This is a genomic window from Sorangium sp. So ce726 (assembly GCF_051521405.1).
Lineage (GTDB): Bacteria > Myxococcota_A > Polyangia > Polyangiales > Polyangiaceae > Sorangium.
This window is the reverse complement of record NZ_CP150349.1, coordinates 8867072-8924742: the sequence shown is the minus strand read 5'-3', so window position 1 is coordinate 8924742 and position 57671 is coordinate 8867072. Positions and strand designations below refer to the sequence as shown.

General features: G+C 72.6%; 38 protein-coding genes and 1 other RNA gene (2 of these 39 running past the window's edge). 21 read left to right on the top strand and 18 right to left on the bottom strand.

What is annotated here, in order from left to right; translation table 11 throughout:
- Window positions 1-915: the 3' portion of a glutamate--cysteine ligase gene (locus tag WME79_RS32985; RefSeq protein ID WP_437522931.1), read on the top strand. It extends 417 nt beyond the left edge of the window; only the last 915 of its 1332 coding nucleotides appear in the window; the start codon falls outside the window, past its left edge; the stop codon is at window positions 913-915.
- 63 nt (window positions 916-978) lie between these two features.
- Window positions 979-2292, top strand: a complete 1314-nt coding sequence (locus WME79_RS32980; RefSeq protein ID WP_437522929.1) for a hemolysin family protein — start codon at window positions 979-981, stop codon at window positions 2290-2292.
- Between the two features lie 1709 nt (window positions 2293-4001).
- Here WME79_RS32980 and WME79_RS32975 read toward each other — a convergent pair.
- Window positions 4002-5918 carry a HEAT repeat domain-containing protein gene (locus tag WME79_RS32975; RefSeq protein ID WP_437522927.1) on the bottom strand — a complete coding sequence of 639 codons (1917 nt, stop codon included), beginning with the start codon at window positions 5916-5918 and terminating at the stop codon, window positions 4002-4004.
- Window positions 5919-6107: 189 nt separating this feature from the next.
- Between WME79_RS32975 and WME79_RS32970 the strand changes: the two genes are divergently transcribed.
- From WME79_RS32970 to WME79_RS32950, 5 genes are all read left to right on the top strand, one after another.
- Window positions 6108-7055 carry an XdhC family protein gene (locus WME79_RS32970; RefSeq protein WP_437522926.1) on the top strand — a complete coding sequence of 316 codons (948 nt, stop codon included), beginning with the start codon at window positions 6108-6110 and terminating at the stop codon, window positions 7053-7055.
- Window positions 7052-7690: a nucleotidyltransferase family protein gene (locus WME79_RS32965; protein WP_437522924.1), complete on the top strand. Its 639-nt coding sequence runs from the start codon at window positions 7052-7054 to the stop codon at window positions 7688-7690. Before WME79_RS32970 ends, WME79_RS32965 begins: the two co-directional genes overlap by 4 nt.
- A gap of 111 nt (window positions 7691-7801) precedes the next feature.
- A complete protein-coding gene (locus WME79_RS32960) occupies window positions 7802-10111 on the top strand; it encodes a xanthine dehydrogenase family protein molybdopterin-binding subunit (RefSeq protein ID WP_437522922.1) in 2310 nt (769 codons plus the stop codon).
- A complete protein-coding gene (locus WME79_RS32955; RefSeq protein WP_012238522.1) occupies window positions 10108-10590 on the top strand; it encodes a (2Fe-2S)-binding protein in 483 nt (160 codons plus the stop codon). Before WME79_RS32960 ends, WME79_RS32955 begins: the two co-directional genes overlap by 4 nt.
- Window positions 10587-11492, top strand: a complete 906-nt coding sequence (locus WME79_RS32950) for an FAD binding domain-containing protein (protein WP_437522919.1) — start codon at window positions 10587-10589, stop codon at window positions 11490-11492. The genes WME79_RS32955 and WME79_RS32950 overlap by 4 nt, the downstream gene beginning before the upstream one ends.
- On the opposite strand, the gene WME79_RS32945 is transcribed toward WME79_RS32950, so the two are convergent.
- A complete protein-coding gene (locus tag WME79_RS32945; RefSeq protein WP_437522918.1) occupies window positions 11493-11696 on the bottom strand; it encodes a hypothetical protein in 204 nt (67 codons plus the stop codon).
- 803 nt (window positions 11697-12499) lie between these two features.
- Here WME79_RS32945 and WME79_RS32940 point away from each other — a divergent pair.
- A complete protein-coding gene (locus tag WME79_RS32940) occupies window positions 12500-14635 on the top strand; it encodes a TonB-dependent receptor family protein (RefSeq protein ID WP_437522916.1) in 2136 nt (711 codons plus the stop codon).
- Window positions 14636-14826: 191 nt separating this feature from the next.
- Here WME79_RS32940 and WME79_RS32935 read toward each other — a convergent pair whose 3' ends face one another.
- From WME79_RS32935 to hisF, 6 genes are all read right to left on the bottom strand, one after another.
- Window positions 14827-16320 carry an HTTM domain-containing protein gene (locus tag WME79_RS32935; protein ID WP_437522914.1) on the bottom strand — a complete coding sequence of 498 codons (1494 nt, stop codon included), beginning with the start codon at window positions 16318-16320 and terminating at the stop codon, window positions 14827-14829.
- The gene (locus WME79_RS32930; protein ID WP_437522913.1) at window positions 16307-17755 is read right to left on the bottom strand and encodes an imelysin family protein; all 1449 of its coding nucleotides are present in this window, start codon (window positions 17753-17755) and stop codon (window positions 16307-16309) included. The genes WME79_RS32935 and WME79_RS32930 overlap by 14 nt, the downstream gene beginning before the upstream one ends.
- Before the next feature lie 179 nt (window positions 17756-17934).
- On the bottom strand, window positions 17935-19626 hold the full coding sequence (locus tag WME79_RS32925) for a hypothetical protein (RefSeq protein WP_437522911.1): 1692 nt from the start codon (window positions 19624-19626) through the stop codon (window positions 17935-17937).
- 437 nt (window positions 19627-20063) lie between these two features.
- Window positions 20064-20447, bottom strand: coding sequence for a TerB family tellurite resistance protein (locus WME79_RS32920; RefSeq protein WP_437522909.1), 384 nt, complete (start codon window positions 20445-20447; stop codon window positions 20064-20066).
- 33 nt (window positions 20448-20480) lie between these two features.
- A complete protein-coding gene (locus tag WME79_RS32915; RefSeq protein WP_437522907.1) occupies window positions 20481-23189 on the bottom strand; it encodes a hypothetical protein in 2709 nt (902 codons plus the stop codon).
- The gene (hisF, locus tag WME79_RS32910; RefSeq protein ID WP_437522905.1) at window positions 23186-23998 is read right to left on the bottom strand and encodes an imidazole glycerol phosphate synthase subunit HisF; all 813 of its coding nucleotides are present in this window, start codon (window positions 23996-23998) and stop codon (window positions 23186-23188) included. Before hisF ends, WME79_RS32915 begins: the two co-directional genes overlap by 4 nt.
- Before the next feature lie 190 nt (window positions 23999-24188).
- Here hisF and WME79_RS32905 point away from each other — a divergent pair, with 190 nt between their 5' ends.
- Window positions 24189-26183: a zinc-ribbon domain-containing protein gene (locus tag WME79_RS32905; RefSeq protein ID WP_437522904.1), complete on the top strand. Its 1995-nt coding sequence runs from the start codon at window positions 24189-24191 to the stop codon at window positions 26181-26183.
- Window positions 26180-27445, top strand: coding sequence for a hypothetical protein (locus WME79_RS32900; RefSeq protein ID WP_437522903.1), 1266 nt, complete (start codon window positions 26180-26182; stop codon window positions 27443-27445). Before WME79_RS32905 ends, WME79_RS32900 begins: the two co-directional genes overlap by 4 nt.
- Window positions 27446-27661: 216 nt before the next feature.
- Here WME79_RS32900 and WME79_RS32895 read toward each other — a convergent pair whose 3' ends face one another.
- Window positions 27662-29920 carry an alkaline phosphatase D family protein gene (locus WME79_RS32895; protein WP_437522901.1) on the bottom strand — a complete coding sequence of 753 codons (2259 nt, stop codon included), beginning with the start codon at window positions 29918-29920 and terminating at the stop codon, window positions 27662-27664.
- Between the two features lie 226 nt (window positions 29921-30146).
- Here WME79_RS32895 and WME79_RS32890 point away from each other — a divergent pair, with 226 nt between their 5' ends.
- The 4 genes from WME79_RS32890 (at window position 30147) to WME79_RS32875 (ending at window position 34466) form a co-directional block, all read left to right on the top strand.
- Window positions 30147-31580 (top strand): DUF6986 family protein, encoded by a 1434-nt coding sequence (locus tag WME79_RS32890; RefSeq protein ID WP_437522899.1) that lies wholly within the window; start codon window positions 30147-30149, stop codon window positions 31578-31580.
- Window positions 31581-31636: 56 nt separating this feature from the next.
- Window positions 31637-31978 carry a hydroxyisourate hydrolase gene (uraH, locus tag WME79_RS32885; protein WP_437522897.1) on the top strand — a complete coding sequence of 114 codons (342 nt, stop codon included), beginning with the start codon at window positions 31637-31639 and terminating at the stop codon, window positions 31976-31978.
- Window positions 31979-32219: 241 nt separating this feature from the next.
- Entirely contained in the window at window positions 32220-33434 is a 1215-nt protein-coding gene (locus WME79_RS32880) for a formylglycine-generating enzyme family protein (protein WP_437522896.1), read from the top strand.
- A 594-nt stretch (window positions 33435-34028) separates the two neighbouring features.
- Entirely contained in the window at window positions 34029-34466 is a 438-nt protein-coding gene (locus tag WME79_RS32875) for a CHRD domain-containing protein (protein ID WP_437522894.1), read from the top strand.
- A gap of 97 nt (window positions 34467-34563) precedes the next feature.
- Here the strand turns inward: WME79_RS32875 and WME79_RS32870 are convergent, their stop codons facing one another.
- From WME79_RS32870 to WME79_RS32860, 3 genes are all read right to left on the bottom strand, one after another.
- On the bottom strand, window positions 34564-36117 hold the full coding sequence (locus WME79_RS32870; protein WP_437522892.1) for an allantoicase: 1554 nt from the start codon (window positions 36115-36117) through the stop codon (window positions 34564-34566).
- Window positions 36096-37451, bottom strand: a complete 1356-nt coding sequence (gene allB / locus WME79_RS32865; RefSeq protein WP_437522890.1) for an allantoinase AllB — start codon at window positions 37449-37451, stop codon at window positions 36096-36098. Before allB ends, WME79_RS32870 begins: the two co-directional genes overlap by 22 nt.
- Window positions 37452-37557: 106 nt before the next feature.
- Window positions 37558-38439, bottom strand: coding sequence for an MBL fold metallo-hydrolase (locus tag WME79_RS32860; RefSeq protein ID WP_437522888.1), 882 nt, complete (start codon window positions 38437-38439; stop codon window positions 37558-37560).
- A gap of 341 nt (window positions 38440-38780) precedes the next feature.
- Between WME79_RS32860 and WME79_RS32855 the strand changes: the two genes are divergently transcribed.
- Entirely contained in the window at window positions 38781-39602 is an 822-nt protein-coding gene (locus WME79_RS32855) for a DUF3025 domain-containing protein (protein ID WP_437522886.1), read from the top strand.
- 94 nt (window positions 39603-39696) lie between these two features.
- Window positions 39697-40401 (top strand): glutathione S-transferase family protein, encoded by a 705-nt coding sequence (locus tag WME79_RS32850; RefSeq protein ID WP_437522884.1) that lies wholly within the window; start codon window positions 39697-39699, stop codon window positions 40399-40401.
- 44 nt (window positions 40402-40445) lie between these two features.
- On the opposite strand, the gene WME79_RS32845 is transcribed toward WME79_RS32850, so the two are convergent.
- Together WME79_RS32845 and metH are read right to left on the bottom strand one after the other, a co-directional pair.
- Window positions 40446-41252 carry a class I SAM-dependent methyltransferase gene (locus WME79_RS32845; protein ID WP_437522882.1) on the bottom strand — a complete coding sequence of 269 codons (807 nt, stop codon included), beginning with the start codon at window positions 41250-41252 and terminating at the stop codon, window positions 40446-40448.
- Between the two features lie 117 nt (window positions 41253-41369).
- Window positions 41370-45137, bottom strand: coding sequence for a methionine synthase (gene metH / locus WME79_RS32840; protein ID WP_437522880.1), 3768 nt, complete (start codon window positions 45135-45137; stop codon window positions 41370-41372).
- A gap of 599 nt (window positions 45138-45736) precedes the next feature.
- Between metH and erpA the strand changes: the two genes are divergently transcribed.
- Together erpA and WME79_RS32830 are read left to right on the top strand one after the other, a co-directional pair.
- The gene (gene erpA / locus WME79_RS32835) at window positions 45737-46060 is read left to right on the top strand and encodes an iron-sulfur cluster insertion protein ErpA (protein ID WP_437293785.1); all 324 of its coding nucleotides are present in this window, start codon (window positions 45737-45739) and stop codon (window positions 46058-46060) included.
- A gap of 456 nt (window positions 46061-46516) precedes the next feature.
- Complete coding sequence (locus WME79_RS32830; RefSeq protein ID WP_012238497.1) at window positions 46517-47368, top strand: sigma-70 family RNA polymerase sigma factor; 852 nt, start codon at window positions 46517-46519, stop codon at window positions 47366-47368.
- Between the two features lie 66 nt (window positions 47369-47434).
- Here WME79_RS32830 and rnpB read toward each other — a convergent pair.
- An RNA gene (rnpB, locus tag WME79_RS32825) (RNase P RNA component class A) lies at window positions 47435-47899 on the bottom strand.
- Window positions 47900-48470: 571 nt separating this feature from the next.
- Window positions 48471-49328, bottom strand: a complete 858-nt coding sequence (gene proC, locus WME79_RS32820) for a pyrroline-5-carboxylate reductase (protein ID WP_437522877.1) — start codon at window positions 49326-49328, stop codon at window positions 48471-48473.
- 256 nt (window positions 49329-49584) lie between these two features.
- On the opposite strand from proC, the gene WME79_RS32815 reads away from it, so the two are divergent.
- Window positions 49585-51069, top strand: coding sequence for a Do family serine endopeptidase (locus WME79_RS32815; protein ID WP_437522875.1), 1485 nt, complete (start codon window positions 49585-49587; stop codon window positions 51067-51069).
- A gap of 72 nt (window positions 51070-51141) precedes the next feature.
- On the opposite strand, the gene WME79_RS32810 is transcribed toward WME79_RS32815, so the two are convergent.
- Window positions 51142-52371 carry a lysylphosphatidylglycerol synthase transmembrane domain-containing protein gene (locus WME79_RS32810; protein ID WP_437522873.1) on the bottom strand — a complete coding sequence of 410 codons (1230 nt, stop codon included), beginning with the start codon at window positions 52369-52371 and terminating at the stop codon, window positions 51142-51144.
- A 317-nt stretch (window positions 52372-52688) separates the two neighbouring features.
- Between WME79_RS32810 and WME79_RS32805 the strand changes: the two genes are divergently transcribed.
- Together WME79_RS32805 and WME79_RS32800 are read left to right on the top strand one after the other, a co-directional pair.
- Window positions 52689-53813, top strand: a complete 1125-nt coding sequence (locus tag WME79_RS32805; RefSeq protein ID WP_437522871.1) for a 6-phosphofructokinase — start codon at window positions 52689-52691, stop codon at window positions 53811-53813.
- 229 nt (window positions 53814-54042) lie between these two features.
- A complete protein-coding gene (locus WME79_RS32800) occupies window positions 54043-57306 on the top strand; it encodes a response regulator (RefSeq protein WP_437522869.1) in 3264 nt (1087 codons plus the stop codon).
- Window positions 57307-57340: 34 nt separating this feature from the next.
- Here WME79_RS32800 and WME79_RS32795 read toward each other — a convergent pair whose 3' ends face one another.
- Window positions 57341-57671: the 3' portion of a cytidine deaminase gene (locus WME79_RS32795; RefSeq protein ID WP_437522867.1), read on the bottom strand. Its footprint extends 134 nt past the window's final position; the window shows 331 of its 465 coding nt (coding positions 135-465); its start codon lies beyond the right edge, outside the window; the stop codon is at window positions 57341-57343.

Here is a 57671-nt window from a genome sequence, read left to right as displayed (position 1 = left end):
TCCTGGGTGCCCAAGGCGCGCTACGCGATCATGCGGCGCTACCTGCCGACGCGCGGCGCGCACGGCCTCGACATGATGCGCCGCACCGCCACCGTGCAGGCGAACTTCGACTACGCCAGCGAGGAGGCGGCGATGCGCGCGCTCCGCGTGTCGCTTCGGCTCTCCCCGCTCGTGACGGCGATCTTCGCGAACTCCCCGTTCTACGAGGGGGCGCTGTTCGGCGGGCGGACCTACCGCGCCAAGGTCTGGCTCGACGTCGACGCCGCGCGGCAGGGGCTGATCCGCAACGTGCTCGAGCGTGGGCGACGCTTCTCGGACTACGTCGCCTGGGCGGTCGATGCGCCGATGTTCCTCTTCAAGCGCGACAGCGCGGTGATCGAGAACACGGGGCAGACGTTCCGCGACTTCCTGGAGCACGGATTCGAGGGGCACCGGGCCACCCGCGGCGACTGGGAGATGCACCTCAACACCCTCTTCCCGGAGGTCAGGCTGAAGCGGACCATCGAGGTCCGCGGCGCAGATTCGCTGCCGGCCAACCTCGTCTGTGCGCTCCCGGCGCTCTGGGCAGGCATCCTCTACGACGCGCGCGCGCTCGACGAGGCCGACGCCCTGTCCGAGAGCTTCAGGTTCGACGAGCTCGAGGCCGTGCGCCCGAAGATCGCCGAGCGCGCGCTCCGCGCCACGTTCCGCGGCAAGCCGCTCGCGGCGCTGGCCGAGCAGCTCGTCTCGATCGCCTCGGGCGGCCTCGAGCGGCGCGCGCGCCTGAACAAGAACGGCAAGGACGAGCGCGTCCACCTCGATCGGATCAGCGCGCTCATCGCCAAGGGGAACTCCCCGGCCGATGCTCTCGTCGATGGACTCAGCAACGACGACCCGGACCTGCGAAGCAAGATCCTCGAACGTGCGAGGATCTAGCCGCGGCTCGTCGCCGAGGAGGCGCGGGGCGGCGGGCGCACCCGGGGGAGGACGTCGACCGGCATGACGTTCGTCTACCTCCTGGGCACCGCGCTCCTGGTGCTCCTCAACGCGTTCTTCGTCGCGTCCGAGTTCGCCATCGTCAAGATGCGGCCGACGCGGCTGGAGCAGCTCGTGCGCGAGGGGGACGCGCGGGCCCGGCTCGCGCTCCAGATGTCGCAGCGGCTCGACGCGTACCTGTCCGCCAACCAGCTGGGCATCACGCTCGCGTCCCTCGGGCTCGGCTGGATCGGCGAGCCGGCCATCGCCCAGCTCATCGAGCCGTTGCTCGCGCCGCTCGACGCCTGGTCGGGCGTCGGCGCGCACGCCATCTCCGTCGGCATCGCGTTCATCCTGATCACGTCGCTCCACACCGTGATCGGGGAGCTCGCGCCGAAGTCGCTCGCGATCCAGCGGACGGAGAAGGTTACGCTCTGGGCGGCGCGGCCGCTGCACGGGTTCTTCGTCCTGATGTGGCCGGTCATCTGGGTGCTCAACTCGATGGCGAACGGGTTCGTCCGGCTCTTCGGGCTCCGGCCGGTGGGCGAGGAGGAGATCGCGCACACGTCGGAGGAGCTCCGGCTGCTCTTGACCAAGAGCCCCGCGGGGCTCGATCCGGCGCTGCGCAGCATGCTCGTGCGCATCTTCGACCTGCGCCGGCGCACGGCGCGGCACGTGATGTCGCTCCGCTCCGACGCGGCGACGCTGCGCGCGAACATGACGATCGACGAGGCGGTGCGGATCGTGGCCGACGCCGGGTACTCCCGGTACCCGGTGCTCGACGAGCAGAGCAAGAACGTGCTCGGCTACCTGCACCTGCGCGACCTGTTCGACGTCCTGAGCCACCGCCGCCGCGCGGCGCGCGTCGCCGAGCTGCTCCGCAAGCCGATCTTCGCGCGCGAGAACACCTCGGTCGAGCGCCTCCGCCTCGAGATGCAAGCGCGCCAGGTGCCGGTGGCGATCATCACATCGGCCTCGGGCGAGTTCATGGGGCTCGTGACGATGGAGGACCTCATCGAGGAGATCGTCGGCGAGATCCGCGACGAGAACGACGAGGAGGTGCCGCCCATCCACCGCCGCGGCGGCGGCATCGTCGACGTCGACGGCCGCGTCTTGCTGGCGGACCTGGAGCGCGACGCGCACATCGTGCTGCTGCCCGAGGTGAAGACCGTCGAGACGGTCGGCGGCTACATGCTCGGCCGGCTCGAGCACCCGCCCGAGGCGGGCGAGCGCGTCGAGTGCGAGGGCTACACGCTCGTGGCGATGGATGTCGCCGGCCGGCGGGTACGGCGCGTCCGCATCGTGCCGACCGACGCGGCCGGGGGCGAGCGGTCATGACCAGCACGGCTCCCCGCGCCGCGGATCCGCGCGCCAGCGCCGTCCGTCAGGGGCGCCGCCTCCGAGCGTACGCGGCGAGGCGCGCACCCTGGAATCGGTCGCCCCGGGGACGAACGGCGCGCGGATCGAGGTACAAACTTCGGCGGACCGGTACTACCCTGGTTTCGTAAGTGGAAACGCTTGCAACTCGGATCTTGCGCGATGGGTCGCTGAACGAGCTCGATGCCGTCGGCTGGGCCATTCGTCTCGCGAAGCGGATCGAGGCGCTTCACGCCCTCGGCGTCGCGCACGGCGCCATCTCGCCCGAGTGCGTGCTCACGACCGCTGTCGATCGCACCTCGAAGGCGATCCTGGCCGACCTGCGCCAGACGCCGAGCCGCATCGCCTACCAGTCGCCCGAGCGCGTCGGAGGCGGGACGCTCTCGGCCGGCGACGACGTGTGGGCCATCGCGGCGACGCTCTACGAGGTGCTGACCGGGGCGAGCGCCTTCGGCGGCGGGAGCGACGCCGAGACGCGGCAACGGATCGCGAGCTCCTCCCCGGCGCCGCTCGCCGTCTTCGACGTAGGCGACGACGATCTCCAGCGGGTCCTCGACGACGCGTTCCAGCGCGATCGCGCCGCGCGCACGACGAACGCCGCCGCGTTCCGGCGCGCGCTGGAGGAATGGCACCCCGATCCCGCGGTGCGCACGCTGCTCCCGCTCGACGACGAGGACGCGACGAACGACGAGGACGACGACGAGGTGCGCACGCTGATGCGGGTCTCGCCGTTCAGCTCGAGCCAGCTCGACGAGGTCATCGCGCAGCGCGCGGCGGCAGCGGCGGCGGGGCAACCGGCGCCGCCCCTCCCGGCCGAGCGCGCGCGGCCTCCGGCGGCACAACCCGGCGCGTCGGCCCCCAGGCCGGGCGCCGCCCCGATCCCCAGGGCGCCCGCCGCGGCTCCGGCCACGCAAGGGCGCGCCCCGGTCGCGCGAGCGCGCCTCCCGGGCGTGGGGGCGGTCCCGGTGGCCCAGACGTCCGGCGACGCCCGTGAGGGCTCGGAGCCCAGGATGGCCACGCGGGAGGCGACGCCCCTGAACCTCCGCGGGGCGGCTGGGCCGGCGGTCGCAGCGCCCGCGCGCTCCGGAGGAGCGGCGCCCGCCGCGCACCGCGCGCCCGACGCGGGGCGGCCCGCTCCGGGCGCGGCGCCGCCGGCAGGAGGGCCTCGAGAGCCGCCCGCGGTCGGGGCGCCAGCGCCGGCGTTCCCGGGGCGCGAGCGCCTGGACGCGGAGCCCGAAGCTGTCGCGAGACCTCAGCCCCGGAGCGGCGAGCTGCCTTTCCTCGGCGATCTCGACGGGGACATGCTCGACGAGCCCACGCTCGATGCGCCCACGGTCGTCGACGACCGCGACGATGACGACGACGACGACGTCCCCACGCGGTCGCGGGAGGTCCCCACGCCGGTCGTGCCGCCCCTGGTCGACGCGACGCCGACGCTCGGCGCGCCTCAGGCGCTCGCCGATGCGGCGGCGACAGGTCGCTCCGCTGCGGCGCCGCTCGAACGAGCCGCGGGGGCGCCCGCGGCCGTGTCGTCCACGAGGGCCGATGCGGGGGGCGGCGCGCTCCTCGGGCCGAGCTCCGCCGCGGCCGGCGCGCTCAGCCCGTCGCAGCAAGCCTTGGCGGCGCACAGCGCCGGCGCCGCGCAGCAGAGCGCGGCGCCCGTGCAGAGCTCAGCCGCGCCGGCGCCGTCGCCCCTCGGCACCGCCGACGGTTTCGGCCTGATCACCGACGTGCCGCCTGACCGCTCGGGGCGGCTCGGGATCATCATCGCGGTGGTGGTGGCGCTGCTCCTGGCGGGGGGGGCGATGCTGTTCGCCGCGCAGCTCGGCCTTCTCGGGGCCGCGCCCACCGCGCCCGGCAGGGGGGCGGTCAAGCCGGTCCCCGCGCTGGCCGTCGCGTCGATCGTGGCTCGCTCGCGGCCGGAGCGCCTCCTTGTGGAAGCTCTGGATCTGCGCGTCGAAGCCGCCCATGTCCACGCGCAGGAGCGCCTCGGGCCGGAGGCCTGAGCGGCGCGCGACCGCCTCGGTCCGCTCGGGAAACGGCGAGATCCACACCATCCTGCCGCCCGGCGCGAGCGCGCGCGCGGCGTCCTCGACGAAGCGGTCGAGCATGGCGTCGAGATCTCCCGTGCGCTCGACGCGCCGGCCGAGGGGCGGGTTCGTCAGGATCAGCGTGGGCGCCTCGCCCGGGGGCGGCGCGCCGCACGCGTCGCGCTGGAAGAGCTCCGCGCCTCGCGCGCCCGCGGCGTCGAGGTTCTCGCGCGCGATCTGCAGGGCTCGAGGATCGCGATCCGAGCCCACGAGCCGCCGGTACGGTCCGAGCAGGGCGCGCTCGCAGAGCTCGAGGCCCGAGCCGACGAACGGATCCCAGACGACGTCGTCGCCGCGCGCCCCCGCGATGCGCGCGAGCGCGGCCGCGATCGTCGGGTGCGACGCCGCGGGCACGTCGCCCCGGCGATACGCGAACCGTGGGTCGGTCAGGCGCGGCGCGAGCTCGACCCGCACCCGGCCCGCGCCCTCGTAGACGACCACGTCCCACGTGCTCTGGGTCGGGTCGTTCACGAGCTCCGGGGCCTCCGCCTCCACGGCCGCCGCGGCGCGGAACACCGCTGCCCGGCGCTTGCCGCCGCCGGCCCAGTCGATGCGGTAGCGGATCGCGCCCTGGGTGAAGCGGCGCAGGATCTCGCGCGCCTCCCGCGAGAGCAGCCGCTCCGCGACCGCCGCGGCGAGGTCGGCGCCCTGGTCGAGCTTCCGCAGCGGCAGCGGGAACGCGAGCGACAGCATCGTGCGCGCCCCGAACAGGACGTCGAGGCGGCCGCTCAGCATCACCTCGACCCGCGCGCCGCCGCACGGATCGCTCCGGAGCTCGGGGACGAGCGCCCCGCCGGGAGAGCCCGCGTCGAGCGCCGCGAGCTCCTCGGCGAGGATCGCCTCGAGCCCGCGCCGGCAGCGCACCGCCACCCGGAGGGGGCGCTCCGGCGCGCGATCGCCGGCGATCTCGGACGGCTCGCCGCGCGTCAGGGTCCTCCTGGCGAGGAGCTCGGCGCGCGCGCGCACGCCGGCGATGTCGTCGCCATCGAGCTCGGCGAGCGCCTCGAGCGCGGCGCTGCCGCCGACCTTGCCGAGCGCGTCGATCAGCGCGCGGCGGACGTCGGGCGAGCGCTCGCTGCGCGCCGCCTCGGCGAGCGCCTGCTCGACGAGCGATCGCCCGGCGTCCGCCGCGTGCGGCTTGCCGAGCGCGACCGCCGCCATGCGGCGCGTGCGGCGATCGTCGTCGCCGAGGCAGGCGAGCAGGTAGTCGCGCGCCCGCTCCGAGACCTCGGGATCGATCGGCCCCGCGGCCATCAGCTTGCCGACGAGCCGGGTGAGCGGCGCGCGGAGCGCCGGCGCCGCGCCAGTAGCGCGCTCGAGCGCGGCGGGCAGCGCCGCAGCGCCAGCGCGCCGCAGCGTCCGCTCCGCCAGCTCGGCGGGCTCACCGGCCGTCTCGAGCAGATCCATCAGCGCGGCGAAGTGGCGACGGCCCGGCGTGAAGCCCGGATCGGAGAGGGCACGCTGGAGGTCGGGGTCGAGCGTGGCGGGGTGGGTCATCGTGGCTTCTAACTCCGCGTTTTTATTTGGATCCCGGCGGTCACAGCAGGCCGGGATCTCGGGGGACGCCGGCGCCGCTCTCCGAGCGCGCTCGACTTTCGCGACAAGCGCGGCGTTCCAGCAAGCTCTTTCGGCGCCGGGGCTCTCGGCGCTCTCGTTTTCGGTCGCCGGGTCGCTAGAGTCTCAATCATGCCGGATCTGAGCCAGGTCATCCCGAGGACGGCATTCCCGCACGATGTGCTTCGGGCGGCCCTGGACGCGCTCGAGGCGGGGCGGCGGGTGGTGGTCGCCTCGGTGGTGGCGCGGCACGGCTCGGCGCCGTCGACGCCGGGGCAGAAGCTCTGCCTGTTCGAGGATCTCACCGCGATCGGCACGATCGGCGGCGGCGCGATCGAGCGGGCGGCGCTCGGCATCATGGCGCGCGCGCTCGACGAGCTCGCCAGCACCCCGAAGCTCGAGACCTTCCGCCTGGGCCCGAGCCTCGGTATGTGCTGCGGCGGCTCGGTCGAGGTCCTCATCGAGCCGATGCTGCCCGCGATGCACGTCCTCGTGATCGGCGCCGGGCACGTGGGCGCGTTCGCCGCGCCGCTCCTCGCGTCGCTGGGCTTCCGGGTCACCCTCTGCGACGCGCGCGCCGCCGCCGTCGACCCCGCCCGCGTGTTGCCGGCCGCTCCGCTCGCCGGCGTGCCGCTTTTGCACGACGGCGCGCAGCAGGGGCCCCTGCCCGCCGCGCTCGCGGCGCAGGTGCGGCTCGTCCTCGCCGAGCACGACGACCCGGAGGTGCTGACGGGCTTGCCGAGGGAGCTCGGCGAAGCGGCGGCGCTCGTGATGACGCACGACCACGCCCTCGATCAGGAGGCGCTCGCGTGGGCGCTCGCGCGCGGCTTCGGGTACGTGGGCGGGGTCGGGAGCCGCGCGAAGGCCGCGCGCACGCGCGCGCGGCTCGAGGCGAAGGGGGTGCCGGAGGGCGACGTCGCGCGGGTCAGGATGCCGGTCGGCCTCGATATCGGGGCGCGCACGCCGGCCGAGATCAGCGTCGCCGTGGCCGCGGAGCTCGTCGCGTGGCGCGCGGGGCGGCAGCGCGCGCGATGGTCACCGGGCGGACCCACGCCCGCCGGAGAGGAGCAGGCTCGATGAACCGTGTGACCACGATCGTGCTCGCCGCGGGCGCGGGCAAGCGGCTCGGGGGGCCGAAGGCGCTCCTGGCCTGGCCGTCATCGACGAAGGGCGGGGCCGAGCGGCCGCTGGCGATCGCGCACGCGGAGGCGCGCCTCTCAGCTGAGAGCGCGCGGGTGCTCGTGGTGGTGCGCAGCTCCGTCTTTCACGCGCTGCTGGCCCATGTGCAGCCGGGCATCGACCTGGTCTCGTGGTCCGCGCCGGACGACCTCGGGCCGGCGGGCTCGCTGGCCGTCGCCGCCCCGCGCATCGGCGACGCCGACGCCGTCATCGTGACGCCGGTCGACGTGCCCCCCGCGCGCGCCGCGACGGTGGCGAGGCTGCTCGCCCGTCTCGAGGCGGGCGCCGCCTTGACGACGCCGCCGCTCGCGGTGCGGCCGCGGCACCTCGGCCGCGGCGGGCACCCGGTGGTGCTGCGCACCGAGGCGCTCCAGCGTTACCTGGAGGCCGATCCACCGCCGCTCCGCGATCACCTGAGGGCGCTCGGCGACAGGTGCGTCGACGAGGAGGTGGACGATCCAGGGGTGCTGCACGACCTGAATGTGCCGGTCGACGTGATCCGCGTCCTCGGGGGCCCGCCGCGCTTTCTCGCCTGAAGGCGGCCGGGCGATGATCGATCGCCCACCTGCGCGGGTCACGCCGCGCGGCGCGCTCGGGTCGACGTCTCCTGGGGGACCGGGCTATCGTCGGTGAGGAGGAGCATACGAATGGCGACGAGCCCTCCAGCGTCAGCGAGCACCGTGGGGAGCAGCGTGCCCCGTACGGACGGCCCTCCCAAGGTCACGGGGGCGTCGCGCTACGTCGACGACATCCCGGCGATGCCGGGGGAGATCTTCGGGCGCACCGTGCGGAGCCCCGTGCCCCGCGGGATCCTCCGGGGGGTGCGGCTCGACCCCGCGTTCGACTGGAGCGACGTCACCGTCGTGCTCGCCGAGGATGTCCCGGTCAACGTGGTCGCGCTGATCCAGGACGATCAGCCGATCCTCGCGACCGGAAAGGTGAACCACGCCTACGAGCCGATCGTCCTGCTCGGCTGCGCGGACCGGCTGAAGCTCGCGCGGGCGATCCAGGCCGTCGCGCTCGACATCGATCCGCTGCCGCCGGTGCTCGACGCGCGCGCCGCGCGGGGTGGCGGGGAGATCATCTGGGGCGCCGACAACGTCATCAAGCGGTACCTCATCACGAACGGCTGCGCTGACGCGGCGCGGGAGCGCGGCGAGGCGGGCGAGGCCGCGATCGACGCGGCGCTCGCGCGCTGCGAGGTGGTCGTCACCGGGACGTACGCCTCGCACCACCAGGAGCAGCTCTACATCGAGCCGCAGGGGGTCATCGCCTGGTGGGACGAGGCAGGCGCGCACGCGACGGGCTCGATCCAGTGCCCGTTCTACGTCCACAAGGCGTTCCTGAAGGCGTTCGGGCTCCCTCCCGATCGGATCCACATCACCCAGTCGGTGACGGGGGGCGGCTTCGGGGGCAAGGAGGAGTACCCGTCGATCATCGCGCTCCACGCGGCGCTGCTCGCGAGGAAGAGCGGCCGCCCGGTGCGCATGATCTACGACCGGACGGAGGACATCGAGGCGACGACGAAGCGCCACCCGGCGTGCTGCGAGATCACGAGCGGCTGCGATCGCGACGGCGCGCTGCGCGCGCTGAAGATCCGGATCCTCATGGACGGCGGCGCGTACGCGACGCTGACGCAGGTGGTCCTGTCGCGCGGCGCCCTCCACGCCGCGGGCGCCTACCGCTGGGACGACGTGTGGATCGAGGCGACCGCCGTGGCCACGAACACGCCGCCGAACGGCGCCTTCCGTGGCTTCGGCGCGCCGCAGACGATCTGGGCGATCGAGCGGCACCTCGACCGCGTCGCGCAGGAGCTCGGCTGCGATCCGCTCGATCTGAAGGCGAAGAACGTGCTTCGCCCCGGCGACTCGACCGCGACGGGGCAGGTGCTCCGCGTGAGCGTCGCGGGCGAGGAGTGCATCACGCGGGCGATCGCGGCGAGCGGCTACCGGCAGAAGCGCGCGGCCGGGCCGACCGTCCGCGGGCGCGTGGCGCGGGGGATCGGGCTCTCGGTGTTCATGCACGGCGCGGGCTTCACCGGGTCGGGAGAGCGCTACTACAAGGGAAAGGTCGCGCTGGATCTCACGCCCGGCGGGCGGCTCCGCATCCGCACGGCCTCGACGGACATCGGCCAGGGGACGGAGACGGTGTTCCGGCAGATCGCCGCGGACGCGGCGGGGCTGCCGCTCGATCGGGTCGAGTTCGCGGTGCCGTGCACGACGACGGTGCCCGACTCGGGCCCCACGGTGGCGTCGCGCACGGTGATGGTGGTCGGCTCGATCGTCGAGGCCGCAGCGCGGGAGCTGGCGAGCCGCGTGCGTGCGGAACAGGCGTCGACGCCCCTGGCGCTGAGCTTCGAGGAGGCGGCCGACCGGCTGCTGGCTCGCGAGGGCCAGGTGACGTCGCTCAAGCAGTACGAGCCGCCGGACTACGTGCGCTGGGACGACGAGGCGTACAAGGGAGACGCATATCCGTGCTTTGGCTGGGCGTGCGACGTGGCCGAGGTCGAGGTGGACCTCGACACCTTCGAGGTGACGGTCGTCGACTTCTGGTCGGCCACCGACGTGGGCAAGGCGATCCACCCGGTGATGTGCAAGGGGCAGATCGAGGGCGGCAGCCTCCAGGCGATCGGCTGGGCGCTCTCCGAGGAGATCGTCTGGCAGGGCGGCAAGATCAAGAACCCGCGGATGACCAACTACATCATCCCGACGTCGCTCGACGCGCCGCCGTTCCATGTCGTGCTGGTCGAGGAGCCGTTCCCGTTCGGTCCGGGCGGCGGGGCCAAGGGCATCGGCGAGATGCCGATGGATGGCGGCGCGCCCGCGGTGGCCGCGGCGATCGAGCACGCGACGGGGATCGCCGCAGGCGCGCTGCCGCTCACGCCGGAGCGCCTGCTCGAGGCGGCGCGGGGCGCCGCGGCGCCCCGCCCTTTGGCGGGGAGAGGGGAGCGTCTATGAAGGTATCGCTCGTCGTCAACGGCTCGCCGCGTGAGGTCGATCTGCCGCCGCTCTCGCGGCTGCTCGACGCGCTCCGGGGGCCGCTCGGGCTCACGGGCACGAAGGAGGGGTGCGCGGAGGGCGAGTGCGGCGCGTGCACGGTGCTGCTCGACGGCGACCCCGTGAACGCGTGCCTCGTCGCGATCGGGCAGTGCGAGGGGCGGCACGTGACGACGGTCGAGGGCCTCGCCTGCGCCGGACACCTGTCGCCGCTGCAGCGCTGCTTCGTCGAGGAGGGGGGCGCGCAGTGCGGGATCTGCACGCCGGGCATGCTCCTCTCGGCGGAGGCGCTGCTCGCGCGGAGCCCGGATCCGTCGGAGCTCGAGGTGCGCGAGGCGCTCGCTGGCAACCTGTGCCGCTGCACCGGGTACCAGCGGATCGTCGAGAGCGTCCGCGCCGCCGCGGCGCTGCGGCGCGGCGGGGGAGGGGCGGCGCCGTGAGCCTCGCGGATCTGCGCCTGTTCGAGATGCGGCGCGTCGCCGGGCTCGGTCCGCTGTGCGAGATCGTGGCGGAGCGGGCCGCGCTCGGCGCGCCGGTCACGCTCCTGGCCGGAGGCACCGACTGGGTCGTCGAGCAGGAGCTCAGGCCTCCGCTCGAGGTCGCGGCAGGGAGCCCGGCGGCGCCGCTCGTCGTCGACGTGTCCCGGCTCTCGGAGCTGCGAGGCATCTCGCTCTCCGGCGACACGCTCCGGGTCGGCGCCGCGACGACCTACCTGGAGATGCTCCGGAGCGACGCGATCGCCGCGCGGGCGCCGCTCCTCGCGCGGATGAGCCGCGACGTGGGCGCGGTGCAGATCCAGGCGCGCGGCACGCTCGGCGGCAACCTGGCCACGGCGTCGCCGGCCGCCGACGGCGTCGCTGCGCTCGCCGCCTACGACGCGACCATCGTGGTGCAGAGCGTCCGCGGGGAGCGGCGCATCCCGATGAGCGCCCTGCAGACGGGCTACAAGCGCACGTCGCGCGCGCCGGACGAGGTGATCGTCGCCGTGGAGATCGCGCTGCCGGCGGCCGGGGCGCCCTGGTACTGGCGGAAGATCGGCGCCCGACGGGCGCAGGCGATCTCGAAGGTCGCGCTCGCGGGCGTGGCCGAGGTGCGATCCGGGCGCGCCGCGCGGCTCGGGCTGGGGATGGCGTCCGTCGCGCCGACGACGGCGCTCCTGCCGAGCGTGCGCGCGCTCTGCATGTCCCGTCCGCTCGCCGAGCTCACCGCGGCGGAGGTCGACGCGGCGGTCGCGCACGACATCTCGCCCATCGACGACGTGCGCTCGACGCGCATCTACCGGGAGCACTGCGCTTGCGGGGTGGTGCGGGAGCTCCTTCGGCAGCTCGGCGCGCCGGTCTGATCATTCCATCCAGTCGAGCTGAGCGACCTCGGGCCTTCGGCTGCGCCCGCCGGGGTAGGTCGGCCGCTCGTACGACGGCGGCGGGGGCGGAGTGTCCGCGTCCATGTCGTGGCAGCGCGCGCATCGCCGCGGGGTGGTGGTGCCGGCCTGGAAGATGGTGACGCAGCCGCAGGCTGGGCAGATCATGCCGATGTCGTAATTCATGAGCACTCCTCGACGACGAACGCTCCGGGGCGGTCAGAGCGGCGGGAAGATGCGCTGAAGGGGCGACGTGTGGGCGACGGCGCGGCAACATCGCGTGGAAGCTTCGGCCCTGCGGTGTGCAGCCCATCGGAGGCGCGTCCTCGACGAGACGGCCGTCCTCTTCCGTTCCGAACGCGCTCCTGCGCCTGAGAACGACGTGGTCTCTCTCGGGCCGGAGCAGACCTTCCGCGGCAGCGCGAACAGCGGCGCGCGCTCCTTGGCATCCGCGCTGCCGTCTCGCGAAAGCGCACGTCGACCTGCGCCATCCAAGGGCTACTCGATGTTGACTTTCATTTGTTATAGGCCCCTGATGACCGCGAGTTCGACACGCCGCGAGCCCACCGAGCTCACGATGCGGCGTGATTCGATAGATTCGTAATATAAATTACATGTCAACGCAGACCCGTCGCTTCCGGGCCCGTCTCGGGCTCGCTGTTCCCGCGCTTCTGATCACCGTGGCCGGGGTCGCTCATGCGCAGTCTCCTGAACCGAGCGCGGAGGCCCCGGGGGATCCAGCGGTGCCGGGAGCGCCGCCTGGCACGGGAGCGCCGGCGGCGGGCCGGGACGCGCCTGCACCGGCGCCAGCGGCGCCTCCGGGCGATGCGCCAGCGGCGCCTCCGGGCGATGCGCCAGCGGCACCTCCGAGCGATGCGCCAGCGGCACCTCCGGGCGATGCGCCGGCGGGGAAGCAGGATGCTGCCGCGCAAGCGCCAGCGGCTGCTCCCGGTGGTGCGCCGGCGGCGCCTTCCGGCGGCGCGCCGGCGGTGAACGAGGAAGGCGCTGCACCGGCGCCGGCGGCGCCTGCCGGCGATGCGCCGGTGGAGGTGACGGTCGCGGGCACGCGCGTGACGCGGACCGCGGGCTCGGCTCATGTGATCAAGAGCCGCCAGCTCGAGCGCTTCGAGTACGACGATCCCCACGCCGTGCTGGTCAGCGTTCCCGGCGTGTACGTGAGGGGCGAAGACGGGCTGGGCCTGCGGCCGAACATCGGTGTTCGCGGCGTCAACCCCGATCGCAGCAAGAAGGTGACGCTCATGGAGGATGGCGTCCCCATCTCTCCTGCGCCGTACTCCGCGCCGGCTGCTTATTACTTCCCGCTCATCACCCGCATGTCGAACGTGCGCGTGATCAAGGGGCCCGGGGCCATCGCCTATGGCCCGCAGACCGTGGGCGGCACCGTGGATCTCGTCACCCGCTCCGCCCCGTCGCTCGCGTCGGGCGCGGTCGATCTCGCGCTGGGCCAGTACGGCTACGGCAAGGCGCACGCCTATCTCGGGACGAGCGACGGTCAGATGGACTTCCTCGTCGAGGGCGTGCACCTCCGGAGCGACGGTTTCAAGGAGCTCCCGAGCGGCGCGGACACCGGGTTTTACCGCAACGAGGTGATGGTCAAGGGCAGTTACCTCGTCGACCCGGCCGCCCGCATCAAGAACGAGCTCCGCCTCAAGCTCACCTACTCGGAAGAGCTCTCCAACGAGACGTACCTCGGCATCACGGACGGGGATTTCGAGGAAAACCCGCTCCGCCGTTACGGGGTGACCGCGCTCGACCGCATGCGCAACCACCGCACCGCGGTCGCCGTGACCCACGTGCTCGAGCCGTCGCGCGATCTGTCGGTGACGACGACCGTGTACCGGAACGACTTCTCGCGCGTGTGGCGCAAGGTGAACGGCTTCCGCGGGGCCAACCTGTTCGACGTGCTCGCCGCCCCGGACACGCCGCAGAACGCGGTGTACTACGCCGTGCTGACCGGGCAGCTCGACAGCTCGACGCCGGGCGAGACGCTGCTCATCGGCCCCAACGAGCGCGACTTCGTCTCGCAAGGCGTGGAGACCCGCGTCCGCTGGAACGTCGCCACGGGGCCCGTCTCGCACCGCGTCGAGTACGGCCTGCGCCTGCACTACGATCGGGTCGAGCGCCGCCACAGCGAGAACGGGTTTCTCGTGCTCGGGGGCGCGCTCGTGCCGGACGGCGGACCGACCGTCGTGACCCAGTTCAACGAGGCATGGACCGAGGCGGTCGCGCTCCACGCGAGCGACGCGATCACCTGGAGAGCGCTCACGGTGACGCCCGGCGTCCGGATGGAGTTCATGCGCTCTGCCCTCGTGGATCGCGCGGCGGGGAGCGAGCGAACGCGGCTCGCGCAGGCGCTCCTGCCCGGCGCCGGCGCCTACCTCGCGCTCACCGAGGCGCTCGGTCTCCTGGCCGGGGTCTACCGAGGATTCAGCCCCCCGGCCCCGGGGAGCGACGAGCACGTCGAGCCCGAGCTCAGCGTGAACTACGAGGGCGGCGCTCGCTTCGCCGACGGGCCGCTGCGCGCGGAGATCATCGGCTACTTCAACGATTACTCGAACATCACGGATGTCTGCACGCTCTCCAGCGGCTGTCTCGACGCGGATCTCGATCGCCAGTACGACGCGGGCGAGGCCCGGATCTACGGCGTCGAGGCGTATGCGGAGCACGAGGTCCCGCTCGGCCAGCTGAAGCTGCCGATCACCGCGGCGTACACGCTCACCCGGACCGAGTTCCTCTCGAGCTTCGCCTCGGACGACCCCATCTTCGGCCGCGTCGTGAAGGGCGACGAGATGCCCTATGTCCCGCGGCACCAGGCGAGCCTCTCGGTCGGGGTCGAGCATGAGCGCGCCGGCGTCGTCGTGGGCGCCACGTACATGTCAGCCATGCGGGAGAAGGCCGGAAGCGAGCCCATGTCCCGGGCGCTCGCCACCGACGAGCAGCTCCTCTTCGACGTGAGCGCCAAGGTGCGTGTCGTCGGCCCGCTCGTGCTCTACGCGAACGCGCGGAACATCCTCGGCTCCCAGTACATCGTGTCGCGCCGGCCCTTCGGCGCCCGGCCGAACGCGCCACGCTGGATCCAGGTCGGCGCCAAGGCCTCATTCTAGAGCGGCGGTCACCCGCTTCGGATACGGGCCCACCTCGACGTTTTCGGTGCTCAGCGCCCTTCCGTGCGCTTGCGCGCCGAAAACGCCGATCTGGGCCCGTCTCCTGTGCGGGTGACCGCCGCTCTGCGTGGTGCAGAGGTGGGTGGGAAACCGCTGTGGAGCGGGGCGCCCGACGTGGATGCGCGCGTCGATCAGAGCGGGCGGATGTGGGGGGGAGGCCCCTCTGGACCTGGAAGGATGTAGGGCGCCGGGCCGAGGCCGTCGCGGAGCGTGGCGAGATCGACGCCGGGATCGATGAGGCGCGCGATGCGGCGGCCGTTGAGCGAGACGAGGGCGTCGGCGCGCACCTCCACCGGCCCGCGGCCGCGGCGCTCGAAGTCCTCGCGGATGCGATGGGAGAGCTGCAGGATGAGATCGGGCTGGCCCGCCATCTCGCGCTCCTGCAGGCGCGTGAGGTACTCCCGCGGGCTCACGTGCCATGTCCGGCCGGTCTGCCTGTTGCGGACGATGAAGGTGACGCTCCCGTTCTTCTCGCGCACCATCACGCGCCAGGAGAAGCGCATCCCCTGCTCGTGCCAGCGCACGTTGCCGCCGTACGCCAGGAAGCGGAGCGGCATCGCGAGCTGAACCGCGCAGTACGCGGCGCCCAGCGCGAGCCCGAGGGCGCGCAGCGATCGCGAGGGCGGCGCCGCCGGGGGGAGGGCGGGTTCGTCTGTGCGCGAGTGCGGCGAGTGCGGCGCGTGCGCGGGCGGCGCGCCGGCGCCGCCGTGGGCGGGGAGCGCGCGCGCCCGGAACCGGGAGAGGAGCCGCCGGGGCCACTCCGGGGGGAAGAACACGAGCGCGGAGAGGACCATGATCACCGGGAACATCCCGATCGGAAACAGCGCGCGCGTGACGACGTGGAACAGGATCACCGCGGCGTACGCGAAGGGGCGGAGCCTCCGGCAGAGGAGCAGCCAGACGATGCTGGTGTCGAACAGGAAGCCCGCCCAGCTCATGAGCGGCGCGGCCCACGGGTGCGTGAAGAGCGGGCCGAGGAGCGGCATGTCCGTGCGCGAGCCGAGCCATATCCGGAGCGGCTGCGCGTGCAGGAGCCAGTCGGCGTGGGCCTTGGCGAGCCCCGCGAACGTGTACACGACGCCGACCTGGAAGCGCAGCAGGTAGAGCCACACAGCGGAGACGGAGCGCTCGCTGCGCCGCGAGAGCAGCGCGTCGATGGACCAGGCGCGGTGCGCCGGCGACGCCGCGAGCAGGAGGCCCAGCAGGCTCGCCAGGTAGTAGTGGTTGAGGTACGTCGTGACGTCGATGACCTGCAGGTAGGTGAAGCCGACGACGAACAGGGGCGCCGCGACGCGGAACATGAAGCCGAGGGCGAGCGCCAGGGCGAGCGCCGCGAGCGCCCAGAACAGGGCGTGCATCCCGGCCGGCGAGAGCGGCTCGACCCAGGCGAGGCCCCAGTACTTGAAGTGAAAGCTCGGCTTGACGAAGAAGTCGTCGACCCAGCCGTACGCGATGAACCGCGCCATGCTCACGCACATCGTGAGCCCGAACAGGGCGCGGAACGCCGCGAGCCAGGCGATGTCGATCGGGCGCAGCAGCGCTCGATGCAGCGCTGCGGCCGCGCGCGACCACGCCGCCGCGAGCCCCAGGGGGCCCGCGCGGCCAGGGGGCTCAGTCGTTGTCACCTTCCGACGACTGGGGCAGCTCGAGGTTCAGCGCGCTGACGAACTCCGTCTTGAGCAGGTCCGTCAGGGCCTTCACGGCGGTGTAGACCGACTCGACCTTCGCTCGGTCGGTCGAGAGCGCCTGCTCCAGCGGCTGGTCGAGCGCGTCCACGGCGGACTGGGCTCCCGACAGCGCCGCCAGCATGCGATCGGCGAGATCGGCGGAGCCGACCTCGCGCAGCCAGTCGTCGAACCCGACGCCCTGGCCGCCCTCGCCGCAGCCCTGGAACAGGCGCCGGAAGCCGCGCAGGTTCGCCCGGATGTGCGCCGCCGAGGCCAGGGCGAAGCGGGACTCGAGCGCCTCAGGGCAGGTGGGCGTGACGCAGTCCTCGGTGAAGCCGAGCGGGCGCCCGAGCTTCCAGTCCTTCACCTCTTGCTCGACATAGAACATCGCGTCGCTCACCGCGTTGAGCGCGTCCTGCTCGGTCGCGAAGACGGGGCTCCCCTGGCCGGCCTGGGTGAGCTTCTCCCGGAAGCTCCCCGCCTCGGGCGCCCATGCGCGCGCGAGCGCGCCCGCCTGGGCGAGCACGTCCGCGGCCGCCGCGGTCGCATAATCGGCCTTGCGCTGCGCGAGCTCTCCCGCAGCGAGCGCCGCCCAGGTGCGGTTCGCGTTGATGGGCGAGTACTGCGAGCAGGCGTTGTCGCCGCCGCCGTAGAAGACGAGGTACTCGAGCGCCGCGAGGCCGCGCCCGTTGATGAGCGACGAGGAGAAGCTCGGCTGCGCATAGGCGCGGCTCACGATCTGCTCCTCGACCTTGCACCGGCTCACGAGGGGCCAGGAGTAGATCTGATCCCGGAGGTCCTGTCCTCCGGGCTGCGTGGAGCTCGCCGCAGGGCCGAAGCGGAAGAGCTCCACCTCCTGCCAGACCGCGATGGCGGCGAGCCAGGCGCCGCGCGCGGCGGCGGCGCTCGGCTCGCCCGGGCCGCGGGCGAGGGCCGCGGCGCTCTCGTGCAGCGCGCGCGCCTGCGCCTCGAACTCGCAGGCGCGGTTCAGCGCGCAGTCCGCCGCTGCGGTGATCAGCTTGGCCTTGCTGAAGGGGCCTTCTGCGACGGGGACCGGGGGGCACACGTCGCCGGGGACTGGCTCGCCGCCTCCCGCGCCGCCGGCGCCCCCGGCGCCCCCGGCGCCAGCGGTCGTGGCGATCGTGGAGGAGGCCGCTGTGGTGCTCGTGGCGCCGCTCCCGGTCGAAGTCACGGGCGCGGACCCGCCGCTGCCTGGCGGCTGCGCGACGCCGGGCCCCGCGCCCTGGCCCGTATAGACCACCTCGTCCGGGGGCGGCTTGCGGCACCCGGCGGCCGCGGCGACGCCGACGAGCGACAGCAGGAGCGCTGTCGAGAGGCGGTGGCCTGCCCTCTCGCTCCGGGCGCGGTTCATTGTCGGCCTCACGCTGTTCATGCAGCCTCTCTGAGATACGGGCGCTCGCCCGGGGCCCGCCGGCGTCGCGGCGGCCCCGAGCTCGTTTCGCGCGAGAATCGTCGGTCGTACCCTGCCCGTCAACACGGAGGGAGCGCTCCCCCGCCCGTCAACACGACGCAGCGGGGGGCGCCTCCCGGCGCGCGTCGGTCGTGTGAGCGTCAGTCCCTCTGGGCCGGGACCGGCAGCAGGACCAGCGTCGCGTCGTCGTCCTCGGGCCCGTCGCTGTCGGACCGGTATCCGGCCGCCGCGAGCCACGCGCCGTTCGGCGACAGCGCGACGCCGTAGAGCGAGTCATCGGGGCGATCGAAGCTGTAGCGCCGGTATCCGTTGGGATCGAAGCGCGTGTCCAGGGCGCCGTTCTTGTCGAACAGGGCGATCATCCCGTCGACGTTGCCCGTCGCGGGGGTGGCGCTCCCGACCATCACGACGCGATCGCCGGGCAGGGCGAGGAGGTTGCGCCCGCGATCGTTGTCGCCGGCCACGTCGAGGAGGACGCCGCCGCCCACGCCCCAGGAGGGGTCGAATCCGCCCGTGGCCGTGACGCGGAAGGACACGAGATCCACGGCCCCGCTCTCCTCGGAGCGCCCGTATCCGGTGGTCACGTACTTGCCGTCCGACTGGCGGGTCGCGCCGTAGGCCTCGGCCATGCCGAGCGGGAACGGCGCGAGCCTCACGACGCCGTCCGACGAGAAGGTCGTATCCGGGGTGCCGTCCTGGTTCAGCCGCAGCAGCACGATCTGGTTCCTGCCGCCCACGCTCGTGTAGCCGGAAGAGAAGATCTTGCCGTCGGCCTGCACGAACCCGTTGCGCGGGTTGTCGCCCAGGTTCAGCCCGTCGACGTCGAGCGTGTGGACGCCCTCCGTCGCGAACGTGGTGTCCAGGGCGCCGTTCGCGGTGAGCCGCACGATCGCGCGATCCCGATCGGCGCGAGCCGCCGCCTTCCTGCTGGCGAAGAGGACCAGCCGATCGTTCGCGTCGCGGTCGGCGCCCCAGAGCAGATCGCCCGTGTTGCCCTCGCCGGCGCCGAGATCGTGGATGGCGATGCCCTCCGTGCCGAAGGTCGTATCCAGCGTGCCGTTGGTGTTGAACCGCACGACCGCGAGATCCGCGTCCGACGGCGTGGCGCTCGGGTCGTGCTCGACCTGGCCGGCGAGCACGACCTTCCCGTCCGACTGCAGGACGATGCCGCGCGCGGTCTCCGTGGTCTTGCCTGCGACCACGTTGACCCTCGCGACCCCGTTCGTGCCGAAGGTCGCGTCGAACGAGCCATCGGTCTTGAAGCGCGCCACCGCCATGTACGTGTCGCCCGCCACGGCCACGTGCCCCGCGGCGTAAGCTCTGGACTCGGCGTCGAACGCCACGGCCCAGAAGCGGTCGTCCGTGGCTTCGTCGAGCGCCACGACCCCTGCGAATCCGGTCGACCAAGGCTCCTCGTCAGCGCCGCCGCCCCCGCCGGTGCCGCCGCCCTCGCCAGCGCCGCCGCCGCCGGTGTCGCTGCCGCCGCCGGTGCCGCCGCCCTCGCCAGCGCCACCGCCGCCGGTGTCGCTGCCGCCGGTGCCGCCGCCCTCGCCAGCGCCGCCGCCGCCGGTGTCGCTGCCGCCGGTGCCGCCGCCCTCGCCAGCACCACCGCCGCCGGTGTCGCTGCCGCCGGTGCCGCCGCCCTCGCCAGCGCCGCCGCCGCCGCTGCTGCTCGTCGAGGGAGCGCCGCCAGCGCCGCCGCCCCCGGAGTTCGCTGAGTCGTCGGAGTCGTCTCCGCACGCAGCCACTCCACCGAGCAGCACGCACCAGGAAAGTCCGAACGTCGCGAGCACGGTCCGCTGCGCGGACAACCAGGTTCTCTTCACAGGCATGGTCGGCGATCCCTTCATGAACATGAAAATGAAAGTCGTTATCTTAATTGGATATATTCTTGCATGACGTCCACGCTGTCAAGAGATTCTGCTGTCGCTATCCCGCCAAGGCCTTTATCTGCGGGAGATCGCGCCTGGAGCTGGAGGTGTGGGGGTGATGTCTGTGGTGGGGGAAGTGCGGCGTGTGACGCACCTTCAGCGATGCCCGTATTGCGCTGCGCGACGCTGGCCGGTGCACCACGCGCGCGGACAGGCTGCTCGGCGATCCATGACCGCGCGGCGCGCCGTATCGGCAGAGCGACATCGCCCGGGGTTCGGTTTCCTGCCGGAGCACAGAGGATCGCGGCCCGCCGGTCGAAGAGGGCGGCGGGCCGAGATCGCAGCGGGAGTCCCGGCGGCGGCCGGGCCAGCGGCGTTCGGGCGCCGCTCAGGCTGCGTCAGAGCAAGGTCAGGAGGCGTCGGGCGCGGGCCTCGGCCGCCTGGATGATCTCCGCGGACTCTGGCTCGGGGAGCTCGAGCTTCTTGGTCAGCGCGGCGATGTACTGCTTCTCCGCGTCGTGCTGCTCGCCGTCGACGAACGTGAGCAGCACGGCGTGCTGCAGCAGCGCGCGGCGGTCGTCGCCGCCGAGCTCGCCGAGCGGCACGTCGTCCAGCGTCCTTCGCTCGGAGGCGTAGGCGCGGATCTCCTTCGCCTGGTCCTCGTTCGCCTCGAACGCCGCGATCAGCCCCTCCACCATCTCGCGCTCGGCCTCGTGGAACTCGCCGTCCGCCCACGCCACGCTCACGAGCGACTTCACGATCGCCATGCTCTGCTCTTGCATGGCGACGAGTGTCGTCGCTCCCCCGGGGCAACGTCAATCGTGAGGGGAGGGCGTCCTCGCCTCGGCGCGCGGGACGATCTGGAGCGCTCCCCGCGCGAGCGGCTCCGTCAGCGAGGCGAAGACCTCCGGCCGCAGCGTTCCAGCGAGCCCGGCGCAGAGCAGGGCGAGCGCGAGGAGCGCAAGCCACAAGGACAGGCCTCTTCTTCGGCGCGGGGCCACCAGCGGCACAGGCGGCCTGCTGCCGTCGTCCATCAGGGCGACCGGAGCGGATCCGGGCGTGGCGAGCTCGGATGCAACGGGGCTCAGCGCCCCGGCGAGCGGCGGGCGCGCGCCGCGGATGGCGAGCGCGGAGGTGCCGGAGACAGCAGCGACCGGCGGCGGCGTGAGGGTGAGATCGAGGCCAGCGAGCGCCTTCATGCTGCGCGCCGCGCGGCGCTGCGCGCTGTGCTCGGACTGCGCGACGAAGCGCGCGACGAGCTCGTCGACCCGGGAAGCGCCTGCGTCGACGCCATCCGCGGGAGGGCGCGCGCTCCGGGATCGCCGCGAGGCGTTCCACACGATCGCATCGATGGGACCGAGCTCCGCCGGGCACGGCGTCTCTTCCGGATCGGCGTCGGCGTGAGACTGCGCTGATGCTGCATCCGCGGGCGCGAGAACAGCAGGCGGCTGCTCGGGAGCTGCGTCAGCGGGCGGTTCCTCGGGAGCGAGAACAGCAGGCGGCTGCTCGGGAGCTGCGTCAGCGGGCGGTTCTTCGGGAGCGAGAACAGCAGGCGGCTGCTCGGGAGCTGCTGCGTCAGCGGGCGGCTGCTCGGGAGCGAGAACAGCAGGGGGCTGCTCGGGAGCTGCGTCAGCGGGCGGTTCTTCGGGAGCGAGAACAGCAGGCGGTTGCTCGGGAGCTGCGTCAGCGGGTGGTTCTTCGGGAGCGAGAACAGCAGGCGGCTGCTCGGGAGCCGCGTCAGCGGGCAGTTCCTCGGGAGCGAGAACAGCAGGCGGCTGCTCGGGAGCCGCGTCAGCGGGCAGTTCCTCGGGAGCGAGAACAATAGGCGGTTGCTCGGGAGCTGCGTCAGCGTGCAGTTCCTCGGGCGCTGCGTTTGCGGGCGGCGTGCCGGCGTGCGCGGTTTCCGGACCGTCGGCCTCCGCCGCCAGCAAGGCCTCGACCGGCGCAGTCGGAGCAGTCAGGGGCGGTGCAGCCGGAGCGTCGTCGTCGCGCTGCGCCGGAAGGGGCCAGGGCAGCGTGTGCCGCGCTTCTGGCGTCTCGTCGAACGGCGCGACGACCGCTCGAGGAACCGCAGGTACAGCGAGGTCCACCCGACGGACGAGCGGCCAGGCGCCATAGGCCGGTGTGACCTGGAGCGCCGCGTCCGCCGCCATGAAATGGATGGCGGGCGCGCGCGACGTCTCGATGGACTCCGGGACCTCGGTCACGCTGGCAGGCGCGTCCGCCACGGGGGAGAGCACGGCTTCGTCGGCCGCCTCCCTCTCCTCCCAGACGGCCGTGGCCACGGTCGGCGTCGGCTCCTGCGAGAGCGGCACGACGTCGGCGGGATCCGGGGAGAACTCGACGAGGATCGACTGGGTCGGTGTCGGCTCCCGGGAAGACAGCGTGACGCCGGGAGGAGCCGGGGAGAAGTCGACGAGGAGCACCTCGATCCCCTCGGGGCTCGTGAGCGCTTCGCTGCTGGCAACGGGGCCGCAGACGACGAGCGACGGAACGGGTACGGGCCGCGCTTCTTCAGGAGCGACCTCCGCCGCCGTGCGCGCGAGCGGCGCCACCGGCGCGATCGTCCGAGCAGGCTCGATGAGCTCCGGGATGACCGGGATCTCGGCCGGCGCTGCGGCCTCATGGATCTCCACCACCGCCTGCACGACGGTCGGGGTCGGCTCCGGCAGAGCATCGACCTGCTCGCTGGCATGCGATGCGCGCTCGGGCGCATCGACCTGCTCGCTGGCGTGCGCAGGCGCCGATGGGATCTCGGGACACGGGTCGACAGCCACCGCCCCGGCAGCATCGCCTGCGCTTGCAGGCGCCGGGAGCGCCGCCGCGGCCGTTGCACACGCGACGAGCCCGGGGCTGAGCGTGAGCTCCACGATCGCAGGTGCGACCGGTCCGGGGCTGAGCGTGAGCTCCACGATGGGATTCGGCAGCGGGGCAGCGGGGGCATCGCTGCGCGCAGCAGCGGGGGCGTCGCTGCGCGGGGCAGCGGCGGTCGCATCGCGCCGCGCGTGCTCCGCTTGCGGCGGCGGCCGCATCTCGTCCGCTTCCGGCGCCGCAGGCTTCGCCTGGACCTCCGGACGCGGTCGCCTCAGCCGGCCGGCCTCCTTGGCGCGCAGCGTCTCACGGGCGAGCCGCGCCAGCGCCCGCCGGGCGGCGTTGCGGTTCACCGGGATCAGCGCGGCCTCGAGCTCCCGGGCGACCGCTTCCGGGTCCTGCTCGTGCGCGGGTCGAGGGCGCGCCGTCGCCGTGAGGTTGGGCATGCTGCCGGCGGACGCGGCGAGGAGCCGGGCGAGCAGGTCGCGCAGCAGCCGCGCCGCCTCGGCCGGCGCCACCGCATCGCCGCGCGTGCGCACCGTGACGGTGCCCTCGGTCGTGAGCAGCACCGCGCGATCGTCGAGCCTGAGGGGCAGGCGCGACGTCGCGTCGCTGACGGCGAGCGCGAGGTAACCCGAGGTCTCCGGCACCAGCGAGGCGCTCCGCGCGTGCGCCGCCGCGACGACCTCCTCCAGCGTGACGCAAGCGCTCACGAGCGCCCCCGGCCCGCCGCGTCGCCCGGCCCGCCCGCGCGCGCCGGCCTGACCGGCACCCCCGCCGCCTCGAGGTACGCCTTCGCTTCGCCGATCGTGTACTCGGCGTCGTGGAAGATCGACGCGGCGAGCGCGGCGTCGGCGCCGCCCTCGACGAGGCCGGCGCGCAGGTGATCCAGCGTCCCGACGCCGCCCGAGGCGATCACCGGGACCGGAACGGCCCGCGCGATGGCGGCGGTCAGCAGGAGATCGTAGCCGTCCCGCGTGCCGTCGCGGTCCATGCTCGTGACGAGCAGCTCGCCCGCGCCCGCCCGCGCGATCTCCTCGGCCCACGCGACCGCGTCGCGCCCCGTGTCCCGCCGGCCGCCGTGGGTCACCACCGTCCAGGCCACGCGCGAGGGATCCGCGATCCGGCGCGCGTCGATCGCCACGACGATCGCCTGCGCACCCCAGCGGTCCGCGGCGCGCCGCACGAGGTCGGGATCGTTGACGGCGGCCGTGTTGATCGCGACCTTGTCCGCACCCGCGTTGAGGAGCGCCTCGATGTCCTGCTCGGACTTGACGCCGCCTCCGACCGTCAGCGGCGTGAACAGCACCTCCGCCGTGCGCGCCACGACGTCGAGGATGATGCCGCGCTTCTCGTGCGACGCGGTGATGTCGAGGAACGTGATCTCGTCCGCGCCCTCGGCGTCGTAACGGCGGGCGGCCTCGACGGGATCGCCGGCGTCCCGCAGCCCCACAAAGCGGACGCCCTTCACGACGCGGCCGTCCTTGACATCGAGGCACGGGATGATGCGCTTCGCGAGCATACGTCCGCGTTAGCCTACCTGCCGTGCCAGGGCCAACTGTTGCGCTGTGCGCCCGATCCGGCGCTGCGGGGTGCGTCCTCGCGCGCCTCTCGTACGTTTTGCCGGCATTTCTGGCCGCCGGAGAGGGGCCGCGCGCCGGCCGCAGCGCCCGGAGCCTGACCGCGCCGCGGTTCCTCGCTACCATGGCGCCATGCACTGCCCGCACTGCGGGAGACCCGTACCCGAGGGCTCGATCGCATGCCCGCACTGCGGCGCCGCGCTCGCGCCGCCGGGCGGAGCGGCCGGCTACTACGGCATGAAGCCCGCGGCCCGCACCATGGTCGGCGTTACGCTCCCCGATCTGCTCCGACAGACGCCGTCCGCCCCCGGCGATCCGGGCGGCGCGGGCCCCGGCCAGGCCGCGATGCCGCCCATGGCCGGCGGGCCGGCCGCCGCCTCGCGCACGATCGTCGGCATGCCCGCCGCGATCTTCGGCGCGGCGCCTGCGCCGGCGCAGGCCGATCCACGCCTGGCCGGGGGCACGCTCGTCGTCGGGACCCCGGCTGCAGTGGCCCCGGGAGCGCGCCTCGACGCGCCCGCAGCGCCGGCCGCGCCGCACCACGCAGCGCCGGCCGCGCCGCTCCACGCGGCGCCGGGCGAGCTGCGCCTTGACCGCACCGTGCCGATCGCCCCGGGCCTCGCGGCGCCGCGCGCTCCGGTGCCGCTGCCCGCCGTGTCGCGGACGCTGGTCGGCGTCGCCCGGCCGGGCATCGCGCCGCTCGCGCCCGGAGCCCCGGCCGATCCCGAGCCCGAGCTCGACTCGCGCTACCAGCCGGCCGGAGAGCTCGGCGCCACGATCGCGCCGGCGCGCTTCCGCGCCCCTCCACTGCAGAACCCGGCGCTCATGCGCCCTCATCGCCTGAAGCAGCGGCTCCCGCCGCCAAAGGGCGAGAGGCGCCCGCGCACGTCGCGTCGGGCCGTCGCCGTCGTCGTCGCGGGCGGCGTGCTCGCGCTCGGCGCGGTCCTGTTCGCGCTCCTCTGGCCGAGCGCGCCCCCGGTGACCGCGCGCGCCCGCGCCGACGCCGGGGGCCGCGAGGTCATCGAGCTCCGGTGCGACAGCTGTCCGGACGGCACCGCGGTCTCCATCGGCGAGGGGAGCGCGACCACCGCCGGCCGCGTCGCCCAGATCCCGCTCGCGAGCCCGCTCTCCGTCGGCGAAAACCGGATGAAGGTCGCCATCGACCGCCCCGGCAGCGGGCGCGACGAGACGGTCGGCGTCTCCATCCACGTCGCCTACCGGATCCGGCCCGACCTCGGCACGCTGCAAGGGGAGCGGCCCTCGATCCAGGTCGTGGTCGAGGCGAGCAAGGGCACGCAGGTGATCCTCGACGGCAAGGAGGTCGCGCTCACGAGCGGCCGGGCCATCGAGTCGATCGACGTCACCGACGCGGTCACGGGGCCCTCGGACGAGACGAAGACGCTGAGCCGGCAGGTGCCGTACACCGTCACGCCGCCCGACGGCCCGCGCGAGCAGGGCATGGTGAGCGTCGCGGTCGGCATCGTCCCGCTCACCATCGAGTCGCCCGGCCCGAGCGTGGTCATCGACAAGGAGAGCTTCGTGCTCGCCGGGCGCACGGCCCGCGGCGCGCAGATCTTCGCCGGCGCGCACCCGATCGCGGTTCGCCCCGACGGCACCTTCGCGCACGTGATGAACGTCTCGTCCGTGGGCGCGACCCAGTTCGAGGTGCGCGCGAAGATGCAGGGAATGGCGCCGCGCATCGCGAAGCTCGCGGTGCGCCGCGTCGACCGGCTCGACACCGCCGCGAAGGAGTTCGCCGGCCGCGGTCCCATCGGGTACGCCGAGCTCGCCGCCGGCGGGAAGGACCACATCGGCAAGCCGATCGCGCTGACCGGCGAGGTCCTCGAGGTGCGCCGGCAGGGATACTCGACGCTGATCCTGCTCTCGATCCCGCCCGCGTCCGGCTGCGCGGGCGGGAAGGAGGGCGGCGCGGCCGCCGCGAGCGCGAGCGCCGCGCCGCGCTCTCCGGAGGCGTGCAAGGTCCGCCTCGTCCATGGCGCCGACAACCCCGCCCAGCGCGGGGACATCCTCACCGCCTACGGCAGCGTCGCGCCGCCGTTCGTCGCGCCGGGCGGCGCCGAGATCCCCGAGGTGCAGGTCGAGTTCACCGTGAAGGGCGGCCGATGAGCGCCGCGCGCACGACGGCGCCCAGCCCGCGAAGGCCGCGCCGCGCCCGGACGGCGGCCCTCGCCGCGGCCGCGCTCCTGCTCTCTGCTGCGGCGCCGCTCGCCTTCGCCGACGCCGTCGACACGAGCCGGCCGCACACGATCGTGGTCGGCGCGCCCCGCGGCTTCGCGCCCAGCGAGCGGCTCGACGCGCGCCGCACGGGCCGCTCCGCCGCGCGGCTGCCTTTCCCGGCGCGCGAGGCGTGGCGAAAGCAGCTCCGCGGCGGGATCGACGCTGCGCCGCTCGTGGACGCCGCGGGCGATCTCCTCCTCCCGCTGACGGTCCCGGAGGTCGTCAAGCTCGGCGCGGACGGCCGGGAGCGCTGGCGCGTGCGCATCGGCGACAGCGCGCCGCTCGCGCCCGCCGTGCTCACGAGCGACGGCACCCTCGCGCTGATCACTTCGTCCGGCGTCGCGGTCGGGCTCACGCCTGCGGGGAGCGTGCGCTTCGCCGTCCCCCTCGGCCTCCGGGGGCGCGACGCCGACGTGACGCCCCTCGCGCTCGACGACGGCGGGCTCGTGGCGGCCCTGGGGCGCTCCCTTGTCGAGCTCGCCGCGGACGGGACCGTGCGCGCCCGCGCCGAGATCGCGGATCGCGCGACGGGCGCCTTGCTCGCGGGCCCTGAAGGCACGCTGGTGACCACCGAGTCGGGCGCGGTGTTGACCTGGCGTCCGCCCGGCGCGCCGAGGCGGCTCGGCTCGCTCGGCGGCGTGCCTCGCCGCGGCGCGGCCCTCGCCGACGCCCGCACGCTGCTCGCGGTCGTCGACGCCCGCCGCCTGGTCGCGCTGGATCTGCCGACCGGGACCGCCGGCGTCCGCGCCGGCGCGGCCTTCAGCGCGCTCGACGGGCCGCCCGCCATCGGCGCCGGGGGCGTGGCCGTGGTCCTGTCGACGACCGGCCTGCTCCTCGGGGTCAACGCATCGGGCGACCTGGCGTTCCGGGTCGCGATCGACAGGCCTCCGGGCACCCAGCCCGCCGACGGCGGGCTCTCCGGCTTCTTCGGCCCGGTGGACGCGAAGCCGAGCCCGCCGATCGTGATCGATCGCACCGGCCGCGTCGGCTTCGTCCGCGCGGGCGGGCGCGCCGGCGTCGTCGAGGCGGACGGCAACGTCTCCATCGCGGCCGAGCGCGTCTGCTCCGCGCCGGTCGCCGTCATCCCTGCCGGCGAGGAGCGGATGGCGATCGCCTGCCGTGACGGCACCGTGGTGATGCTGGCGCGCTAGCGGGGCGCATCTTCGTGCGCTCCGGGCTCATCCGCGTCGTTCGGCTCGCTGCGGCGTACTTTCGTACGCCTCACTCGCCTGCCTGGCGGCTGAGCCCGCATCACACGAATCTGCACCCCGCTACAGGCCGGCCGTCGCTCGTGCCCAGAGCTGTGTGCCGACGGCCAGGCTGGTCGGCAGCTCCGGCCGACCAGCTTGGCCGATGGATCCTACGTCCTAGCTTGGAGTGCCCGGGATCTGCTTCCAGGTGCCATTGTCGTCCCAGTACAGCTCGGACTCGGCCGCCAACGTCTTGTACCGCGCGATCGTGATCTGCCGGTCGAGCGCCGCCGCGCCGGCTTCGTCGTACATCGGGGCGGCGAGCGCGTCTTCCGGGATCATGTGCATGCTCACGACGAACTCGTCGGCATTCGCCTCGACGATACAGAACCCGTTGCTCGTGGCGTTGCTGAACGCGAGGTACGGATTGGCCGCCTTCATGCTGCCGTCGATGTCCTCCATCTCCGGGGCGTCTTTCAGCGTCGGATGGCTCGCCAGCTGCTTCGTCAGCACCGAGCGGTACGTGGCCGACGAGATCGCGGCGCCCCCGAATTCCACGATCTTGGTCGTGGACGTGGCGCCCTCTACAGCCGGTGTCCCTGCGAGGAAGGCGCCGAGATCGCCGGTGATCGACACCACGTTGCCCTCGACCGCGGCGAGCATCTCGATGAGCTCGTCCCGCTCCTTACCGAAGCCGTCCCAGCCGTCACAGCTCAGGTAGAAGTGCCGGGTCAGCGACTCCTGCTCGGGCTCCGCAGGCTCCGTGGTGTGGGCGACGACGAGCTGTGAAAGGCGGTATTCGTTCCCCCATACCTTCCAGGTGCTCTTGGAGTCCTCCATCGTCTTCTGGAACCAGGCTCTCTGCGCGTCTCCCATGACGACCCCGCGGGCCGCGTCGGCCTTGAGAGCAATCGTCGAGATCGCGTCGAATGGCTCCTTGACGACGAAGTAACGGGACCCGAATGCGCTGTGATAATCCGACTTTCCGAGATCGGCGTAGGCGAGCCCGACGTCCATGAAGCTCATCTCGCTTGCGCTGATGAGGGGCACCTGTTCGGTGTCGGGCCTCTGCTCGTTCAGCTTCGCCACTATCTCGTTGACGACGATAGCGCTGATGGGGCGCGGCGTCTCGTTCTGAGCGAACCCGAGGAGCGGGTCAAAGCCGAACAGGGGAGCGGCGATCCCCAGCGCGTCCTTGTAGTCCATCCACGCGCTGCCGTCGATGTCCCCGATGTAGCGGCTCCCGTAGCGGGACAACGCAGCGACCTCTTCCGGGGTGAACTCGTTATCGAGCTCCGCCTGCTGAACGACGACCTTTCCCGGAAAGGCCTCCTCCGGGATCATGTGATCCGCGCGGTAAGAGCGGAGATCCGTCATCACGAGGTGGACGTGCTTCCCGAACGGGAAGTCCCGGTAGATGGTGATATCGTCCGGGTACTCGACCGCGCTGTCGTAGCGGAACTCGTCGCCCTTCGGATCATTCGGGTATTCGGCCGGCATGTACTCGAACCAGGCCTGGTTCGCCGCCTTGCGCCGGTATTCGTCCGTCTCCGGCTCTCGGCCGTCCAGATAGGCCGCCGTCGCGCCGTGGCAATCGTCGGAGAACTCGTGATCGCCCCAGACAGCGATCATGGGAAAGAGCTCGTGTACCCTCTGCAGCGCCGGGTCGGACCGGTACGCCTTGTAGAGCTCCCGGTAATTGCTCAGCGACTTGGCGGCGTGGTAGGCCGCGCCCTCCGCCGGCTGGAACGCGATGGCGCCGTCCACGTCGGAGAACGAGATGCTGCGCTGCCCCGGGGCGGCCTGGAGGCTCGGGTTCCCGGTCGTCTCGTAGACATAGCCCCCGAGGTGAACGATGAAGTCGAGCTCCTCTTTCGCCAGGGCCACATAAGCGTTGTAGTAGCGACCGATGTAGTCCTGGCCGGACACGAAGGCGAAGCGCACCGGCACGTCCGCGCCCGGCGCGGGCGCCGTCCGCGTCCGCCCGACGCGCGAGCTGACGCAGCCCTCTCCTGTCATGTAGTAGAAGCGGTAATAGTACGTGGTGCCGGGGCTCAGGCCGTTCACCTTGATCTTGACGCAGTGATCGAACTCCGCCCGGGCGGTCACGCGGAGCTGCGTGCTGTCCGATCCCACCGTGGCCACGTTGTCGGAGCTCGCTGTGAGCACCACGAGCTGCGTGAACCCCTCGTCGAGCGCGACCACGAGCGCCAGGGTGAGATCCGACTGCGGTTGCTTGCTATCGATGAGCCGGGTCCACAGCACGACGCTATCGTGCCTCGGGTCGCCGGAGGCCACCGACTGCGGGAAGAACCCGTCATCCTCGTGCACGTCGCATGTGCCGATGGCGTCCCCATCATCGGAGCAGGCAGTTGGCACGACCACCGAACCAGCGGTCACCAGGGTGGCGCGAAGAAAGTCTCGGCGTCTCATCATGGATTCAAGTCCTCCAACGACGGATACACCCCGAGCGCTGCGCGCGCAACGGCGGCGCCGGGGCCGCCGCCCTCGCCAGCGCCGCCGCCCCCGCGCGCGGCGCTCCTCGCGCCCGCTCGAGCGGCGCGGGTCGCAGCATGGCGCCTCCTCGCGAGGAGCGCGAGCGCCACTTGACGTGCCGAGTCAGGCGGCATCTCGTGTGCGCCCTACCCGCTGAAGGCACACCATGTTCCAGACGAGCCTCTCCTCCGAAGCGCTGCGCGGCGCGCTCTCGCGCCTCCGCAGCGGGCGTTCTGTCTTCGACCACACCGGCGCGCGCCAGCCGGTCCACACCGTCTACGGCGGCGCCCACCTGTTCAAGGCCGACACGGCCCGGAAGCTCGGGGCGGTGGCGCTCCGCGCCGTCGAGGAGCACGCGCCCGATTTCGCCGCCTTCGCGCGGGCGATCGGCCTGCCGGGGGCCGAGGGGCTCCCGGAGGGGCGGGCCGACGCCCTCGCGCTCGCGGCCGCGATCGAGGCGGGCGGAGGCGCGGCCGAGGGCGCCTCCGGGGCTGCGCGGCTCGCGCACGCGGTGCACGCGCGCGTGCTCGACAAGCTCCGCCGTGAGCCCGTGGAGGACCTGCGCATCGATTTCGAGGACGGTTACGGCGTGCGCCCCGGGAGCGAGGAGGACGCGCACGCCGCGGCCGCGGCGCGCGAGGTCGCCCTCGGCATGGCCGCGCGCAGCCTGCCTCCGTTCCTCGGGATCAGGATCAAGCCGCTCGGCGACGGGTGCGCCGAGCGGAGCCTGAGGACGCTCGACGTCTTCTTCTCCGCGCTCGTCGCCGCGTCGGGCGGCGCGCTCCCGCCCGCCTTCGCGGTGACGCTGCCGAAGGTGGTCGCGCCCGAGCAGGTCTCCGCCTTGGCCGACGCCCTCGACGCGCTCGAGGGCGCGCTGCGGCTGCCGGCCGGCTCGATCCGCATCGAGCTGATGGTCGAGACGCCGGCGTCGATCATCGGCCCGCGCGGGGAGATCGCGCTGCCCGGGCTGGTCGAGGCGGCCCGCGGGCGGTGCGTGGCGGCGCACTTCGGCGCCTATGACTACACGGCGAGCTGCGAGATCACGGCCGCCCATCAGCACCTCGCCCACCCGGCGTGCGATTTCGCGCGGCACGTGATGCAGGTCGCGCTGGCCGGCTCGGGGCTCTGGCTCTCCGACGGCGCGAGCAACCTCCTGCCCGTCGGCCCGCACCGCGCGCGCTCAGGCGGCGCGCCGCTCACGCCGCAGCAGAGCGAGGAGAACCGTCGCGCGGTCGTGGGCGCATGGCGGCTGAAGTACGGGCAGGTTCGCCGCGCGCTCGAGAGCGGCTACTACCAGGGCTGGGACCTCCACCCCGCGGAGCTGCCGGTCCGCTACGCCGCCACGTACGCGTTCTTCCTGGAGGGCGTCGATGCGGCCGCCGCGCGGCTGCGGAGCTTCGTCGAGCGGGCCGCCCAGGCGACCGTCGCCGGGACCGTGTTCGACGACGCCGCGACGGGGCAGGGGCTCCTGGGCTTCTTCCTGCGCGCGATCGGCGCGGGGGCGATGACGGAGGGCGAGGCGGCGGAGAGGACCGGCCTCACGCCGGACGAGCTCAGAGGCCGATCCTTTCAAGTCATCGTGGCGCGCCGGAGCGCGTGATAGGAGAGCACCGGAATGGCCCGCACCGCGGAGGGCCCGAGCGGCGAGGAGGACCGATGAGCGCGATCACGACGCACGTGCTGGACACGTCACGGGGCTGCCCGGCGAGCGGCGTGCTGGTGGTGCTGGAGGTCGACGACGGCGGTGGCTACCGGGAGGTCGGACGGGGCACGACCGACGGCGACGGCCGGCAGAAGGGGCTGCTGCCGCCCGGCGAACGGCCCCTCCAGGGCTGCTACCGTCTCACCTTCCACACAGGCGCCTATTACGCGGCGCTCGGATGCGAGAGCTTCTATCCCACGGTGTCGATCCTCTTCGAGATCCGGGACCCGGCGCAGCACCATCACGTCCCGCTGCTGCTCAGCCCTCACGGCTACACCACGTACCGAGGCAGCTGAGCGCGCGTCCGCGCGAGAGCGCCGTCCCGCGCGGCGAGCGCGACGCGTGCGCCTGCCGTCCGTGGTGCGCCCGGAGGCGCCGCGAGGTCGACGGCCAGGCGGGGTGAAGGAGGTGTCCCACATGATACGATGGCGGGTGCCCGGCGGTGGGCGACTGTGAGGGTGAACTGTGGGCGCTCTACGAATTCGTTCGGGTGAAGCTCGGGATCGCCGGCGCAGCGCTGGCTGGCTGGCCGTCGCGATGGCCGCGCTCGGGCCGGGGTGCGAGCAGAAGGCGCGGAGCTTCGTCGATGACGACGGCGGCGCTGGCGCCGCTGGCGGTGGAGCAGGTGGTGGGTCGGGCATGGCGGTCGGTGGCGGCGGGGCTGGCAGCAGCGCGACGGGTGGCGGTGCGACTGGCGGTGGCGCGACAGGTGGCGGTGCGACGGGCGGCGGCGAGGCCGGCGGCGCAGCGGCTGGCGGCGGTGAGGCCGGCGGCGGTGACGCAGGCGGGGGCGGGGGGACCCCTGTCGAGTGTTCTCCCGACGAGTCCCGGTGCGCCGGCGATCTCATCGAGGTGTGCGGCAGCGACGGGCGGTGGAGCCTTGCCGGATGCGCTGGTTGGTGCGGCGCGGGCCGGTGCATCCTGCCGTCGAGCTGCCGCCTGGGCGAGACCGGGGCGGGCGAGACCTGCGGGCTGGAGCGGAACCAGCCCTGCTGCGCGAGCCTGCGCGTTCCGGGCGGCAGTTACGACCGGAGCAACGACTCGGCGTATCCGGCAGAGGTGAGCGACCTGCGCCTGGATCGCTACGAGGTCACCGTCGGACGGTTCCGCAAGTTCGTCGAGGCGTATCCCGCGAGCCGACCCGCAGCCGGCGCTGGAGCTCACCCGGCGATCATGCGGAGCGGCTGGGACGCGGCGTGGGACTCCCGTCTGCCCGCGAGCCAGGCCGCGCTGAGGGAGGACTTGAAGTGCAACCCGGGATTGCACTCGTGGACTGACGACGCTGGCGGGAACGAGCTCAAGCCGATCAGCTGCGTGAGCTGGTTCGTCGCGTTCGCCTTCTGCGCCTGGGACGGCGGGCGGCTCCCGACAGAGGCGGAGTGGGACTACGCGTCGGCTGGCGGGAGCGAGCAGCGGGCGTATCCGTGGGGCAACGCGTTTCCGAACTCGACCTACGCCGTGTTCGACGTGACGGGCAGCGCCGCCGTCGGAGCGAAATCGCCGAGGGGTGATGGCCGGTGGGGGCAGGCCGACCTCGCGGGGAACGTGTGGGAGTGGACCCTGGACTTCGAGGGGACGTACCCCCAGCCGTGCCGCGATTGCGCGAACGTCGAGCGCGGCTCCGCGCGGGTGATCCGCGGCGGCAGCTGGTGGCAGCCTCAACCGGAGGACCTCTCCGCGCGCTTGCGGACCGGCTGGGACCCGACCGATGTGACGGACGCGCTCGGCGTGCGCTGCGTCAGGAAGCTATAGCGCACGCCGCCCTTCGTGGGGCCGGCGCGCGCCGGGGAACGGGCGAACGGGCGCCGTTCAGGGAGAGATGAGGTAGATGACCGAGAAGGCCACGAGGAGCGTCGTGAACGCGAGCGCGATGAGCTTGGGCATGGTCCAGTCGTCGTTGTCGGTCTTCGAGATCTCTGTGCTCATCGTGTGCCTCCGCCGTGCGCTCCGCGCGCCTCGCGCGCGTCCGTCTCCTGGCAGAAGGCGGACTCGTCGTCAACCCTGAGCCCCCGCCCGCGACGGACCGGGCGTGCTCATGCGGATGCCTCCGCCGCTGCTCTGGCTGCGCCTGCGGCCTGTCCGCCCGCGTGGAGCAGGGGCCGCCTTGCGACCTCCGGCAGGTGACGTCGATTCCCCGCGTCGTGTGCTGATCCGGGTCCGCTGTCCGCCTCTATCTCTCTCCAGCGCGCCTTGGCGATCGGGGCGAGTCGCCGTGTCCGTCGCGGCCCCCTCGCCGCCCCCGCGATCGACCGACGTGCGGGGCGGCCTGTGGCGTGTGGGCGGCGTCGTCCTTGCTCTTTGTGGCGCCCTCGAATTGCACATCCCCGTGATGTGCAGGAGGGAGACATGCAGCACCTCACGATGCTCGCGCTGGGCGCCGTCCTCCTCGCGACGGCGCTGGCGCGCGCGGCGTTGCCTGAGCGCCCGGTCCGCTTGCTCACGGCGGCGCTCACGGGGCAAGACGAAGTGCCCGGCCCCGGCGATCCGAAGGGGAGCGGCGCGGCCCGCGTCACGCTCGATCTCGACCGCGGCGAGATCTGCTTCGACCTCGCGGTGGCGGGCATCGCGCCGGCGATCGCGGCGCGCATCCACGAGGGCCCCATCGGCCGCGCGGGCCGCGGGATCATCACGCTGATGCCGCCGACCGGCGGCAGCTCCAGCGGCTGCGTGAGCGCGGCCCGCGACGACCTGAGCGCGTTGCTCGGCGATCCGGAGAGGTATTACGTCGCCGTGCGCACCGCCGATTTCCCCGACGGCGCGCTGCGAGGCCAGCTCTCGCGCTGAGCGCCCCACGCTCGGACACCCGATCGCCCCGACTCCCGACGCGCCGGCGCTCCCTTCGCCCGGCGCGCTCCCTCCTCGTGGGCCGCGCCCCGGGGCTCTATCCGCCCCACAAGAGCTTCTTCAGCCGGATCGCCGTGATCTTCCGCTGCTCGTCCGCGGCGATGGGCAGCTCCTGCTCTGGCGTGTGCTCGAGCCGCGCGCGCAGCGCCTCCAGCATCTCGTCCGCGCTCTTCCCGGTGGCGCAGACGATGTAGATGAACCCGAATTTCTCGTCATAGACGCGATTCAAGCGCGCGAGCGCTTCCCGCGTATCCACTGCCGCGGCGCTCATCCCCGCCTGTTCCTGGCTGGAGAAGCGCCTCGCTGTCGCGCTCGCCTCCGCGGCCTCCGCCTGCGGCCTGGTCTCCCCGATGCGGGGGTGCGCGCGGAACGCCTCGAGCCAGTCCTCCGGCGCGAGCCGCGCAAAGGCCTGCCCCGCCGCCGCGGAGAGGTGCCCTTCATCGCGGAACGGCCGCGCCGCCGCCATCTGCGACGCCCACGCCGACGAGCCGCACGCCACGCGGAGCTCCGCCTCGGCCTCCGGCTCCGTCAGCGCGTTGAGCCAGCGGAGCCGCTGCTCGGCCGCCCCGCTCCGGGTCGCGTTACCGAAGATGCGGAGCCGGCTCACGCCGCCGTCAGGATAGATGTTCAGGCGCACGTGCGTGAATGGCCCCGTCGCGCGGAGCTCTTCCTCGAAGAGATGACGCGTGTGCGCCTGGAGCTTCGTCCGCGGCACGATCTCCCGCCACTCGCCCGCGCCGGCGAGCTCCGCCGCGGAGCGCCCCGCCGCGTCGATCCCCTCGATCATGCAGCTGTCGGGGTAATTGCCCTTGAAGTGGTTCGTGTCGACCTCGATCCGCGCGATCTCGCCCTGAGCCGCGAGCGCCACGAGCGCCCAGTCGTACCCGGGCCCCCTCCGCCGCCGCGTCTCCCAGCCCTCTCCCATGTTCGCCGCCCGGCCGGGCATGATGAGGTTGTGGCGCACCCCGAAGAACATGTCGCTGCACGAGAGCACGCGCCCGCCGTTCTCCGCGGCCGCGAGGTCGAGCTCCGCGCCTGGGCGGCCCTGCCGGCGAATGTCGGGGAGGGCGTCGCCGTGCACCCGGAGCCGCGCCACGCCGCCATCCGGGTAGATGTTCAGGCGGAGGTGCGTGAACCGCGAAGCGCAGCTCAGCTCGAACGCGTTCTGCGAGTCGCCGGCCAGCGGCGAGCGCGGCAGGATCTCGACCCAGTGTGTCCGCGGGTCGAGCAAGTCCTCGACCCGCGCGTCGGGCCGCGCCGCGCACGCCTCGATGGAGCAGTGCTCGGGGTAATTGCCCCGGAAGAACGCCGTATCGACGATGACCCCGCGGAGGATCCCTGGCAGCCCCAGCCGGACGAGGCACCAGTCGAACCCGGGAGTCCGGCGCCTGCGCGTCTCCCAGCCATCCATCCACTTCCCGCGATCGGTGTACTCGTGCTCCAGGAACACCGCTTTCCCTGCCTTGAGCAGGTTCTCCTTCGGCGCGAAGAACTCGTCGTTCGCCGCGAGCACCGCGCCGCCCAGGCGCTCCGAGGCCAGATCGAGCGCCTCCGCGAACGCCGGCCCCGTCACCCCTCTCGCTTCAGCCATCGCCCTCTCACCTCCGCGGGGAAGCTCCCGCGCTCATAGACCTTCTCGCCGCGAAGGTAGGTAGCCTGGACGACGCCGTGAAGCTCCTCCCCGGCGTAAGGCGTCACCTTGTGCCGGTGCTGGAGGATCGGCGGCTCGACCCGGAAGCTCGCGTCGGGATCCCAGATCACGAGATCGGCGTCGAACCCTCGCGCGATCTCCCCCTTGCGGCGCAATCCGGCGAGCCTCGCGGGCCCGCGGCACAGCCAGTCCGCGAGCCGCTCGAGCGGGATGCCCCGGCGGCGGGCGTCGGTCCAGACGATCGACAGGCCGAGCTGCAGGCTCGAGATCCCGCCCCAGGCGGCGTCGAAGTCGCCGGCTTCAAGCCGCTTGAGCTCGGGGGTGCACGGGGAGTGATCGGAGACCACAAAATCGATGAGGCCGCCCGCGAGCGCGGCCCAGAGCTCCTCGCGGTTCTGCCGCTCCCGGATCGGCGGAGCGCACTTGAAGGGCGTCGCGCCGTCCGGGATCTCCTCGGCGGCGAAGTGCAGGTAGTGCGGCGTCGTCTCGGCGGACAGCGCGGCGCCGCCGTCGCGCGCCCGCCGCAGGATGTCGAGCGCCGTGGCCGACGAGAGGTGGACCACGTGCGCCGCCGCGCCCGTCGCCTGGCAGAGCGACGCGAGCAGGGCGATCGCCTGGTCCTCCGCCTCCCGCGGGCGCGAGCGCAGGTAGGCGGCGTACGTGCGCGGATCCAGGCCGGCGATCGCCGCGCGCGCCGCGTCGATGGGGCCTGGGAGCTCGGCGTGCACGAGCAGCGGCGCCCCCGTGCCCGCGAGCACCTCGAGCGCGGCCCTGAGGTCCGCCTCGGCGACGTGGCCGAACTCCGCCACGCCCGAGTCGACCATGAAGCACTTGAAGCCGAGGGCGCCGGCCTCGAGCAGCGGGACCAGCTCTCCCGCGTTGCCCGGGACGGCGCCGCCCCAGAAGCCCACGTCGACGAGGCACCGGCCCTCCGCCGCGCGCGCCTTCTTCTCGAGGTGCGCGACCGTGGTCGTCGGCGGGATGCTGTTGAGGGGCATGTCGACGAGCGACGTGACGCCGCCCGCGGCCGCGGCGCGCGTCGCCGTCTCGAAGCCCTCCCATTCGGTCCGCCCGGGCTCGTTGATGTGCACGTGCGCATCGACCAGCCCGGGCAGCACCGCCGCGCCCTGAGCGTCCACGACGGGGCAGCCCTCCGTCAGCTCGTCGTAGCCGGCGACGGAGACGATGGTGCCGCCCTGGATGTGCACCGAGGCCGGCCGCACGGCGCCCCCGGTGATCACGCGCAACCCGCGAACGATGAGGTCCGGCGTCATCAGGGACGCGATCGTACCACGGCGCCCGGCGGACCGAGGCGGGCCGCTCGCCGAAGCGCGCGCCTGCCCGCGCGCACGTCGAGGCGCGCGTGTGCCTGTCCGCGCGTCACGCCATCTTCATGCGATCGATGAGCTCGGCGAGCTCGGCGCGCATGGCGTCCTCGGAGGGAGCGCGGTACCGGCGGAGGTGGCCGGGCAGGACCCAGGTGAACCGGTGCTGGAGGAGGCGCTCCATCGAGCGGATCTGCTCCGCCCAGGAATGCCAGCAGACGTCGCGCGATGCGTCGAGTCGCCCGAGCTCGCCCGAGAACCAGAGATGGTCCCCGGTGAAGAGGTATCGGTCCCGGAGGAGGAGCGCGACGCTGCCCCGCGTGTGGCCCGGGACGGGGATCAACGTGAGATCGGGCGCGAGGGCCACGGGGTCGAGCCCTCCGATCTTCACCTCGGCGAGCGCTGTTCCGTCGTCGACGTCGCCCTCGTGGATCACGCGATCGCACCCGAAGGTATCGCGGAAGACCCGGTGATCGGCGACGTCGTCACGGTGGGTGAGCACCAGGGTCCGGACGCCGCCGAGCTCGCGGATGCGCTTCATGAGCGGCCTGGCGGCGCGGGGCGAGTCGACGAGCACGTTGCCCTCGGGTCGCAGGATGAGGTAGCTCGCCGCGCCAAAGGAGGACGACGAGGTATAGCCGCAATAATAGACATCCTCGTCGATCGGCTCGGGGAAGGCGAAGGTGGCGGCGGCCATCCCCGCCGCCGGTGCGGCGGTGCCGATGGAGGCGGTCGGACACGACACCAGCGCCATGGCCGCGCGGAGGTGCTCGTCCGGCGTCGCGGGCTGGCGAGCGACGATGCTCTTCTCGACGGCGGGGGCGCGCGCGAACACCGAGGGGGCGAGCTGGCGGCATACGTCGCAGTCGATGCACGACCGGTCGACGAAGTAATCGCCGGGTGCGTTCTCTGGCAGGCGGTCCTCGAGGCGAGCCATCTCGTTATCTCAGGATGACACGCGGGCGGCGGGCGTGGGGGCAGATCCGTCGCAACCACGTCCATGGCAAACAGCCATCATTCCAGGCTTGGGCCGAGTTCTCGTTGCGTGATGGATGTATGAGGGCAAGCATGGATATCCCGGGGAGCCGGGTGAGTTGAAACAGGGAGTCTCGGGATACCGGCGCCCCGCTGTCCCGCTCCGTGCGCTCGGTTCACCGCATGCCTGCCGGGCGGCCGGCGGCCTGGTCCCGGCGCGTGGCCGCCGCCTCGCGCTCAGCGCGTCGGCGCCGCCTTGCGCGCAGCTTGAGCTCTCGCCGCGCTGCTCCTACCCTGCGCCGGGTGAGCGCCGCCGGCCGAGCTGCGCCGCACCCGAGCGGCGCGCCAGGGAGCACCCCCGTCCCCTGGGAGCCGCTCTTCTACGAGAAGAGCCGGCTCTACTGGCCCATCCGCCCCCTGGCCGAGGCGTTCGCGAGGTGTGCCGGCTGGCCGCAGGTCGAGGACTACAACCGGGCGCTCGGCGAGGGGTTCCCCGTGCGCTTTGCGGAGCAAAAGCCGCGGCCTCGTCGGCGCGGGCGGCGCGGGCCCGTCGACCCCTCGGCGCTCTACGACGCGCGCATCCACGTCGAGCGCTGCGTGCCCACGCGCCCCAGCAACTGGCACGACTTCCTCAACATGCTGGTGTGGGCCGCCTTCCCGCGCGCCAAGGCGGAGCTCCACGCGCGCCAGCACCGGGCGATCGCCGCGCGCCTCCATCCCGGCGCGGAGGCGCTCCCTCCGGCGCGCACGCGCGAGCTGGACGGGCTCGCGCTCCTCGACGAGGGCGGGCTCCTGCTGCTCGCCGACACGCGCGCGGCGCCCCTCCTCGGCGATGCCTCCGAGCTGGAGCGCTGCGCCGGCGAGGTGCGGGACGCCGTGCAGCGGGGCGAGGCCGCGGCGCTCGTCTTCGGCCACGCGCTGTACGAGAGCCTCCTCCAGCGCGGTCCGATGGTCTACGCGATGGTGCAGCCCCTCCCGTGCGACGGACCGCTGCCCGCCGCGCCTGCCGCGCTCGTGGCGCTGGCCGACGCGCGCCTCGGCGACGTGCTGCGGTCGCCCGACAGCTTCGCGCGCCCGGAGCGAAGCCCGCGCCTCCCCCTGGATGAGCGCGTCCTGTGCCCGTGATAGCAAGTGACGGCCGCGGCGGGGGAGCGACGGCGCCCTGAGCGTGCGAGGGGCTTGCGGCGGCGCTCAGCTCGACCGGAAGATGGCCGCCGCCATGACAGTGATCCGACTCTACGATCTCCAGGTGCGGGACGACCGCCGGCCGAGCCCCTTTTGCTGGCGGATCAAGTACGCGCTGGCCCACAAGGGCCTTCCGTTCGACACCGTGCCGATCGGGCTCACGGACATCCCAGCGATCGAGGGCGGCGCGCACAAGACCGTGCCGATCATCGACGATGGCGGAAAGACCGTCTCCGACTCCTGGGCGATCGCGGACCACCTCGACAAGGCTTATCCCGACCGGCCGCGCCTCTTCGCCTCGCCGGCCGAGCGCGAGCTCTGTCGCTTCGTCGAGGCCAGCCTGTTCGTGAGTGCCGGCAGGTCGCTTCTGATGAGTTATGTGAAGGACATCCACGACCACGCCCACGAGCGAGATCGCGCCTACTTCCGGCAGACCCGGGAGAAGCTGTTCGGCTGTACGCTGGAGGAGCTGGCCAGCGGGCGCGCGGAGCGGCTCGACGCGGCGCGAGCCGGCTTCGATTCGGTCCGGCTCACGCTCAAGGGCGGCGCGCCGTTCCTCGCGGGGGCGAACCCTGGCTATGCGGACTACATCGTCGCGGGCTTCCTGCTCTGGGTGGGGTCCGTCGCCACCGCCCCCTTCCTCAAAGCCGAGGATCCCCTCCTCGTGTGGCTCGGCCGCGTCCAGGACCTCTACGGCGGTCTCGGCCGGACGAGCCCGTTGAACGCGATCGCCGCCTGAAGGCGGCCCTCTTCGCGCGGGGCGCAGCTTCGTGCGCTACGGGCTCAGGGGCGCCGTCGCGCCGCGAGCGCATAGACGAACGGCAGTCGGCGTTCGAACTTCTTCATGCGGAACTGCCCTGGCGGTCCTTCCACCATGTCCGGAAAGATGTCGTAGGGGGACCAGTCGAGCTCGCGCAGGCGCTCCAGCGTGAGGCCCGCATCGAGGAGCGCCGACACCACCGTCCCGATCCCGTGGTTGAAGCCGACCTCCTTCAGCACCACGGGCGCGCTCCTGTCGGCGTACGTGCCTGTCTCCTCGGTGACGATCGGCTCCCCGTGTCCGTCGTAGGCATAGGCGATCTGCTCGAATGCATTGTCGAAGGTCCACACGAGCGGATGGAACTCGACGAGGTGCAGGACGCCCCCGGGCTTCAGGCATGCTGCGGCCGCGCGCGCCCAGCGCGTCATGTCCGGGAGCCACCCGAGGACGCCGTACGAGGTGAAGACGATATCGAACGTCTCGCCGCCGAGGGCCTCGGGGGCGTCGTAGACGTTGGCCTCGACGAAGCGCGCGTCCACCGAGAGCTCCTTCGCCAGCGCGCGCGCCGCCGTGATGGCCTCGTCGGAGAGATCCAGCCCGGTGACGCGCGCGCCCTGCCGCGCCCAGGAGAGCGTGTCCTGCCCGAAATGGCATTGCAGGTGGAGCAGCGACTTTCCGCGCACATCGCCGACCTGCTCGAGCTCGATCGGCTTGAGAGAGCTGGCGCCGGCCCGGAACGAGACCAGATCGTAGAATTTGGACGCCAGGTGCACGCGGGTGCGCGCGTTCCAGGCGGCGCGGTTCAGCGCAAACCAGTCGGCTTCGGACATGGGGATGTTGTTATCACACCGTTCGTCGCGCGGTCTGCGTCGGATTGCTGCCGCGCTCGGACGCCGCCCCTGCGATGGAACGTGCGCCCCTGGGCTCATCGCCGCTCCCGTCCGTCGTCACGCCGCCACGACGGCGCTCACCTCATCGACAGCCGCCTTCGGGTCATACCCCAGGTTCGGCGACAGCCACCGTTCCACCTCCTCGACCGTCATCCCCTTGCGCTTCGCGTAGTCCGCGACCTGATCCCTGCCGAGGCGCCCCACCATGAAATACCGCGCCTTCGGGTGCGCCAAGTAGATGCCGCTGACGCTCGCCGCCGGCGTCATCGCGCAGCTCTCCGTCAGCTCGATGCCGACCGACGGCGCGTCGAGCAGCGCGAACAGCTTGCGCTTCTCGGTGTGATCCGGGCACGCCGGGTACCCGAACGCCGGCCGGATCCCCCGGTATTTCTCCTCGATGAGCTCCTCGTTGGTCAGCGCCTCTCTCGCGCCGTACCCCCAGTCCTTGCGCGCGCGCTCGTGGAGCAGCTCGGCGAACGCCTCCGCGAGCCGGTCCGCCAGCGCCTTCGCGATGATCGCGCTGTAGTCGTCCCTGTCCTTCTCGTACGCGCGCACGATCTCCTCGAGCCCGAGCCCCGCCGTCACCGCGAACGCGCCGACGTGATCGGCGAGCCCGCTCTCCCGCGGCGCCACGAAGTCGGCGAGCGACAGGTGCGGCCTTACCCCTCCCGCGGCCTTGTCGCCCCCGTCTCCGTCCTCCTCGGCGCCGCCCTGCGCCTTCACCTGCTGCTGGCGCAGCATGTTGAACCGGAGCAGCTCCCGCTCCCTCGCCTCGTCCGCGTAGAGCACGATGTCCCGCTGCTCGCCGCTCGCCGGCCAGAAGCCGTAGACGCCCCGCGCCTTGAGCAGGCCACCCTCGATGATCCGCTGCAGCACCTTCTGCGCGTGATCGAACAGCTCGCGCGCCGCCTCGCCGTACTGCGGGTGCTCCAGGATCTGCGGGAACGGCCCCCTGAGCTCCCACGCGGTGAAGAAGAACGTCCAGTCGATGTACCTCGCGACCTCCGAGAGCGGCACCTCCACCACGCGGCGCCCCGTGAACGACGGCCTCGCGATGTCCTCGGGCCGCCATGCGATCTCGAGCCGCCCCCCGTCCGCCGCGGCGAGCGTCACGAGCGGCTTCGCCCGCTTCCTCGCGAAGAGCTCGCGCAGCCGGGCCTGCTCCTCCCGGTTCTGCGCGTCGAAGGCCGGCCGGTTCGCCTGATCGAGCAGGCTCGACACCACGCCCACGGCCCGCGACGCGTCGAGCACGTGGACCACCGTCCCGCTGAACTCCGGCGCGATCTTCACCGCCGTGTGCTGCCGGCTCGTCGTCGCCCCGCCGATGAGCAGCGGCAGCCGGATCCCCCGCCGCTCCATCTCGCGCGCCACGCTGACCATCTCGTCGAGCGACGGCGTGATGAGGCCGCTCAGCCCGATCATGTCGGCCTCCTCGCGGAGCGCCGCCTCCAGGATCCTGTCCTGGTGCACCATCACGCCGAGGTCGATCACCTCGTAGTTGTTGCACCCGAGCACCACGCCCACGATGTTCTTGCCGATGTCGTGCACGTCGCCCTTCACGGTCGCCATCACGACCTTCCCCTGCGACGACGAGCCCCCGGCGGCCTTCTCGGCCTCCATGAACGGGAGGAGGCACCCGACGGCCCGCTTCATCACGCGCGCGCTCTTCACCACCTGAGGCAGGAACATCTTCCCGGCGCCGAACAGCTCGCCGACGATCTTCATCCCGTTCATCAGCGGCCCCTCGATGATCGAGAGCGGCTTCTCGTACTGCTTCCGCGCCTCCTCCACGTCCGCCTCGATGAAGTCGACGAGCCCCTTCACGAGCGCGTGCGAGAGCCGCTCCTCGACCGGGCCGTCGCGCCAGGTGAGGTCGAGCTCCTTCTTCTTGCCCTTGCCCTTCACCTGCTCGGCGAACTCGACGAGCCGCTCGGTCGCGTCCGGGCGCCGGTTGAAGAGGACGTCCTCCACGCGCTCGAGCAGGTCCCTCGGGATGTCCTCGTAGACCGCGAGCTGCCCCGCGTTCACGATGCCCATGTCCATTCCGGCCCGGATCGCGTGGAACAGGAAGGCCGAGTGCATCGCCTCGCGGACGACGTTGTTCCCGCGGAACGAGAACGACAGGTTCGACACGCCGCCGCTCACGCGCGCCCCCGGGCAGGTCGCCTTGATGAGCCGCGTCGCCTCGATGAAGTTCTTCGCGAAGTCGCTGTGCTCCTCGATGCCGGTCGCGATCGCGAGGATGTTCGGGTCGAAGACGATGTCCTGCGGATCGAAGCCCGCTTCCTCGGTGAGCAGCCTGTACGCGCGCTGGCAGATCGCGACCTTGCGCTCCACGGTCTCGGCCTGGCCGATCTCGTCGAAGGCCATCACCACGACCCCCGCCCCGTAGCGCCGTACGGTCCGCGCCTTCTTGAGGAAGTCCTCGGGCCCCTCCTTGAGGCTTATCGAGTTGACGATCCCCTTGCCCTGGATGCACTTGAGCCCCGCCTCGATGACCGACCACTTCGAGCTGTCGACCATGATCGGGATGCGGGCGATCTCGGGCTCGGTGGCGATGAGGTTCAGGAAAGTCGTCATCGCCTGCTCGGAGTCGAGCATGCCCTCGTCCATGTTCACGTCGAGGATGTTCGCCCCGCCGCGCACCTGATCGAGCGCCACCTCCAGCGCGGTCGTGAAGTCGCCCTTCTTGATGAGCTCCATGAACCGGGCCGAGCCCGTCACGTTGGTCCGCTCGCCGATCATCAGGAAGTTCGTGTCGGGCCGGATGACGAGCGTCTCCAGGCCGGCGAAGCGCCCGAAGCCGTCGCGCTCCGCGGGCACGGGCCGCGGCCGGAGCTCCGCCGTCGCCCGGGCGATCGCGCGGATGTGATCTGGCGTCGTCCCGCAGCAGCCGCCGACGATGTTCACGAGCCCGCTCTGCGCGAACTCCGCGAGCAGCCGTGACGTCGTCGCCGGAAGCTCGTCGTACTCGCCGAACGCGTTGGGGAGGCCCGCGTTCGGGTAGCAGCTCACCCGCGCCCGGGCGAGCTTCGCGAGATCCACGAGGTACGGCCGCATGTCGCTCGCGCCGAGGGCGCAGTTGAGGCCGACGCTGAGCGGGCTCGCGTGCTCCACGCTCGTCCAGAAGGCGTCGATCGTCTGGCCGGCGAGCGTCCTGCCGCTCCTGTCGGTGATCGTCACGCTGAGCAGGATCGGCAGGCGCCGCCCCTTCTCCGCGAAGACCTCCTCCATCGCGACGAGGCACGCCTTCATGTTCAGCGTGTCGAGGAACGTCTCCGCGAGGATCACGTCGACCCCCCCATCGATGAGCCCGCGCACCTGCTCCGCGAACGCCCGCTGCAGCTCGTCGAAGCTGACGGCGCGGAACGATGGGTCGTTCACGCTCGGCGAGATCGACAGCGTCTTCGGCGTCGGCCCCATCGAGCCCGCGACGAAGCGCGGCTTGCCGGGCGTGCGCGCCGTCCACGCGTCGGCCGCCTTCCGGGCGATCTGGGCCGCGGTCAGGTTGATCTCGTAGGCGAGCGACTCGAGCCGGTAGTCGGCCTGGGCGATCGAGGTGCCCGTGAAGGTGTTCGTCTCGATGATGTCGGCGCCGGCGTCGAGGTACGCGCCGTGGATCTCGGAGATGACGTCCGGCCGCGTCAGCACGAGGAGATCGCTGTTGCCCTTGAGGTCGATCGCGTGATCGCGGAAGCGCTCGCCGCGGTAGTCGGCCTCGCCCAGGCGGTAGCGCTGGATCATCGTGCCCATCGCGCCGTCGAGGCACAGGATCCGGTGTTCGAGGATCTCCTCGAGGCGCGCGGGGCGTTCGCTTCCGTTCATGGCTCTGCTCATCTCCCGGGCTTCGTTCCCGTGGGTGTTGCGGCCGCAGGGCAGCCGTTCTGCTGCGAGGGCTGGGCGGCCCGAGGCCCGCCATCGCCGGGCTTGCAGTCCGGGTGCGGTCGAGGCCGGTCCCACGCGGCGGGTGTGGATCGAGATATTAATCTCTCAATCCGGATGAACAGATTGAACCCTGCCGGGCCTGCCTGCCGGCGTCAAGCGCCGGCTGCGAGCGGGCGACGGCGGCGGTACTGGTCGCGGGCTCATCGGTGCACGCTGCGACGCTGCTGGCTGCGACGCTGCTGGATGAGCGGCCGGGTGGCCGCGTCTGGGCGAACGGGCGGGGCGAACGGGCGGGGCGAACGCCGAACTGGTGGCTCTCCGTGGACGAACGGGCAGCCCGGGCGCCGCCTGACGCCGCTGCGGCTGAGGCACTGGCGGACATCGCTGAAGGTGCGTATCTTTGGCGAGCCCTGAGCACCCCACCCCAGGGCACGGCCGGCCGGGCTCACCGCACGGTTCGCCTTCCTGCGGGGCGAGCGCCCCGTCAGAGACAGGACCTGCCGACCCCCGCCGACAAAGCACGCAGAGGAGATTCCAGGATGATCACGATCACGCAGAAGGCAGCCGAGAAGGTGATGGAGATCGCGACAGCGGAGGAGCTGCTGGGGCAGGGGTTGCGCCTGCGCGTCGTGGGCGGCGGGTGCGCCGGCTTCTCGTACGACCTGTACTTCGAGGACAAGCCGACGGAGTTCGACGAGGAGTTCGAGGACAGGGGCATCAAGCTCTTCATCGACCCGCTGAGCTTCCAGTACCTGGACGGCACGGAGATCGACTACGTGGAAGGGCTCCACGGCTCGGGCTTCAAGTTCAGCAACCCGTCGGTGAAGAGCACCTGCGGCTGCGGCTCCTCGTTCTCCGTCTGATTCCGTTCGTTTCCGTCAGATCCGGTCTGATCCGGCGCCCGCTCTCTTCGCGGGCGTCACTTCTGTCCTGGCTCGCGCCGCTCCTCTCTGGAGCGGCCGACGCGAGATGCACACGGGCCGCGTGAGCGCGTCTGCCCGGAGCATCGCGGCCTTCCTGGCTCTCTAGCGCCTTCGGTTTGGCTCGTCCCTCGCTCGGGCGCGCCTGAGGCGCGTGCGCCAGCGCTTCGCAGCCATGGTGTACAAGCTGCCCGCCCGGGGCGGCATGCCAGCTGCATCGCAGCCTGGGTGGGCTGCTCTCTTCGGAATCTCGAACCAACCACTTCGGCGGCAAGTGCCGGCGAAGCGATCAACGCGATCGAGGTCCGGCCCCGGCCGACCTCGACAGCAGGAGCCGGGGTCCGGCGTCGGCCGGCCTCACCAACCGAACCGGGGTCTTCGGACCTCGAAGGAAACCCTGTGCAAACGTCCCGAGATCAGGCCAGCGCGGTTTCGCGCTACATCACGCATGTTCGGCAGATCCCGGAGCTGTCGCGCGAGGAAGAAGTCGAGCTCGCTCGACGGTGGCGGGATCACGGCGACGAGCAGGCCGCAGCCGCGCTCGCGCTCGCAAACCTGAGGCATGTTGTCTCGATAGCGATCAGCTACCGGCGTTACGGGATCCCGCTCGCCGACCTCATCGCCGAGGGGAACTTCGGGATCGTCCACGCGATCCGCAAGTACGACCCGGACCGAGGAAACCGCTTCGTGACCTACGCGGCCTACTGGATCCGGGCGTACATCCTGAACCATGTCATCCACTCGTGGAGCCTGGTCGGCGTGGGCTCGGGCCCGCTCCGCTCGAAGATGTTCTTCCGGTTGCGGCGGGAGCGGGCGCGCATCGCGGGCCTCGTGGGCGAGGGGGAGGAGGGGGATCGGCTGCTGGCCGAGAAGTTCGGCGCGCCCGCGGAGAAGGTGCTGGAGATGGCTCACCGGCTGGAGGCCCGGGACGTCTCGCTCGACACGAAGGTGTTCGAGGACGGCGCCCGGTCGCTGGTCGACACGCTGCCCGCGGACGATCAGGACCAGGAGGAGCGCTTCTCGCGCGCGGAGGAGGGGGCCCTGCTCCGGGAGCGGCTGACGCAGGCGGTCGAGAACCTGGACCCGCGCGAGCGGTACATCGTCGAGACCCGGATGATGGCGGATCCCGAGGAGGAGCTGTCGCTCGCCGAGATCGGGCGCCGCCTGGGCGTGTCGCGCGAGCGGGCTCGGCAGCTCGAGGCGCGCGCCAAGAAGAAGCTGCGCGACCGCCTCCAGCCGCTGGCGGCGTAGCGACTTGCCACAGGTGAGCGGCGAGCGAGCACAAAAGCACGAAGCCCCGCCGGGGCGGAGCTTCGTGGTCGCAGGAGACGTAAGCCGAGTTCTGTTGCGCGGGGAGTCGCCCCCCTCGCGCTGGCGATCATTCCTCTAGGACGCGCGTCGCCGCGCGCCTCAAGCAGCCAACCCGGAGGCTTGGGGCGGGCAGCCCTTGCCGCGGCAGCTGTCGCCGTCGCGGACGCCTCCCTACGCGGCCTTGCTCCAGGTGGGGTTTGCCGTGCCGCCCTTGTTGCCAAGGGCGCGGTGGGCTCTTACCCCGCCGTTTCACCCTTGCCGCGCGGCGAGCCAGCGGAGGCTCGGAGCCCAGCCCATCCGGGCAGGAGGCTCCTTACCCTCGCGAAGCGCGCGGCGCGGCGGTCTGTTCTCTGTTGCACTTTCCTCGAGATCGCTCTCACCGGGCGTTACCCGGCACCCTGCCCTGCGGAGCTCGGACTTTCCTCCCGCGGCCGGGTCTCCCCGTCCGCCGGCGATCGCCTGTCCCGCTGCGACGCGGCGAACATAGTCAAGACCCGGCCGAACGCCAACACCTGAGGTCGGAGAACGGGCGGCGCGAACCAGGCGTGGAACTCGCAGCGCGGAGCGTAGACCTCGGGGCGCGTCACGGGTGCCACCTCGCAGAACGTCTCGATCGCGGTACCGCAGACATCGCCGCCGCTGGGACCCGTCAAACCACCTGTAAGGAGAAGTCGCGTTATCTGCATGCCATGGAGTGCCTCGTCTTGTATTTTCGAGGCCCAGCTCCGGCGATGACACGGCGCGCGGTGCGGTTGACGGGGAGTGGAAGTATGGCTGAACGAGAGAGCGAGATCTCGACGCGAGTCCACACCGATCGATCATGAGGATGCCGGGCGAACGCCGGCTCCGTGGGGTCGATATCTCAGGAGGGGCGCGAGCGGGAGCGCTGTCGAGATCCTGGGTGAAGCGCTCTTTGTGTGGCGTGTTTGCTCAGCGTGCCTCGTGGACACACCGCACCTCGGCAGAGGTGGCAAACGCTCCGGCAGGGGTTGCTCCCCTGCTCGTCGTCAGCATTCAGGGACAAGCCCGCTCCGTGTCAGGTTCAGGTGCGGCGGAGCTTCTGCGCCATCTGGGCGCCCAGCTCGGCCGAGCGGTTGGACGCCGCCTCGACCGCGTCGATCAAGGTGCGGCGGAGGCCGCCTGCCTCCAGCGTGTGGAGCCCCGCGATGGCCGTGCCGCCGGGGCTCGTCACCATGTCCTTCAGGCGGCCGGGGTGCTCGCCGGTCTCGAGCTGGAGCTTGGCGGCGCCGTACACCGTCTGCGCCGCGAGCAGCAGCGCCGCGTCCCGGCCGAGGCCGACCTTCACGCCGCCGTCCGCGAGCGCCTCGATCATCAGCATGACGTAGGCGGGGCCGCTGCCCGACAGGCCGGTCACCGCGTCGAGCAGCGACTCGTCGAGCACGACGACGCGGCCGACCGCCTGGAACAGGGTCCGCGCGATCTCGACATCGTCGCTCGTGGCGTGGCTGCCGGCGGCGATCGCCGTGGCGCCGGCGAGCGCGATCGCCGCGGTGTTCGGCATGCTGCGGATGACGCGCGCTCCCTCGGGCAGGCGCGCCTCGATGGCGTCGATCGGCACGCCGGCCGCCACCGAGATCACGACGTCCGAGCGGCCGAGCCCCGACGAGATGGGGGCGAGGATGCGATCGACGATCTGCGGCTTGACGGCGATGACGAGGACATCGGCCCACTGGCAGAGCGCCTCGTTGTCCTCGGTGGTCTCGATGCCGTAGCGCCCGCGGAGAAACGAGAGCCGCTCGCTCTTGAGATCGCTCGCGCGGATCTGCTCCGCGCCCACGGCGCCCCCCTGGACGAGGCCGCGGATGAGCGCCTCCGCCATGTTTCCGCCGCCAAGAAACCCGATCTTGCGCCCGCGCAGCAGACCCTCATCGCTCGCCATCGCTCGCCTCCAGGAGCGCGCACCCTAGCAGCCTTGCTGAGCGCGCGGCTCAAATCTCGACGGACTCCGCCGCTCGGCTGCGTGCCGCGCGTGCCGCCATGGACGGGCAGGCAGGCGCGGTGCCCGCTCGCCCGGGCCCATGCGAGCGCTCTTATCCGCCGAGGCAGCGGCGTTGTTGGTGCGGCGGAATGAACGCCGTCCGTCCCATGTTCGTCGATCGCAAACCGGGACCCTTCGACTGCCCGACGGAGATTTCATGATTCAAGCGGTTTCCTATCGCCCTCGCGCTTCGGCCCTCGCGCTGCTCACGGCAGCGGGGCTGGCCCTCGGCGGCTGCGGTCAACAGGCCCACGCCACGCCTCCTTCCACCCAGGCCGCCGCCTCGCCGCAGGCCGCGGCGCCGCCGGTGGCGACCGTGACGCTCCCGCCGGCGACGGCGCCGGTGCCGGCCACCTTCGATGTCGCCGCCCTGTCAGAGCGGGTCAAGCCGATGGTCGTCAACATCACGACGACGCATGAGGTCCAGGGGCCCGAAGGGCTCGACCCCTTCCAGTTCTTCTTCGGTCCGCAAGGCGGCGGCCGGTTCAACCCGCGAGGCCAGCAGCAGCCGACGCAGACGGCGCTCGGGACCGGCTTCATCATCGACCCGAGCGGCTACGTCGTGACGAACGAGCACGTCATTCACGACGCGTCCGGCGTCCGCGTGCGGCTCGCCGACGAGCGGGAGTTCGAGGCCGAGGTCGTCGGCCGCGATCCCAAGCTCGATCTCGCGCTCCTCCGCCTGAAGGGCGCGAGCGGCCTGCCTGTGGCGCCGCTCGGGGCGAGCGAGCAGCTGCGGGTCGGCGAGCACGTGCTCGCGGTCGGCAACCCCTTCGGGCTCGGCCACACGGTCACGCTCGGCATCGTCAGCGCGAAGGCGCGCGCGATCGGCGCGGGGCCGTATGACGACTTCATCCAGACCGACGCGTCGATCAACCCGGGCAACAGCGGCGGCCCGCTGTTCAACTGGCGGGGCGAGGTCGTGGGCATCAACACCGCGATCCGGGCGGGCGCGAACGGGATCGGCTTCGCGATCCCGATCGACGCGCTGAAGGATGTGCTCCCGCAGCTCCGCGAAAAGGGCTTCGTCGAGCGCGGCAAGCTCGGCCTCCTGTTCCAGCCCGTCACGCGCGATCTCGCCACGGCGCTCCAGCTGGAGGGGCCTCGGGGCGCGCTCGTCGCCGAGGTCGAGCCGGGCGGCGCGGCCGCGCGCGCCGGCATCAAGCCGGGTGACGTGATCGTGAACGTGAACGGCATCCCCATCAACCACGCCGAGGAGCTGCGGCGCAACGTGGCGCGCAACGCGCCCGGCTCGGAGATCGCCGTGACGCTGGTGCGCGCCCAGAAGCAGCAACAGATCGTGGCCAAGCTGGACGCGCTGCAAGACGAGGAGGGCGAAGCGGGCCGTGAGCGGCCGAGCCAGGGCGCCCGGCCCGAGCGCCAGCTGAGCGCCGAGAAGCTCGGCATCCAGATCTCCGAGGCCCCGGGAGGCGGGGTGCGGGTCGACGGGTTTGCCTCGGGCAGCAACGTCCAGGAGATCGAGGTGGGCGACGTGATCCTCGAGGTGAACGGCGCCCCAGTGAAGGATGTCGCTGGCCTCCGCGCGGCGATCGCCAAGCTCAAGGACGGGTCGGTCGCCCTCCTCAAGGTGCGGCGCGGGAAGCTCGTCCAGTTCGCCGCCGTGCCGATCCCCGCGCGCTGATCCTGCGCCGGGCGCGGCTGGCGCGGCTGGCGTGAGCCGGCCTGCGCCAGCCGCGCCAACCCCGTTCCCGCGTCACCCCACGCCTCGCTGCCCGTCGGCGGTGTCCTCCCCATCCAGCGGCGCCTTCCCGGCGCGCGCCGCCTCCGCAAGCGCGCGCTTCTCCGCCTCCGTCTGCTTCACGCGCTCCTCGAGCACGTCGGTGCCGAGGTAGCGGAAGACGTAGACTCCCCCGACGAACATGCAGAGGAACAGGGTGAGCACCCGCCAGAGGACGACGTACGGCACCACGAACGCGCCGTGGACCCAGGGCGACATGAGCGCGTTGGAGCCGAGCTCGGCGACGCCGCTCGCGCCGGGCGTGGGGGTCATGTAGAGCGCGAAGTTGAGCAGCGTCTGGATCAGGACGACCTGCACGATCGGCGGGCCTACCGAGACGAACGTCGAGGGCGAGGTCGGAATGCCGAGCCCGAGCAGGATGAAGTAGGCGACGGCGAACCGCGAGCAGAAGAAGCCGAACGTGAGGAGCAGCGCGGCGGCGTAGGCGCGCTTGCCGCGGCGCATGTAGATGCGGAAGCCGTGGTGGAACTCGTCCACGCCCAGCAGCAGGCGCGCGGTCGTGGCGCCGGGAGCGGCGAGCGCGGCCTCGGCGCGGGCCCGCAGCCGGGGCACGCGCCGGGCGCCCAGCAAGGCGGCGCGCAGGAGCTTCCCGAGCGGCACCGACAGCGCGCGGACGATCCCCTTGAGGAGGGGCGGGTACGCCGCCGCGGCGATCAGCGCGACGAGGGCCGAGCCGAACATCGCGACGGTGAAGAGGAGGAGCCACTCGATCTGCGGGCCCGCCTGCACGACCAGCATCCCGCCCTGCTGCAGCGCGAAGATGACCAGGGCGGACAGGAGGAAGAAGGTGATCGTGCACGAGGCGGTGAGCAGCTCTGCCGTGGCGACGTCGACGAGCCGCATACCGCCGTGCACGAGCACGGCGGCCTGCGACGGCGCCGCGCCGGCCTGCCCGGGGGTCACCCCGGCGCAGAACATCAGCACGAACTCCGAGGTCACCGCGGTACGGACGCGGAGCTCGGGCCAGAGGACCCGCCCGAGGCTCCAGATCCTGAGGCCTCCGAACACGCCCTCTTGCAGCGCCAGCACGGCGCCGACGAGCAGCCAGCCCGGGCGCACCTGCGCGAACGCGGCGGAGAGGCTCGCCTGCTTGTCGTGGATCTCGCTGTAGAGAACGTAAGCGAACGACGCGAGCGTGAGCGTGACGATGACCTGGATGCCTCGGATCAGGGTGGCGCGGTTCATACAGGGGCACGCAGTCGCGGTGATCGCATGCGCACGCCCCTATACCCTGTCGCCGGCGCTCGCGACCGTCATGCCTGCGCTCTTCCAGATCGACCCCCCTCCCGCGGCGGCCCCGACCACACGACGCACGCGCACGCCGGGTGCGAAGACCGCTTCGCGCAGGCGCTCCTCCCTCGCCGCGCTCCCTGGGCTCGTCCAGCGCGCCGCGTTCGCCGCCGTCGCTCCGTCGAATCGCCACGCGCATCCGTGCCTTTCGTGGCCAGGTCGAGGAGATGTCTATTGCGTCGCCGGGGGCGGCTCGCGATGCTGCGAGCGTCATGGCGGCACGAAAGATCGCTATCAGTACCGGCGGAGGCGACGCGCCGGGGCTCAACGCTGTGATCCGCGCGGCCACGCTCGGCGCGCTCGAGCGTGGCTGGGAGGTGTGGGGGATCCGGCAAGGGTACCGCGGGCTGCTCGACGACGCTCCGGACGGGCTCTTCCGCCTGGATCGCGAGCGGGTCCGGGGCATCGCGCACCTCGGGGGCACCATCCTGGGCACCGCGAACCGCGGCGATCCGTTCCACTACCCGACGCCAGGCGAGCACGGGCTCGTGCCGCGGGATCGGTCCGAGGATCTCGTGCGGCGGTTCCGCGCGGAGGGGTTCGACGCGCTCATCTCCGTGGGCGGCGACGGCTCCATGCGGATCGCGCACCAGCTGCTCCAGCGCGGGCTGCCCCTCGTCATCGGCGTGCCGAAGACGATCGACAACGACGTCTGCTGCACCGACCTCACGTTCGGCTTCGACACGGCGGTCTCCATCGCGACCGAGGCGCTCGACCGGCTCCACACCACGACCGAGGCGCACGAGCGGATCATGGTCGTGGAGGTGATGGGGCGGCACGCGGGCTGGATCGCGCTCAACGCCGGGATCGCCGGCGGAGCCGACGCCATCCTGATCCCGGAGATCCCGTTCCGGTTCGAGGCGATCGCCGAGAAGATCCGCCTGCGGGAGTCGCGCGGGCGCCGCTTCTCCATCGTCGTGGCGGCCGAGGGGGCGTACGCGCAAGGGGGGGAGCTGATCATCAAGGACGCGGGCGACGCCTTCCGCCGCACCGCCGTGCTCGGCGGCGTGGCCGAGCGCGTGGCGAAGGAGCTCGCGGCCCGGACCGGCAAGGAAGCGCGCTCGATGGTGCTCGGCCACCTCCAGCGAGGCGGCGGACCCACCACGGCAGATCGCTTGCTCGCCCTCCGCTTCGGCGCGGCCGCGGCGCGCTGTCTCGTCGAGGACTGCGGCAGCGGGATGGTGGCGCTGCGAGCGAACCGGATCGAGCTCGTCCCCCTCGATGAGGTCGCCGGCAGGACAAAGACGGTGCCGCTCGACTCGGACACGGTCGTCACGGCCCGTGAGATGGGTCTGTGCTTCGGAGACGAGGCGCCCGGCCACTTCATCGCGTCCTGATTGGCGAGCGCGCGGGTCTTCCGCCGTCTTCCCCCTTTCCGGCAAGAGCCATGTAGGGTTGTGCGGTATCGCGCCCGGCCGGGCGATTTCCGCTCGGCGCGCCGTCGGCAGGATTGGCAGGCGGACGGCGGCCGCGCGACCTGAGCTGCGCCGCCAGTCTCGTGTTTGACACTCGTCGAAGGGGGCCGATATCTTGGTTTCCCCTCCGAACCCGCGCACACCCCGGAACATGACGAAAGTCCTCGTATTTGAGAGCGATCCGGCGTTTGCCGGAGAGCTCAGCACGGAATTGGGTCGCCTCGGCTGCACCGTTCAGGTGGTCGACGACGGCAACGTCGGCCTGCAGGCGGCCGCGGCCGAGCGCCCCGACCTCATCCTGCTGTCGATCGAGCTGCCGCGCATGAACGGCTTCTCGGTCTGCAACAAGCTCAAGAAGGACGTGCAGCTCAAGGACGTCCCGCTCGTCATCATGTCGAGCGAGTCGAGCGAAGAGACGTTCGAGCAGCACCGGAAGCTCAGGACGCGCGCGGAGGACTACATTCACAAGCCGATCGCGTTCGGCGAGCTCCTCGAGCACATCCGCAACTATGTCCCGATCGACGGGGACGACGCGGAGGCCGATCCGATCATGATCGATGAGGCCGAGGTGCTCGAGGCCGACATCGACGAGGACTCCGGCGATCCCACGATCATCACGGCCGCCGTGTCCTCGAACGGCACGCCCGCGAGCGTCGCGCCTCCGCCCGCTGTTGCGCCGTCGGTCCCCCCGCCAGTGCCGAGGCCGCCGTCTGCGGCGCCGCCGCCGCCTGCCGGCGCCACGCCGTCCGCAGTGCCGCCGCCTGCCGTGCCCAGGCCGCCGTCCGCGGCGCCGCCGCCTGCCGTGCCCAGGCCGCCGTCCGCGGCGCCGCCCCCTGCCGCCACACCGTCTGTCGTGCCGTCGGCGCCCCCTGCCGCTGCTGCGCAGGAGCGCGCCCGGGCGTCAGCTCCGCCGAGGCCCCCGCAGGGCGCCGCGCCGCGGTCGGACGCCCGCAAGTCGGACGAGGACATCGAGGAGTTCATCGGCGGCGCGTTCACCCGGCTGATCCGCGACGAGGAGGAGGAGCGGACCGACGTCAGGCCCTCGGTCGCGCCATCGACGCGGACGCTGGCGCCCACGAAGACGCCCGTGCCGGCCTCAGCGCCGCCGCCCGTGAGCTCGTCGCCGGTGGCCGCCTACCGGGCTCCGGTCTCCGAGCGCGGGGCCTCTTACCGAGCTCCGGTCTCCGAGCGCGGGGCCGCGTACCGAGCTCCGGTCTCCGAGCGCGGGCGGCTGACCCCTCCGCCGCCCGCGCCGCCTCGCTCCGACGCCGATGCGGCCGAGATCGAGCGCCTGCGCGGCGAGCTGGACCGATCCAAGGGCGAGATCGTCCGCCTCACCAAGGAAGTCGCGGCTGCGCGCGCGACCTCGCTCCGCCTCGAGGGCGAGCTCTCCTCGTCAAACGACGGCAGCCAGGAGGCGGCCCGCCTGCGGCGCGAGGTCGACGAGCTCAAGGTGAAGCTCGCGGCCGGCACCGGCGCCGGCTCCAAGCCCGGCGGCGTGTCGAGCCGCGAGTTCCTCGACCTGCGCGAAGCGCTGAACAAGAAGGACAAAGAGATCCTCGCGCTCCGCGACCAGATGTCGCGCAAGGACAAGGAGCTGCTGGAGCTCCGGGATCAGTCGCTGTCGCTCGAGCGGGAGAAGGCCGATCAGGTCGACAGGATCCTGGAGCTCGAGCGCGCGAGCGAGGACCTCGACGGGCAGGTCTCGTCGCTCCGCGCGGACAAGGAGCTCGCCGCGAAGCGCGCCGACGACTTCAAGGCGCGCGCCGAGAAGCTGCAGGGGCAGATCGCGGCCCGCGACGCGGATCTCTCGGCGGCCCGGCAGGCGTTGATGGGCGCCGAGGCGGCGCACACGGAGGCGCTGCGCGCGGCGGCGGACGAGAAGGCGCAAGCGATCGCTGCCGTGGAAGCCTCGGCGCAGCGCGAGCTCGAGGAGAGCGCGCAGGCGGAGCGCGAGCGCTTCGAGCAGGCGGCCGCAGGGCACCGGGCGGAGGTGGAGCGGCTCAACGCCGAGCACGCCGCCCGGCGCGAGCAGCAGGCTGCCGAGCATCGCGCCGCCACCGAGAAGCTGACCGGCGAGCACGCCACGGCGCTGGACCGCCTGCGGGCGGAGCATGCGGCGGCGGTGGAGGGGGCGAAAGCCGAGCACGCGGCTGCCACGGAGGGGCTGCGGGCCGAGCACGCCGGGGCGCTCGACGCATCGAGGCGCGAGCACGAGGCCGCCGTCGAGGCGCTGCGGCGCGAGCACGAAGCCGCGACGGAGCGGCGCGACCGGGAGCACGCCGCTGCGCTGGACACGGCGCGCAGCGAGCACGCCGCCGCCCTGGAGCGCGCCCAGGCGGAGCACGCCGCCGCGCTCCAGGGGGCGCGCGACGAGCACGCCGCCGTGCTCCAGGGGGCGCGCGACGAGCACTCCGCCGCGTTCGAGAAGCAGCAGGCCGCGCACGCGTCTGCGCTGGAGTCGCTGCGGGGCGAGCACGCGTCCGCGCTGGAGTCGCTGCGGAGCGAGCACGCGTCCGCGCTGGAGTCGCTGCGGGGCGAGCACGCGAGCGCCGTCGAGGGGCTCCGGAGCGAGCACGCGGACGAGATCGGACGGCGGGATCGCGAGCACTCGAGCGCGCTGCAACGCCTCCAGGACGAACACGCGCGCGCTCTCGAGGGGCAGGCCGAGGAGCATGCGCGGGCGATCGCGCAGCAGACGGAGGAGCATGCGAGGGCGCTCGCGGCCGCGCGAGAGGGCTTCGCAACGCAGCTCGCGGCGCGGGAGCGCGAGCTCATCGAGGAGCGCGAGCAGGCCGTCCGTGACGCCGAGCAGGCCCACGCGAAGCGTGTGGCCGAGCTCGAGGCGCGCGCTGCCGAGCGGCAGGCGCAGCTCGAGGCCGCGCACGCGCAGGCGCTCGCCGACATGCGCGCGGCGCATCAGGCCGAGACCGCCGAGCGCGAGGCCGCCTGGGCGGCGCAGCGGCGCGAGCTGGACGAGGTCGCCCGCGGGCTCTCCACGGAGCTCGGGCAAGCGCGCAGCCAGATCGCGAACCTCGAGGCCCGCACGCAGGAGCTCGATCAGCAGCTGGAGCAGCGCGTGAGCGAGCTCTCCGCGGCCGCCGAGGAGCGCGAGCGCCTGTCGGGCGAGCTCGCCGAGCGGGCGCGCTCCATCGAGGCGCTCCAGGGCCGGCTCGCCGAGGCCGATCGGCGTGGGAGCGAGCTCGGCGCTCAGCTCTCGCAGCGGACCGAGGAGCGCGACACCCTGCGGACGAACGGCGAGCAGCTCACCGAGCAGCTCACCGTCGAGCGCGCTCGCCTGCAGAAGGCGCGCTCGAAGTGGGGCGAGGACCGCGTCTCGCTCGAGCGCGCGCGGGAGGCGCTCGCCGCGGCGCTGTCGCAGATCGATCAAGCCGAGGCGCTCTCGATCGAGTGAGCCGTCGGCGCTCCCTGGAGGGCGCTCGGGGCGATCAGCGCGAGAGCGCGGCCGCCCCGAACGCCTCGGGGAGCAGCGCCGACAGCGAGGTGGTCCGCGGCGGCACGCCGTCGGCCTCGGCGGCGATGAGGCGGATCGGGAGATCCACGGCGAACTCGGCGAGGGTTTGCCTGCACATGCCGCACGGACTGCCGAGCACGGGCCCGCTGGTCGAGACGGTGAGCGCGATCGGATCGCGCTCGCCGGCAGCGACCATCTGCACGATGGCGGAGCGCTCTGCGCAGATGGTGAGCCCGTACGAGGCGTTCTCGACGTTGCAGCCGGTGAACACCCGGCCGGATCGCACGAGGATCGCTGCGCCCACC

What these genes read in the sequence shown, in the direction of transcription:
- WME79_RS32980 (WP_437522929.1), top strand. Translation starts at nt 979, where the DNA reads ATGACGTTCGTCTACCTCCTGGGCACCGCGCTCCTGGTGCTCCTCAAC.
- WME79_RS32975 (WP_437522927.1), bottom strand. Translation starts at nt 5,918, where the DNA reads ATGACCCACCCCGCCACGCTCGACCCCGACCTCCAGCGTGCCCTCTCC.
- WME79_RS32970 (WP_437522926.1), top strand. Translation starts at nt 6,108, where the DNA reads ATGCCGGATCTGAGCCAGGTCATCCCGAGGACGGCATTCCCGCACGAT.
- WME79_RS32965 (WP_437522924.1), top strand. Translation starts at nt 7,052, where the DNA reads ATGAACCGTGTGACCACGATCGTGCTCGCCGCGGGCGCGGGCAAGCGG.
- WME79_RS32960 (WP_437522922.1), top strand. Translation starts at nt 7,802, where the DNA reads ATGGCGACGAGCCCTCCAGCGTCAGCGAGCACCGTGGGGAGCAGCGTG.
- WME79_RS32955 (WP_012238522.1), top strand. Translation starts at nt 10,108, where the DNA reads ATGAAGGTATCGCTCGTCGTCAACGGCTCGCCGCGTGAGGTCGATCTG.
- WME79_RS32945 (WP_437522918.1), bottom strand. Translation starts at nt 11,696, where the DNA reads ATGAATTACGACATCGGCATGATCTGCCCAGCCTGCGGCTGCGTCACC.
- WME79_RS32930 (WP_437522913.1), bottom strand. Translation starts at nt 17,755, where the DNA reads ATGAACAGCGTGAGGCCGACAATGAACCGCGCCCGGAGCGAGAGGGCA.
- WME79_RS32925 (WP_437522911.1), bottom strand. Translation starts at nt 19,626, where the DNA reads ATGCCTGTGAAGAGAACCTGGTTGTCCGCGCAGCGGACCGTGCTCGCG.
- WME79_RS32920 (WP_437522909.1), bottom strand. Translation starts at nt 20,447, where the DNA reads ATGCAAGAGCAGAGCATGGCGATCGTGAAGTCGCTCGTGAGCGTGGCG.
- hisF (WP_437522905.1), bottom strand. Translation starts at nt 23,998, where the DNA reads ATGCTCGCGAAGCGCATCATCCCGTGCCTCGATGTCAAGGACGGCCGC.
- WME79_RS32905 (WP_437522904.1), top strand. Translation starts at nt 24,189, where the DNA reads ATGCACTGCCCGCACTGCGGGAGACCCGTACCCGAGGGCTCGATCGCA.
- WME79_RS32900 (WP_437522903.1), top strand. Translation starts at nt 26,180, where the DNA reads ATGAGCGCCGCGCGCACGACGGCGCCCAGCCCGCGAAGGCCGCGCCGC.
- WME79_RS32895 (WP_437522901.1), bottom strand. Translation starts at nt 29,920, where the DNA reads ATGATGAGACGCCGAGACTTTCTTCGCGCCACCCTGGTGACCGCTGGT.
- WME79_RS32890 (WP_437522899.1), top strand. Translation starts at nt 30,147, where the DNA reads ATGTTCCAGACGAGCCTCTCCTCCGAAGCGCTGCGCGGCGCGCTCTCG.
- uraH (WP_437522897.1), top strand. Translation starts at nt 31,637, where the DNA reads ATGAGCGCGATCACGACGCACGTGCTGGACACGTCACGGGGCTGCCCG.
- WME79_RS32880 (WP_437522896.1), top strand. Translation starts at nt 32,220, where the DNA reads ATGGCCGCGCTCGGGCCGGGGTGCGAGCAGAAGGCGCGGAGCTTCGTC.
- WME79_RS32875 (WP_437522894.1), top strand. Translation starts at nt 34,029, where the DNA reads ATGCAGCACCTCACGATGCTCGCGCTGGGCGCCGTCCTCCTCGCGACG.
- WME79_RS32870 (WP_437522892.1), bottom strand. Translation starts at nt 36,117, where the DNA reads ATGGCTGAAGCGAGAGGGGTGACGGGGCCGGCGTTCGCGGAGGCGCTC.
- allB (WP_437522890.1), bottom strand. Translation starts at nt 37,451, where the DNA reads ATGACGCCGGACCTCATCGTTCGCGGGTTGCGCGTGATCACCGGGGGC.
- WME79_RS32860 (WP_437522888.1), bottom strand. Translation starts at nt 38,439, where the DNA reads ATGGCTCGCCTCGAGGACCGCCTGCCAGAGAACGCACCCGGCGATTAC.
- WME79_RS32850 (WP_437522884.1), top strand. Translation starts at nt 39,697, where the DNA reads ATGACAGTGATCCGACTCTACGATCTCCAGGTGCGGGACGACCGCCGG.
- WME79_RS32845 (WP_437522882.1), bottom strand. Translation starts at nt 41,252, where the DNA reads ATGTCCGAAGCCGACTGGTTTGCGCTGAACCGCGCCGCCTGGAACGCG.
- metH (WP_437522880.1), bottom strand. Translation starts at nt 45,137, where the DNA reads ATGAACGGAAGCGAACGCCCCGCGCGCCTCGAGGAGATCCTCGAACAC.
- erpA (WP_437293785.1), top strand. Translation starts at nt 45,737, where the DNA reads ATGATCACGATCACGCAGAAGGCAGCCGAGAAGGTGATGGAGATCGCG.
- proC (WP_437522877.1), bottom strand. Translation starts at nt 49,328, where the DNA reads ATGGCGAGCGATGAGGGTCTGCTGCGCGGGCGCAAGATCGGGTTTCTT.
- WME79_RS32815 (WP_437522875.1), top strand. Translation starts at nt 49,585, where the DNA reads ATGATTCAAGCGGTTTCCTATCGCCCTCGCGCTTCGGCCCTCGCGCTG.
- WME79_RS32810 (WP_437522873.1), bottom strand. Translation starts at nt 52,371, where the DNA reads ATGAACCGCGCCACCCTGATCCGAGGCATCCAGGTCATCGTCACGCTC.
- WME79_RS32805 (WP_437522871.1), top strand. Translation starts at nt 52,689, where the DNA reads ATGGCGGCACGAAAGATCGCTATCAGTACCGGCGGAGGCGACGCGCCG.
- WME79_RS32800 (WP_437522869.1), top strand. Translation starts at nt 54,043, where the DNA reads ATGACGAAAGTCCTCGTATTTGAGAGCGATCCGGCGTTTGCCGGAGAG.